The sequence below is a fragment of the Burkholderia sp. Bp9031 genome (assembly GCF_003857965.1).
Classification (GTDB): Bacteria; Pseudomonadota; Gammaproteobacteria; order Burkholderiales; family Burkholderiaceae; genus Burkholderia; species Burkholderia ambifaria_A.
The window spans coordinates 112,258-169,928 of sequence record NZ_QTPW01000004.1 but is presented as its reverse complement, the minus strand read 5'-3'; the positions used below and the strand labels follow the sequence as shown (position 1 = coordinate 169,928).

Here is a 57,671-nt window from a genome sequence, read left to right as displayed (position 1 = left end):
GCGTCGAACGCGAGCACACTGCCGCGCGTCGATGCGAGCTACTCGCTGACGCGCCAGCAGTACAGCAGCACGGCGATGGTCCCGCCGCCGTATGCCGGTTCCTGGCGGACCGAGAACAAGGGCCTGCTGAGCGCGTCGTACGACCTCGACCTGTGGGGCAAGAACCGCGAAGCCCTGAGGGCGGCCGTGTCGCAGGCGCAAGCGAGCAAGGCGGACGTTGAATTCGTCACGCTCACGTTGAACACCGCCATCGCGCGTACCTACAACCAGCTGGCCCGCCTTTACGTGCTGCGCGACATCGCGCAACAGGAAGTCGCGCGCCGCGAGCAGATCGATCGCATCACGGCCGGCCGTATCGCGACCGGCCTCGATACGGAGGTGGAGCGTAAGACCGCGCAGGCGAATCTTGCAACGAGCCGCGCCCGTGTCACCGCACTCGACGGCAGCATTCTGACCACGCGCTACCAGTTGGCTGCGCTGCTCGGCGCAGGACCGGATCGCGGCCTTGCGATCGAGCGGCCGGCGCTCGGCATTGGCAACGACGTGCGGCTGCCGGACAACCTGCCGGCTGACCTGGTGAGCCGTCGTCCGGACCTCGTCGCCGCGCGCTGGCGTGTCGACGCGATGACGCACCAGGTCAAGGAGGCGAAGGCGGAGTTCTATCCGGACATCAACCTGAGCGCCGCGATCGGCCTCGACGCGTTCGGCTTTGGCCGTTTCCTGAGCGCAGCAAGCCGCACGGCGTCGGCCGGACCGGCGATCCACCTGCCGATCTTCGATGCAGGCGCACTGCGCGCGCAACTGAAAGGGCGCTATGCCGAGTTCGACTACGCGGTGGCCACCTACAACCAAACGCTGGTTGGCGCGCTGAGCGACGTTGCGACGCAGCTCGCGCAGATCCGCTCGAGCGACGCGCAACTCGTCGATGCAAACGCGGCACGGCAGGCCGCACAGGACGCCGATCGGCTGGCGATCACGCAGTACAAGGCCGGCCTGACCAACCAGTTGACCGTGCTCAGTGCCGATGTCACGGCGCTGAATGCTGACGAAGCCGTTGCGAACCTGAAGATGAACCGCCGCGACCAGCAGATTGCACTCGCGTCGGCGCTCGGCGGCGGCTACGTCGACACGTCGGCCGATACCGTCAGTGCGGATGCTGCCGCATCCACCCATCCCGTCGTCGCCGCGCGTTGAACGGCACGTTCACTTACCGGCAAGGAGATTTGACATGAGCGATACCCTCACGCCCGACCACGAAACGGTTGACCGCGGCGGCGCAAGCAACCGCGGCGCGCAAGCCGATCCGGCCGGCCAGGACGCCGGCGCGACGCCTCCGGGCAAGCGCAAGCGCCTGCTTGCCCTCCTGGGGGCGGTCGTCACGGTAACGGGGGCTGCGTATGCGGCCTACTATTTCACCGTCGGCCGCTATTACCAGGCGACCGACGATGCGTACGTGAGCGGCAACCTGGTGCAACTGACGCCGCAAGTCACCGGAACGGTGGTCGCCGTCAATGCGGACGACACGCAGATCGTGAAGGCAGGCGACCCGGTCGTCACGCTCGATCCGGCCGATGCGAAGATCGCGCTGGTGAATGCCGAGGCGGCCCTTGGCCAGACCGTGCGCCGCGTGAGCAGCCTGTATGTGAACAACGACTTCTATGCGGCGAATGTGGCGCAACGCGAGTCGGATCTCGCTCGCGCCAACGATGATCTGCGGCGGCGCGAGGCCGTTGCGGGCACGGGCGCCGTTTCCGCTGAAGATATCGCCCACGCTCGCGATGCCGTCAAGGCTGCCCAGGCCGCACGCGATGCGGCGCGCCAGCAAGCCGGCGCGAATCACGCGCTGACCGACCGCACGACCGTCGGACAGCATCCTGACGTGCAGGCGGCGGCGTCGAAAGTCAGGGATGCCTATCTCGCTTACGCGCGCAATACGTTGCCGGCACCGGTGACGGGCTATGTAGCGAAACGGTCGGTCCAGGTCGGCCAACGTGTGTCGCCCGGCACGCCGCTGATGGCGATCGTGCCGCTCGACGGCGTATGGGTCGATGCGAACTTCAAGGAAGTGCAGCTCACGCGGATGCGGATCGGCCAGCCGGTCACGCTGACGGCCGATGTGTACGGTTCGAGCATCAAGTATCACGGCAGGATCGAGGGGTTCTCTGCCGGCACCGGCGGCGCGTTTGCCACGTTGCCGGCGCAAAACGCGACGGGCAACTGGATCAAGGTCGTGCAGCGTCTTCCGGTACGCATCCAGCTGGATTCACGCGAGCTCGCAGCGCATCCGCTGCGAATCGGGCTGTCGATGGTGGTCGATGCCGATACGCACGACGATTCCGGCACGCAGCTTGGTGCCGCCGTGAAAACGACTTATCGCACCGGCGTGTTCGAGCAGTATGGTGCACAAGCCGATGCCGAGATCACGAAGATCATCGAGCAGAACGAAATGGATTCGCTCGCGATCGGTGCAAAGCAGGCAGCGACGCGTGGTGCGTCGCGTGATCGCGCGAGCCATGCGGGTTGAGCAGGGAATGAAGCAAACCGATCCATGGCGGGGCGGTTCCGAACATGGTGTCGAGTCGGTTTGTATCGATCCGGCGTGGGCTGGCTGTACGAACGGAAGCAGGGTTACACCCATGAAGATCACGACATGAAAGTTGGCATCGTTGTATTCGAAGGTGCGCCTTGGTTACGCGCTGTAAAAAGTGAATTGAGCCTAGCCAGGTTGGTGACACCGAGGTTTGATCCTATAGTTTTTCCGACAGATTCATTCGGCGGTGGGTGCGCGGCCGGACGGTAGGCACATCGTGGCATGGCGCCTACGAGCCGAGAGGAACTGCTTTGTTGGAACGTTGTTGACTGGAGAGGTGAAAAGTGAAGTTCTCGATGAAAACTGAAATCCACGCAGACGATCGTTCGACGATCGAGCATGCGATGAAGACCGTCGATGCCGACGCGAAAGTCGATGTTGACATTGGTGCGCAAACGGTGAGCGTCGACTCGTGGCTGATGCCTGAGGAGTTTCTCGTCGCCTTCTACGACGAGGAATACGACGTGACCATTGCCGAATGGTAGGCAGGATGGGATCTTGCCGCACCTGAGCGCGAAGCACTGCGGCGTCATGCCGTCCACACCGCGCCGGTCCGCAGCGGGCCGTCGGCTTGAAGCCAATCGCCATGCCTGTGTACAGCACGCAAAGTAACGGGATGCCGAAAGCTGCGTGAGGACGATGAAGCGCGACTACGGCGCCTTCATGCCGAAGCCGGATGCCGCGATTGCGGCACGCAACTTGACCATCGCGTCCGAGCATTTCAACGAGAAGCATCCCCGTAGCGCGCTGAAATACCGCTCGACTGGCGGGCTCCGGCGCTCGCTGGATTCAGCAACCTTCGTGTGACGCTGTATCCGGAGCGACAGGGTTAACTCCACCGACGTCGACACGAAGTGAAGCAGCGGCTGGTGCCGCGCGCTCTTGCACACTGCCTCGTATTCGGCGCATTGTTGATGCTTGCGAGATGATGAGGGCCGCGATGCGACATCGTGCCCGGGTGGACTCGCTGTCGATTGTCGTAAGACGACCGCTTCCGACCTTGGAAACGCCCAGACCCGTCCGCACGGGTTCCAGTGGCTTCGTCACGGTCGCTGCGGCGTCTGATTTGGGGTTGCATCATGAAACAACAGCCCGTATCGGCGAATCGCTCTTGTACGGAAATCGAAGTTGACGACGTCGAGCGGCGTTTCAGGTCGTTTGCAGATGCGATACCCCATATCGTATGGACGGCCGGGCCAGATGGCTCAGTCGACTATGTTAACCGGCGGATCGAGATGTATACGGAGCTGGGGTTTGCTCAAGTGGAGGGGTGGAACTGGATGTCGACGATCCATCCGGATGACGTGGAATCCTCAATCGCGCACTGGGAGAACGCGATTGCGAGCGGTACTGAATACGAAAACGAAGTGCGCATATGGCGAATGTCCGATTGCACCTATCGATGGCACCTGGAACGTGCATCGCCGTTGAAAGATGCGAACGGCAATATCGTGAAGTGGGTGGGCACTGTCACCGACATCGAGGACCGCAAGCAAGCCCTGGCCGCGGCCGAGCGCGCTAACCGCGCGAAATCGGACTTCCTGTCCAGCATGAGCCACGAATTGCGCAGCCCGCTCAATGCGATCCTCGGGTTCGCTCAACTGATGGCGACCGATTCTCCACCGCCGACCTCGTCGCAACAGGCGAGCATCGACCAGATTCTGCGGGCAGGATGGCATCTGCTCGAACTGATCAACGACGTGCTCGATCTCGCGAAGATTGACGCCGGGCAAGTGGCAATCTCGCCCGAATCCGTATCGCTGGGCGACGTCCTGCGAGAGTGCGATTCGATGATTGTGACGCAGGCGCGGCAACGGGGTATTCGCGTGACCTTTCCGCAGGTCGAGACGCTATGCCATGTCCGCGCCGACCGCACGCGCGTCAAGCAAGTCCTGATCAATCTGTTGTCGAACGCGGTCAAGTACAACCGTCCGTCGGGCGCGGTCGACATCACCTGCAGCGCGCCCGTGCCGGGTCGGGTTCGCGTGAGCGTCAGTGACACGGGTCCGGGTTTGTCTCCGGAGCAGGTGGGTGGGCTCTTCCAGCCGTTCAACCGCCTGGGGCAGGAAGCCGGCGCCGAAGAGGGCACGGGCATTGGCCTGGTGGTCGCAAAGCGGCTGATGGAGTTGATGGGTGGCGGCATTGGTGTCGACAGTACGCCGGGAAAGGGCAGTGTCTTCTGGATCGAACTGGATTCGGCACTTGCGCCGGACATGGCGACGACACTTGCCGCACAGTCCGACACGCCGGCCGCGGGCGCGACTGGCAGCGATGTAGCCGGGGCGCCCGTGCATACCGTGCTGTATATCGAGGACAATTCGGCCAACCTGAAGCTTGTCGAGCAACTGATCGGGCGGCGCGCGGACCTGCGCATGATCGGTGCCGCGACGGGCCAGCTCGGCGTGGAACTGGCGCGCCGTGCGCAGCCGCGGGTGATCGTGATGGACATCAACCTTCCCGACATCAGCGGGATCGAAGCGCTCGAGCTGTTGCGCAAGTATCCCGAGACGGCGGACATTCCCGTCGTCGCGCTCAGTTCGAATGCGATGCCGCACGACGTCGAGCAAGGCCTGGAGGCGGGTTTCTTCCGCTATCTGATCAAGCCGATCAAGATCGCCCCCTTCATGCATGCGCTTGCTGAAGCCATTGCGCTCGCGACAGCGCGGAAATAGTGTGGACAGGTCGTCAGGGCCCGAACCATGATCGATTCGTCAACGATTCTCGACGCCCGGATTCTGGTCGTCGACGATCTGGAGGCCAATATCCTGCTTCTCGAGCAGATCCTGCGCCGGGCAGGATATGCACGCGTCGAATCGACGGTGGATGCATCCGCAGTCCATGAACTTCATCGCAGGCATCGTTACGATCTGATCCTGCTGGATCTGCAGATGCCGGGCACTGACGGTTTCCAGGTCATGGAAAGCCTGAAGTCGCTCGAGGCGGACAGCTATCTCCCGGTCATCGTGATCACTGCCCAGCCGGCTCACAAGCTGCGCGCGCTGCAGGTCGGCGCGAAAGACTTCATCAGCAAACCATTCGATCTGGCGGAAGTGCTGATGCGGGTTCACAACATGCTGGAGGTGCGGTTGCTGCACCGGGAATTGCGCAAGCGCGGTGACGCGCTCGAGCAGAAGGTGCGGGAAGTGGAGGCGAGCCATGCGCTGATTCGCCGCCAGAGCGGCGAACTGCAGAGCCTGTATGCGAAGGTCGTGGCGGAGCAGAAGGTGTCCGAGCGGCTGCTGCTCAATATGCTGCCCTTTCCGATCGCCGAGCGGCTGAAGGCGCATCTCGACGACATCGCGGGGAGTTTTCCGGAAGTGATCGCGGACCGCTTCGCCGACGTGTCGGTGCTGTTCGCGGATATCGTGGATTTCACCGGCTTCTCGGCCGGCATGCGTCCCGAGCAGCTCGTCGAAATGCTCAATGAGATCTTTACCGGCTTCGACATGATCGCCGACCACCGCGGTCTCGAGAAGATCAAGACGATTGGCGACGCGTACATGGCGGCCGCAGGCCTGCCCGTTCCTGCCGCGGACCACGCGATGCGGGCCGCGCACATGGCGCTCGACATGATCGATGCGCTGGCCCGTTTCAACGAGGTCAGACGCTGCAACCTGAAATTGCGAATCGGCATCAACAGCGGCGAGGTCGTGGCCGGCGTGATCGGCAAGCGCAAGTTCATCTACGACCTGTGGGGTGCGGCCGTCAATCTCGCGAGCAGGATGGAATCGCAGGGCGTCGCCGGGCGCGTGCAGGTAACGGAGGCGACGCGTGCAATGCTGGGTGAATCGTTCGTTTTCGAGGAGCGTGGCTTGATCGCGGCGAAAGGCATGGGCGAGTTCCGCACGTGGTTCCTGGTCGGGAGAACCGGCTTGTCGTGATGGAGTCGTCCGCACCGCAGCCCCCGCAGACGATCGATTTCGCGATCGAGCGCCGTGATGATGGCGATCGGCGTGTCGCTCCGGCGGCGCAGTTCGACGAGGACTTCCCAACCGCCTTTCTGCGGCATCCTGACGTCGAGCAGGATCAGGTCGGGCCCAAGCACGGGCTCCACGTCGAGTACGGCCTGGCCGTGCCCGACGCGGCAAGTGCGAAAACCGTCGTGCGCGAGGTAGGCGTCGAGTATTTCGGCGATCTCCGGATCGTCCGGCAATGCGTATCAAGGGATTCATCGGGTTTGCCGGACGTGAGCGTGATCCGTCGGCGGACCGCCGGCACCGTACGGGCACCGGCGGCCTTCGCCGTGCTGCCGGTCGTCGCGGACGGATCGGCGACGATGCGTGGCTCAGTTGTCGGCCACGCTGCTGGCGGCAGGCACGTCGGTGTCGATCAAGCCGCCACCGAGGGCCTTGTAGAGCGCGACCGCGTTGCCCAGTTCGGCGTTGCGCAGATCCAGCAGGGCCTGACGCGCGGCGTACAGCTGTCGCTGCGAGTCGAGCAGTTCCAGACGGTCCTCGATGCCGGCGCGATAGCGCAGGTTCACGAGATCGGTGCGGCGCTCGGCGCTTTTGACGACCCGGATTTGCGCGTCGATCTGGCGGCTGAAGGTCTCGCGCCCGGCGAGGCCGTCGGCCACCTCGCGAAACGCGTTCTGGATCGCGCGTTCGTACTCGACGACCGCGCTGGACTTGCGCACTTCCGCTAGATTCAGCTCCGAGCGCAGCCGGCCGCCCTGGAAGATCGGGACGGTGACCTGAGGCGCGAAGCTCCACACGCGCTGGCCGCCGTCGAACAGGCTGCCCAGCCCCGGGCTGAGGAAGCCGATCGACGAGGTCAGCGACAGGCGCGGGAAGAATGCCGCGCGCGCCGCGCCGATATCGGCGTTGGCGGCGACGAGATTCTGCTCGGCCTGCTGGATGTCCGGCCGGCGGTACAGCAATTCCGATGGTAGTCCGGCCGGCAGTTGCGTCATCACCGGCTGGCGTTCCAGCGACAGCGGGTCGGGCAGGTTCTTCGGCAGGTCGGTGCCGACCAGCAGCCGCAGCGCGTTATTCGCCTGCTCGACGGCGCGCGAACGCGCCTCGAGATCGGCGCTGGCGCTCGCGACCTGGCCTTCGGCCTGCGCGATGTCCACGCCGCTGGCCTGGTCAGCGAGCTTGAGCCGGCGCGCGAGATCGAGTGATTGTCGCCAGTCGTTCAGCGTGCGTTCGGACAGCGCGCGCTGTTCCTGTGCGAGGCGCTCGGCGAAGTACGCGTTGGCCACGGAGCCGACGAGCGCGATCTGCACCGCGCGGCGGCCGTGATCGGTTGCGAGGTAGCGCGCGAACGCCGCATCGGACAGCGACTTCACGCGGCCGAACAGGTCGATCTCGAACGCGCTGACACCGACGTTCACGCCGTACTGGTTCTGCGTGTTTTCGAGCAGCGGCGGGTTCGATTGCGCGTCGGCGGCCGTGCGCTGGCGCGTGAAGCTTGCGCCTGCGTCGATCGACGGCAGGCGCGCGGAGCGCTGGATGCCGTACTGCGCTTCGGCAGCCTGCACATTCAGCGCGGCCAGACGCAGGTCGCGGTTGTTGTCGAGCGCGAGTTCGATCAGGCGCTGCAGGCGGCGGTCGCCGAACATCGTGCGCCAGCCGAGATCGGCCGCGTTCGCGTGCTGGTCGGCCGCGGCAGCGGTCGTATAGGCGGCCGGCACCGGCATCTCGGGCCTGACCAGCTTCGGCGCCATCGAGCACGCCGACAGCGCGACGGCGGCGGAAACCGCGACGGTAAGAATAAATGATCGCATGGCCTTAACCTTGTTGTTCGTGGGTCACGGCGGCGGGCTTCTTGCGGGACGCCAGCCATGCCGAGATGCGTTCCTGGATGCTCATCACGAACACGAAGAAAACCGGAACGAAGAAAATGGCCAGCACGGTGGCGGTGATCATGCCGCCCAGCACGCCGGTGCCGATCGCGTGCTGCGTCTCGGAGCTGGCGCCGGAGGCGATGACGAGCGGCACCACGCCGAGCCCGAATGCGAGCGACGTCATCAGGATCGGACGCAGGCGCAGCTTGGACGACCGCACGGCCGCCTCGATCAGCCCCATGCCTTCCTCGCGCAGCTGCTTCGCGAATTCCACGATCAGGATCGCGTTCTTCGCCGACAGGCCGATCACGGTGATCATCCCGACCTTGAAGAAGACGTCGTTCGGCAGCCCGCGCAGCATCACCGCGCCGAGTGCGCCGATCAGGCCGAGCGGCACCACCAGCATCACCGACAACGGAATCGCCCAGCTCTCGTAGAGCGCCGCGAGCACCAGGAACACGACGATCATCGACAGCGCCATCAGCATCGGCGCCTGCGATGCCGACTCGCGCTCCTGCAGCGACTGGCCGGTCCAGGCCACCGTGAAGCCCGGCGGCAACTGCGCCGCCAGACGCTCCATCTCGGCCATCGCCGCGCCGCTGGAGTAGCCGGGGGCCGAACCGCCGGAGATACGCGCGGACGGATAACCCTGGAAGCGCACCATCTGGAGCGGGGCTTCCGACCAGACCGGACGCACCACTTCGGACAGCGGCACCATGCCGCCGGTCGCGTTGCGCACGTAGAGCTTCATCACGTTCTCGATCTGCATGCGTGCCGGGGCATCGGCCTGGATGATCACCTGCTGCATGCGGCCTGCGTTCGGGAAGTCGTTCACGTAGGTCGAGCCCATCGCGGCCGACAGCGTGTCGCTGATGGTCGTGAACGACACGCCGAGCGCTTCGGCCTTGTCGCGGTCGATGTCCAGCTTCACGCTCGTGCCGGCCGGCAGGCTGTCCGGATAGACGCCGGTCACCACCTTGCTTTGCGCGGCCAGTTCGAGCAGCCTGGTTTCAGCCGCCTTGAGCGCCGCATAGCCCTGGTTGGCGCGATCCTGCAGGCGCATCGTGAAACCCGAGCTGGTGCCCAGCCCGTCGATCGCCGGCGGCAACAGGCTCATGACCGTGCCTTCGGTCACGCCGCTCATCGCTGCCTGCGCGCGCATGGCTTCGTCCATCGTGGATGCACCGCCGCGTTTGTTCCAGTCCTTGAGCACCGAGTAGTTCAGTGCGGCATTCGAGCCGAGGCCGGAGAAGCCGTAGCCGATGATCGAGATGCTCGACTGGATCGCCGGACGCGACGCGAGGTGCTTCTCGAGGGTCTTGACCACGTCACCCGTGCGCTCGACGGTCGAATCCGCCGGGAGCAGGAAGCCGGTCATGAAGTAGCCCTGGTCTTCCTCGGGCAGGAACGACGACGGCAGCATCCGGAAGCCGAACACCAGCGCGGCGGAAATCGCGACGAACAGCAGCATCACGCGCCCGGTGCGGCCGACCAGCCGGCCGACGCGCGTTTCATACCATTGCGTGAGGCGGTCGAAGCGGCGGTTGAACCAGCCGAAGAAGCCGCGCTTCTCGTGGTGCCCGTGCTCGACCGGCTTGAGCATCGTCGCGCACAGGGCCGGCGTCAGCGTCAGTGCGAGCAGGGCCGAGAACATGATCGACACGGCCATCGACAGCGTGAACTGCTGATAGATCACGCCGACCGAACCGCTCGACATCGCCATCGGCAGGAACACGGCCGTCAGCACCAGCGTGATGCCGATGATCGCGCCGGTGATTTCCTTCATGGCCTTGATCGTCGCGTCCTTCGGCGACAGGCCTTCTTCCACCATCAGGCGCTCGACGTTTTCCACGACGACGATCGCATCGTCGACGATGATGCCGATCGCGAGCACCATGCCGAACATCGTCAGCACGTTGATCGAGAAGCCTGTCATCAGCATGACCGTGAAGGTGCCGAGCATCGCCACCGGCGCGACGATTGCCGGGATCAGCGTGTAGCGCACGTTCTGCAGGAACAGATACATCACCAGGAACACGAGCACCATCGCCTCGAGCAGCGTGTGAATCACCTTCTCGATCGAGATCTTCACGAACGGGGCAGTATCGAACGGAATCGAGTAGGTCATGCCGGCCGGCATCGTCTTGGCGACCATGTCCAGTTGCTCGCGCACAGCCTCGGCAGTCTTCACAGCGTTGGCCCCCGGCGCCAGCTGCACGCCCGCGAAGGTGGCGGGTTTGCCGTTCTCGCTGTTGACGAAGGTGAACGCCTGCGGGCCGAGTTCGACCCGCGCGACATCGCCGAGCACGACCTTCGAGCCGTTCGCATTCGCGCGCAGCACGATCTTCGCGAACTGCTCCGGCGTCGTGAGCTGGCCTTGCGCGGTGAGCGGCACCGTCACGCGCTGGCCCGGCAGCGTGGGCGCCGCACCGAGGCTGCCCGGGGCGATCTGCACGTTCTGCTGGCTGACGGCCGTCGTCAGGTCGTTCATCGACAGGCCGTAGGTGATCAGCTTCTGCGGATCGACCCAGATGCGCATGGCCTGTTCGGAGCCGAACAGTTGCACCTTGCCGACGCCTTCGACACGTCGCAGGTCCTCGACGACGTTGCGCGCCATGTAGTCGGCAAGCGCATTTTGATCGTAGCGGCCGCTGTCCGACTTCAGGCCGACGAACAACAGGAAGCCCGTGGCGGCTGACTCCACGATCACGCCGTTTTGCCGCACGACGGGGGGCAGGCGCGGCTCGACCGACTTGAGCTTGTTCTGCACTTCGACCTGGGCCATCGCCGAATCGGTGCCGGGCTTGAAGGTCGCGGTGATCTGTGCCTGGCCGGAAGTATCCGCCGACGATTCGAAGTACAGCAGGTTTCGCACACCGGACAGCTCGCGCTCGATGAGGCTCAGCACGCTGTCGCTCATCGTCTGCGGCGTGGCGCCCGGGTAGGTGGCGGTAATGGTGACGGTCGGCGGCGCGACCGACGGATAGCGCGCAACCGGCAATTCGGGGATGGCGATCAGGCCCAGCAGGATGATGAAGAGGGCGATCACCCACGCGAAGACCGGGCGCCGGATGAAGAATTGGGACATGACTGGAGGCTCCCCGTGACTCAGTGCGAGGAAGCGGTCTTGACCGCTTCAGGCGCCTTCCATGCGGTCGCCGTCACGGTCGCGCCGTCGCTCAGGCGCTCCATGCCTTCGACGACGACCTTCTGGCCCGCCTGCAGACCCGACTTGATGCGGTAGCTGCGGTTCGTCAGCTCGCCCACTTCCACGGACTTCAGATGCGCCTGGCTCTTCGCGTCGAGCACCCAGACCTGCGGCTTGCCGCCCGCGCGGACGATTGCCTGTTGCGGCACGGTCAGCGCGTTGTCGTAGTGCCCACGCGGGATGCGGGCTCGCACGTACATGCCCGGCAGCAGCTCGCGCTTCGGGTTGTCGACCAGCACGCGCAGCAGCACGTCGCCGGTACCCGGGTCGACGTTGACACCCGAGAACAGCATGCGGCCCTTTACGTCATAGCGCGAGTCGTCGTCGCGCAGCACGTCGACCGGCAGCCCGTTGCCCGCGGTGTCCGGCTGCGCCGTGAGCGCGCCGCGCAGCGATTCGAGCGACGCGGCCGGCTGGCGCACGTCCACGTAGACCTGGTCGATCTGCTGGATGCGTGCCATCGGCTGGCTGTCGCTGCTCGCAACCAGCGCACCCTCGGTCACGAGGGCCTGATCGATGCGGCCCGCGATCGGCGCCTCGACGGTCGCGAACTTCAGGTCGAGCTGGCGTCGTGCGAGCGTTGCGCGCGCCTGCGCGACGTCGGCGGCGGCCTGGTCGCGTTGTGACACTGAATCGTCGTAGACCTGCCGGCTGATTGCGTCGGCCTCGACCAGCGGCTTGAGCCGCGTGGTCTGCACCCTGGCCCGTTCGAGCGCGGCTTGTGCGCGTTGCAGGGCCGCCGCGGCCGTGTCCATATCGGCCTTGAACGGGGCCGGGTTGATCTGGAACAGCGGCTGGCCCGCACGCACTTCCGTGCCCTGTTCGAACAGCCGTCGCTGCACGATGCCGCTGACCTGCGGCCGGATCTCGGCGATCCGGACGGCCGCGATGCGGCCGGGCAGGTCTTCGGTCAGGTCGAGGGAGGAGGCTGCCAGCGTCATTGCCGCCACCGGGGTGGCTGGCGCGGCAGCCTGCTGTTCGGAGGGCCCGCAGCCCGCCAGCATCGCCGCCACCAGCGCGCACACGGCACTGTAGCTGCATCGCTTCTGCATTTTCATGTGGATTCCTTGAGATGAAGGCGCCAACGGCCCGCATTTTTGGTTCGAGTCTGGCGTCGACGGTTCTCGCGTCGCAGCCCCGTGCAACTACCAAGTTGCCGCCAATTTCTGGTTGTGGTCAAATGACCATGTCAATTGACCAATGGCGCGTAGTCTATCTCAAACTCGGATATCTCGCGTTCAGAGGCGGACGTTTTCATGCTGCGCAATGTTCAGCGGAAACCGAGGGGCGGCGGCGAAATTGCGCGAGCCACCTGCAGGGGCGTCGCACGAGGCTTCTTCAACGAGAGAAGTCGTTTTGCATTTGGCGTCGGAACAGTATTTCGCCGGCGCGATTGAATTTCACTACACAGAGTGCGAAAGAATGAACCAAGCGACTGTATCTTCGGCGCTGAGCGCCCGACTGCGAGACGCCTCCTTGCTGGAGACGCGCACCTGGCTTGCGTCGGGATGGACGGGGGGCGCGGATGGTCGTTCGTTTCCCGTGACGAATCCGGCCACCGGCGAGATTCTGGCGCGCGTGGCCAGCCTCGGCGCTGCAGAGGTGGAGGAGGCAATTGCATCGTCGGCTTCAGCACAAGAAGCGTGGCGTAAAAGGACCAGCCACGAGCGGGCGAGGATCCTGCGCGCATGGTATGACTTGATCATTGAGAATGCAGACGACCTCGCATTCATCATGATGTCGGAGCAGGGCAAGCCTCTCGCGGAGGCCCGCGGCGAGATAATGTATGCCGCTTCCTTCGTGGAGTGGTTCGCCGAAGAAGCGAAACGCGTATACGGCGACGTCATGCCTCACCCGCAAGCCGACAAGCGCATCCTCGTCATTCGTCAGCCGATCGGCGTTTGCGCAGCAATTACGCCGTGGAATTTTCCCGCCGCGATGATTACGCGCAAGGTGGCTCCAGCGTTGGCTGCCGGCTGTTCCATCATCGTGCGCCCGGCGGACCTGACTCCGCTGACGGCGCTTGCGCTAGCCGTGCTGGCCGAGCGAGCGGGTATTCCGGCCGGTGTACTTCAAGTGGTGTGTGGCCCGTCGCGCGAGATCGGAGCGGTCCTCACGGCCAGCCCGATCGTGCGCAAGCTTTCGTTTACTGGTTCGACCGAAGTCGGTCGCGTGCTCATGAGCCAGTCGTCCGGGACGATCAAGCGGCTTTCTCTCGAACTCGGCGGCAACGCACCTTTCATCGTGTTCGACGATGCGGATCTCGACGCGGCAATTGAAGGCGCGATGGCATCAAAGTACCGAAATAGCGGCCAGACCTGCGTTTGCGCCAATCGCTTTCTTGTCCAGGCTGGAATTCATGACCGCTTCGTCGACGCGCTCGCCCGGCGAGTTCAGGCGCTCGAGGTAGGAAACGGCATGGAACCGGGGGTGCAGCAGGGGCCGCTGATCCAGCCGTCCGCCTGCGACCATCTGGATCAGCTGATCGACGATGCGGTAGGCAAGGGCGCCCGAATCGTCACTGGCGGGAAACGCCATCCGCTTGGAGGCACGTTCTTCGAGCCGACCGTTATTGCCGATGCGACGCCGGCCATGCGTGTCGCGCGTGAGGAACTCTTCGGGCCCGTCGGTCCGGTATTCCGCTTCGAGGATGAGGCTCAGGCGATTGCGATGGCCAATGACACCGAGTACGGGCTGGCGGCCTACCTCTATACACGCGACCACGGCCGCATCTGGCGTGTGGGCGAGGCACTCGAGTACGGCATGGTCGGCCTGAATACCGGGGTGATATCCAACGAGGTCGCGCCGTTCGGCGGGGTAAAGCAATCGGGCCTTGGCCGAGAGGGGTCCCGTTACGGAATCGACGAATATCTGGAAATCAAATACATGTGTACCCAGGTCTGACGGCAACGTCGGCATCAAGGAAATGTCAATGGAAATGTCCCCGCAGTCGATGCTCTTCGAAACGGTCCCGTCGATTCTCCAGGAATGGGGCTGTGTGCGCCGCCTGGGTCAAGTGATGGCGGCATGGACGGATCGCCGCAATGTGCTGATCGTCACGGACGCAGGGTTGCACGAGGCCGGCGTGCTGGAGCCGGCGAAAGCATCGTTGGCAGCCGCCGGATTTCGTGCGGCGGTTTTTGACGAGGTCGTGGCCGATCCGCCGGAGATCGTGGTATCGCGGTGCGTTGAGGTCGCACGCAGTGCAGAGGTGGATGTCGTCATCGGCTTGGGTGGCGGCTCATCGATGGACATTGCAAAGCTGGCCGCCGTCCTTGCCGTCTCGCAGCAATCTCTCGCGGAAATGTACGGAATTGGCAACGTTCACGGCGAGCGCCTGCCATTGGTGCAAATCCCGACGACGGCCGGCACTGGGTCGGAAGTCACCAATATTTCCATCGTTTCGGTTAACGAAACAAACAAAATGGGAATCGTCGCCCGTCAACTGTATGCCGACAGAGTGATCCTGGACGCTGAACTCACTGTCGGTCTGCCACGCAGTCATACCGCTGCAACCGGCATCGACGCGATGGTCCACGCCATCGAGGCATATACCAGCAAGCACAAGAAGAATGCCATTTCCGACGCCCTTGCGCGTGAGGCACTGCGATTGCTGGCGAACAACCTGGTCCCGGCTTGCGAAGATGGCAACGACCGGCGCGCGCGAGAGGCAATGCTGCTGGGCGCAACCCTGGCGGGACAAGCCTTCGCCAATGCTCCGGTGGCTGCCGTTCATGCGCTGGCCTATCCATTGGGCGGCCACTTTCATATCCCGCATGGTTTGTCCAACGCATTGATGCTTGCGCCCGTGCTGCGTTTCAACGCGCAGGCGGCAGCTTCGCAATATGCGGAACTGGCAGATCTCGTAGGCGCGGGTGGAAAAGGCGACGCCACGGAACGCACGGCCGCGTTCATCGGATTCATGGATGACCTGATGGACCGGTCCGGCGCGCCGCGTCGTCTCCGCGACGCGGGCGTCACGCGTTCGAGCCTGCCGATCCTGGCGGCAGATGCCATGAAGCAGCAGCGCCTGCTGTTGAACAATCCGGTCGTTGTCACGGATTCCGACGCATTGCGCTTGTATGAACAGGCCTATTGAACCGACACAGGCAAATCCGTAGTCGCCGTAACGTTAATATAGAGAGTGCACCGTGAACAATGTAGAAAGGATTGAGCACCACGAGGTCGTCATTTTGGGTGCAGGCTTTGGAGGCCTCGGAATGGCTGCTCGCATGAAGATCGCGGGCATCGACGACTTTGTCGTGTTGGAGAAACGTCCCGGACTCGGCGGCGTTTGGCTTGACAATTCGTATCCCGGCGCAGCATGCGATACCGAATCGCACCTGTATTGCTACAGCTTCCATCCGCATTTGCGCGTAAGCGCCATGTATGCCGGCAGGAACGAACTGCTCAATTATCTGAAATCGCTTGCCATGCGGTTCGGCTTGACAGAACACCTGCGGTTCAACTGCGAGATTCGGAGCGCTGAATGGGATGCAGGCGCAAGCCTCTGGCGGTTCGAGCTGGACGACGGTTCGCGATTGACCTCCCGCTTCTTCGTGCCGGCGTGGGGGCAACTAAACCGTCCGATGATTCCCGCGGTTCGCGGCTTGGAGGGTTTCAAGGGAGACTATTTCCACTCCGCGGAATGGCGGCACGATGTGGATCTGAGTGGCAAGCGTGTGGCGAGCGTTGGAAATGCCGCTAGCGCCGTGCAGTATGTGCCGGCCATCGCGCCGAAGGTCGCGCAACTTACGGTGTTCCAGCGAAGCGCAAACTGGATCATGCCGCGCAACCAGATCATCTTCTCGATGGAGCAGCTCGATACGTACGAGAGCGAGCCCCATCTGTTCGAAGAAAGCCGGAAATCGCTGCACGCTTTCCGTGAATCCGGGTTCGAGCGCACACGGATGGGTTCCAACGCACAGATGGAAGGCAAGAGTCTGGCTTTGGCACACCTTCATCGGCAGGTGTCCGACCCGGCCCTGCGCCAGCAGCTGACGCCGGACTATGAATACGCGTGCAAACGCATTCTGCGATCGGACGACTACTATCCGGCGCTCGTGCGCGACAACGTCGCGTTGGAAACGGCGGGCGTAGAGGCGGTTGTCGAGGACGGTATCGTGACCAGGGACGGCCGAGTTCTCCCGTTTGACGTGATCGTGTTCGGAACGGGATTCGAGAGTCAGGCATTCCAGGGTAGCTTGCAGGTTCGCGGGGCGGATTGCACGTTGGCGCAGGCCTGGAAAGATGGCCCGGAGGCCTATCTGGGCATCACGGTGCCAGGCTTTCCCAACATGTTCATGTTGTATGGGCCGAACACGAACCTGAACCACAACTCCATCGTGTCGATGCTCGAGATTCAGCAAAACTACATCATCGACGCGATCGGTGGCATGGCTGCGACCGGCGTCAAGGCAGTCGACGTCGATAGGGCCGTGTTTGACGAATACAACAGCGGGCTGCAGTCAGCGATGGCCGGCTCGGCATTTTCCGCAGGCTGCTCGAGTTGGTACAAGAACGCGCAGGGCAAGGTGATCAACAACTGGCCAGGCACAGTGGACGAATACCGCGCCGCGACGCAATGGGATCAAAGCGTGTTCGGCACGATCTGAGCGGGGATGCGCATGACATCAGTGCTCTGGTTGCCGCTGACGGAGGTTGCTGAAGATGCGCGGGACGCCGTTCGGGCGTTCCGCGAACTGGGTGGACGGCACTACGGCAGCTTTTCCGTGGACCAGTCTCGTGTGAACTTCGTGCGTGCCTGCGAACTGAACGGCATCACGGGTGACGAGGCTGTTGATCATGACGATATAGGTGTTCCCGTAACGGGCGGCAGCATTCGGGTGCGGCTCTATCGTCCACACAATGGGGATCACGCCGAGGACAATCCGCTGGTCGTCTTCATTCACGGAGGCGGGTGGGTGATCGGGAGCGTGGACACGCACGACGGCATTTGCCGTTATCTCGCACGGCATAGTGGGTGCCCGGTCGCATCGGTGGAGTACCGGCGATCGCCGGAGCACCGGTGGCCGGTCCCGCTCGAAGACTGCGAGCGGGCATTGGACTATCTGGTCACGAACGCTCCAGCGCTCTCCATCAACGCGTCTCGCGTGGTTCTGGCGGGCGACAGCGCCGGCGGCAATATGGCGACCATCATCGCCAATGCAGCATCGACGACGGGATCCTCGATCGTCGGACAGATCCTGCTTTATCCGGTGACGGACCTGACTGCGTCACTCCCGTCATATCAACGTGTTCAAGGTGGATTTCCGCTCGTAGCCGAATCGATGCTCTGGTTCCGCGACCACTACGTGCCTGCCGGTACGCCGCTCGATCTTCCGCGCCTGTCCCCGCTGTTGCATGCAGAGGGCCGGCCGCAGCCGCCGATGTTCATTGCAACGGTGGGGCTCGACCCGCTATGCGACGAGGGCGTTGCTTACGCGTCGTGCGCGGCACGCGCCGGGAGCGAAGTCGAGCATCACCATCTGCCGGGGCATCATCACGGCATCGTTACCGCGGCCCGCAATATCGCGACAGCGAGATATCTGCTGGAACGCGCCGCTGCCTTTGTTCGGCGACTTGCCGAAAAAGACCGCGTCAGTGTTTGACGCTTTGACCTTTGCTCGGGCTGGTGCATTGACGTTTGGACGACGATGCTTGCGACGCGTTTTCCAGAAATCATTCTCGCGTAGTTCAAGGCGCTCCGGCTCGCTACGAGCGTGACGAGCGGACTGGCGTCGCGCGATTATTCAAACAGGACAGAGGAGATTGGGTATGGAAAAGATTTGGCTTGCTTCCTATCCGCCAGAGGTTCCAGCAGAGATTGATTCCAGCGCGTATCGATCCGTTAGCGAGTTGATCGACGCAAGCTTCGGCAAGTTTCGGGAAAGTCTCGCGTTTGCGTGTAATGGAACGCGGATGACGTATGGTGAGCTCGACATGATGTCGCGCTCACTGGCCGCGTGGCTGCAATCACGGGGGCTCGAGCGTGGTGCGCGCGTCGCCATCATGATGCCGAATATGTTGCACTACCCGATCTCGATCTGTGCAGTCCTGCGCGCCGGCTACGTTGTCGTCAACGTCAATCCGCTTTATACCCCCCGCGAGTTGAAACATCAGTTGAACGACAGCGGCGCGGAAGCGATCGTCATACTCGACAGTTGCGCTGCAACGCTGGACGGAATCATTACGCAAACGCAGGTGAAGCATGTTCTGGTTGCCACGCAGGACAACGCTTCTACCGTGGGGCAGATCCCGAGCGCATATACGACATTTGACGACGCGATTGCGGAGGGGCGTCGGAGCAAATTCGTGCCGCCTTGCCAGTCACCGGATGATGTTGCCTTTCTCCAATATACGGGGGGGACAACCGGTGTGTCGAAAGGGGCGACGCTGTTGCATCGGAACATTGTCGCGAATGTATTGCAGACGGACGTCTGGCTCAAGCCAGCCCGAGGTTGGCGTCCTGACGTGACGCAGTTCATCACGGTAGCGGCACTTCCGATCTATCACATCTTTGCGCTCAACGTTTGCTGTCTGTTGACGATGCACACGGGCGGGCTTTGTGTACTGGTTCCCAATCCGCGTGACATCGGCGGGATGATCGAGTCGCTCGCCGGATACAAGATCACGAGCTTTCCGGGAGTGAACACGCTCTATAACGCGATGCTCCATCATCCCGAGTTCTCGCGCCTCGATTTCTCCAATCTGCTGCTGGCCAACGGCGGCGGAATGGCCACTCAAGAGGCGGTCGCAAAGCGCTGGAAGGAGATGACCGGCGCGCCGATTATCGAAGGATACGGGCTGTCCGAGACGTCGCCATGCGTCACGATCAATCCCGTTGCCCGCGGTGAATTCAATGGCACGATCGGCTTGCCGTTGCCCTCTACCGAAGTGTCGATCCGGGACGACGACGGCAAGGAACTGCCGCCTGGAGAAGCAGGGGAGTTGTGCATTCGTGGTCCCCAGGTGATGGCGGGCTACTGGCAGCGACCCGACGAGACGTCGAAGGTGATGACCGAGGACGGCTTCTTCAGATCGGGCGACATTGCGTCGATTTCCGCGGACGGCTTCGTGCGAATCGTCGACCGCAAGAAGGACATGATCCTCGTGTCCGGTTTCAACGTCTACCCGAACGAGATCGAAGAGGTCGTTGTCAAACACCCCGGCGTATACGAAGTCGCTGCCATCGGCGTACCCGACGAGCATTCCGGAGAGGCCGTCAAGCTGTTCGTGGTCAGGAAAGACCCGGAACTGACGGACGAAGATTTGATGGCGTTCTGCAAAGGGCAGCTGACTGGCTATAAACGACCGAAAAGCATCGAGTTTCGCGACACCCTGCCAAAGAGCAACGTCGGGAAGATCCTTCGGCGAGAGTTGCGGGTGCCGAACGACTGACATCATCCTCAACGTCCGATGCCTTCAGGATCGAGCCACCCCCATCGCACGTCCCCGAACGAGCACGGGAATGATGCGGCGGGACGCGTCCGTCGCGAGGTTTGCTTGCGGTTTCGAGAGGCACCTTGCCTCCACGCCTTGGTCCGGGGTGGCTACCAGTCAGCCAGGATCGAGGGCTGTGTGAGGGCAACGGGGCGAGGTAGAGCGCCGGGCTCGACGTAGCATTCGGCACGTTACATGACCGATGCAGAGCATCGCGACCTTCACAACCGCGGGTGTAATGGAAACCCCTTATTCAAATTGTCCCTTGACTGCATAAGACTGGGAACCGTGGGACTTGGTCAAATGATCATGTTCGAGATGGCAGGTCAAACCGGGATACGTACGTCAATGACCCGCGTGCATGTCAGCTTGGTGCGTAGCAGGTCTCACCTGGGGTTGTCCGCATTGGGTTGAATGCGTTGATGCTGGCATGCACCTGTGGGCATCTACTTTAATTCGCAGTCAAATGACCAAGTCGTATGACTTGGTTGTGCGGCGTTACGAGAATTTTCAATAACTGGTCATTGGAGGGATCTCATGGCTAAGAATCAAACGGATTCGTGTTCTCCTGAGCACGTAGACGTACTAATCATTGGGGCCGGAATCTCGGGAATCGACGCCGCTTGTCATCTCCGCATGCATTTGCCGGGTCGCTCGTTAGCCATTCTGGAAGCAATGGATGGATTCGGCGGTACGTGGTGGACCCATCGTTACCCCGGCGCGCGTTCCGACAGCGACCTGTACACGTACGCGTTCGGATTCCGCCCGTGGCAGGGCCGATCGATCGCCACGGCAGATGAGATCCACAGCTATCTGGGCGAGGTCATCGAGGAATATGACCTCGGTTCGAAGATCCGCTATGGGCATCGTGTTCAAACGGTGAACTGGTCGAGTGAACAAAAGCGCTGGACGATCGAGGTATCGCGCAACGATACCGGTGAACGCTTCACGATGACCACCGACTTCTTGTGGTTGGGAGCCGGGTACTACGATCATCGTCAAGGCTTTACGCCCAAGTGGAACGGGTTCGATCGTTACAAGGGAACGGTCGTTCATCCGCAGCACTGGCCCGAAGCGCTCGACTATGCCGGAAAGCGTGTGATCGTGATCGGCTCGGGCGCGACCGCCGCAACGCTGATTCCGGCAATGGCCGGAACCGCGGCGCATGTGACGATGCTCCAACGGTCGCCGACGTTCTTCACGGCGGTTCCGTGGACCCACCAGCTGGACGCTACGCTTCGTGAACTCAGCCTTCCCGAAGAATGGCGGTCGGAGATTTTGCGGCGTGCGCACCTGAAGCAGACGTTTGACCTGATCAATCTTGCCGCAGCGAATCCGGACGCGGTTCGCGACTGGCTGATCAACGAGACCCGGCAACAGCTGCCGGAGGGTTTTGACGTCGACAAGCACTTCAATCCCAGCTATCGCCCGTGGCAGCAGAGAGTGGCCGCAGTCCCCGAGGGAGACCTCTTCACGGCCATCCGGGACGGGAAAGCATCCGTCGTGACGGACACCATCGAATCGTTCGACGAAAGCGGCATTACGTTGGCGTCGGGCGAGCACCTGCAGGCGGACATCGTCGTGACGGCGACCGGCTTCGACATGAGCGCTTTCGGCCAGATCGCATTTCAGCTCGATGGAGATCCGGTCGACATGACCAAGCGGGTCTCGTATCGAGGAATGATGATCGAGGGTATCCCGAACATGGCGTTCATCTACGGCTACTACCGTTCGAGCTGGACGCTCCGTGCCGATCTGGTCTGCGAATTCACTTGCCGTGTACTTGCGCATATGGAAAAGGTCGGTGCGAAGACGGTGGAGCCGTGCCTGCGAGCCGAAGACGCCGACATGCAGCGGCTGCCGTGGACGGACCCGACCAACTTCAATGCCGGGTACGTCATGCGGTCGCAACACCAGATGCATTCGCGTGGTGATCGTATGCCGTGGCAGCACCACTTCGAATATGAGGAGGAGCGCAAGAGCATTCCGGAATTGAGCCCGGATTCCGAAGTCCTCGTGTATCGCTGATCTCCGAGCAACGTTCGATTACAAGGTGATGTTATGGCACTCGATTTGCACCTCGCTGGTTTTCTCGAATCCTTTGCCGGGTCCGGCGCGAAACCATTGCCGCAGTCAACCCCGGAAGAGGCGCGCGTATTGATGCAGCATCTGGCACGCGCCGTTCGTGCACCAGATGCAGTTGTCGCCATGCACAGCGTGGAAGACCTGACCGTCCCCGGCGCGACTGGATCGCTGCGGGCGAGGCTCTATCGTCCGACCCGGGAGCGTCATCTGCCGACGGTCGTTTATCTTCACGGCGGCGGGTTTGTCATTGGCGATCTGGATACTCATGACAACATTTGTCGAGAGCTGGCTCGTGGCGCGAATGCGGTAGTCGTCTCGGTGGATTACCGGCTGGCTCCCGAGCATCCGTATCCGGCCGCGGCCGACGACGCGATTGCCGCGACCAAATGGGTGATCGCGAACGCGGGTGAGTTGGGCGGAAACGACGTAGTGGCGGTGGCCGGAGATAGCGCCGGCGGCAATCTCGCGGCCGTCGTGACCCAGCAACTGCACGTCGAGGGAATTTCGCTTTCCGCCCAGTTCCTGATCTACCCCGCTGTGGCACAAGACCGCTCCGGCTTTCCTTCCTTCAAGGAAAACGGTGAAGGCTACCTGCTCGATCTCGAGACGATCGCGTGGTTTGATCGACATTACGTGCTTGACGATACCGACCGGGAGGATGCGCGACTGGCCCCGATCCTTGCGAAGGACTTTGCCGGGTTGCCGCCTGCGGTCATCGTTACCGCGGAATTCGATCCGCTGCGCGACGAGGGAGAAGCCTATGGACGCTTGCTCCACGCAAGCGGCGTCAAGGTCGAAACGATCAGGTGCGATGGCATGCTTCACGGGTTCTTCGACATGGGGGCGATCTCGCCGGGCGCCCAGGCGTCGATCGAGAAGGGGCTCGCGATTTTTCGAAAGGTACTCGGCAGCGCGCAGCACCATTGATACGTTGGCGGTAGCGACTTGATCTTGCTTTCCGCCATTTCGTGGCCGCATGCGGCTCGATGGATGACCTCCAACGTTGCCGATGCGGCCACACAGTTCTGATGCATGACGGAATGAAGCCGATTGCGCGACGGCTCGGTGGGGCTGCGACGCGAGTGGCGGAATCGATGCATCAGGTAGTTGCTTGTGAAGCGCTCAAGCACCTATCCAGGACACAGACCCGTGAAGAATTCATTCGATTATCTTGTTGTAGGCGGCGGCTCGGCAGGCAGTGTGCTGGCTTCGCGTTTGACCGAAGACCCTGATGTGACGCTGTGCCTCTTCGAAGCCGGCGGCACCGGCGATGGATGGCCAGTCAACGTACCGGCCGCCTTGGTGCTGATGGTCCCGTCCCGGCTGAACAACTGGGCGTTCGAGACCGTTCCCCAGAAGGGGCTGCTGGGACGGCGCGGCTACCAGCCGCGTGGCAAGACGTTGGGCGGATCGTCTGCGATCAATGCGATGGTGTACACGCGTGGCCATCATGCCGATTACGACGATTGGGCCGCGCTCGGCAACGAAGGCTGGGCCTGGCGCGACGTCTTCCCCTATTTCAAGCGAAGCGAGCATAACGAGCGTCTTGGCAATGAATGGCACGGGCGCGGCGGCCCGCTTTGGGTCAGTGATCTGAGGACAGGCAATCCGTTTCAGGCACGATGGCTGGATGCCGCACGACAGTGCGGCTTGCCCATCACGGACGATTTCAACGGTGCGGAGCAGGAAGGGGTCGGCATCTACCAGGTGACCCAGAAGGATGGCGAGCGCTGCAGTGCTGCACGTGCCTATCTTTTTCCGCATATGAAAGCCCGCGACAATCTGACGGTGGAGACCCATGCGCAGGTCAGGCGCATTGTGTTCGACGGTAAAAGGGCCGTTGGTGTCGAAGTCACGCGTGCGGGAACTGTCGAGACGGTTTGGGCAAAAAAAGAGGTGATCCTTTCCGCGGGTGCCCTTCAATCGCCTCAGTTGCTGATGTTGTCCGGCGTCGGTCCGAGGGACGAACTCCAGCGTCACGGGATCGAGGTCGTAGCCGATCTCCCTGGCGTTGGAGAGAACTTGCAGGATCATCCGGACTTCGTCGTCAGCTACAAGACGAATAGCCTGGATGCGCTCGGCGTATCGGTACGCGGCGGGATCAAGACGCTGCGCGACATCAGGCAATATCGGGCGTCACGGCGCGGTACCATGACAACCAACTTTGCCGAAGGCGGCGCCTTCCTGAAGACGCGTCCCGATCTGGAGCGGCCGGACGTGCAGATGCACTTTGTCGTGGGTCCCGTCAACGATCACGGGAGAAAGTTGCAGCTCGGACATGGCATTTCCTGTCACGTGTGCCTGTTGAGGCCGAAAAGCCGTGGCTCGGTCAAGCTGCGAAGCGCGGATCCGCTTGATGCGCCGTTGATCGACCCGGCATTCCTCGAGCACGCGGATGACCTTGATGTCCTGGTCGAGGGATACAAGTTGACCCGGCGGTTGATGGCGGCGCCGGCCATCTCGGCGTTCGTGACGGAGGATCTGCTTGAGTCTCGGTCGCGATCCGACGAAGACATTCGTGCGTTGTTGCGCGAGCGGACCGACACCGTTTATCACCCGGTAGGAACGTGTCGTATGGGGAACGACGAGCTCGCCGTCGTCGACGCGCAATTGCGCGTACGGGGGACGGAAGGCTTGCGTGTGGTTGACGCCTCGATCATGCCGACGTTGGTTGGTGCAAACACGAACGCGCCAACGATCATGATTGGAGAGAAAGCCTCGGATCTGATTCGGAGGATTTCGCGATTCCCGGCTGCGATGCAGGCGTGAAAGCCGGAATCGTGGTTTGACCGATCCTTTCCCGCGCCGGCATTCGTCGGCGCAAAGGCCTCGATCGTACACGGACGCTGCGAGCATGATATGCGTCGCAATGTCCGCTGCCGGCCGGGGCTCACTGGACGCTCTCCGGGGCACCGCGAGCTTTCTGGCGTCGAGCGCGTGAGCCGTGAGGTCTGGTGACGCGGCCAACCACCGTTCATGAAAGCATCCTTGCTCTTTGAAGGGCAAGGCGAGCACGAGGCAACAGATGTCGCCACCTGCGGTCGAGCTGTCGGGCGGTGACCTACGCGCGCCAACAACCGGAGAAAGGCCGGTGCTCGCTTCGCGGCGACGAGCCGCAGCAAAAAACGAACCAGTCAGTCGATCGACCTTGTTCGACATCGGGCCGGTGCGGGCGCAGGAAATTTTCCTCCCCTGCCTCTATCGCAATGGCCTCAGTGCGCGCGATGCCGAGCGCCGTCTTCAACACGTCGAGTCATGCCTGCGAACCTTGAATCCTGTCTGGCACCTGAACGCTGTCCGGCAGGTATTCACGCGCACAAACGGCAATGACCCGTAAATTCAATCATGCACGCGCTGATACTCGTCGCGGATGACGCGCCGGAAATGTCGTCGATGCTCGACATCTGCCTGACTCGCAACGGGTTTCGTACATTTCGGACCCATGCCTCTCAGGCCCTGCTTGCGACGCAATTGAACCTGAAGCCTGATCTGGTCATTTTCGACGTTCGTGAGCTGCGCGCGGATACCGTGGAAATGCTCGCCACGCTTCGACGGCAAAGCGATACTCCCATCATTGTCGTGTCGGAATGTGATCTGGACAGCGAGCGGTTGCGGACACTGCATGCCGGCGCCGACGATTACATTGTCACGCCGTTCAACCAGGAAGTGCTCGTCGCGCGATTGCTCACGATTCTTCGCCGCTCCGGTGCGCTCGCCCCTGCGCGCCGTCTCCGGGTTGGAATGCTCGAGATCGACACGGAAAGCTATATGGCATGCGTGAGAACGTCCACCGGTGAAGCGCCCGTTTCCGTCACACTCGTCGAATTTCGCCTGCTGGCTCACATGGCCAAGCTGCCGAATCGTGCATTTACACGCATCGAATTGCTCAACGCGTGCATGACGGACGTAGGTGCATCTACACGCACTGTCGACAGTCACATGAGCCGGCTGCGCAGAAAGCTGATGGCCTCAGGGGCGTCGGGCATCCTGGAAAGCGTGCACGGCGTCGGCTATCGTCTTCGAAAACCCGGCTGACGGGAGCGGGCGGCGCTCGTTGTCCGAATCTGCTGTTCGGTGAGTCGGCATGCCGTCGAGTCTGGTGCGCTATCGGCAGATCGCCTGCTCCGAGGCGTTGCGGCGTTCGCACAGGTCATTGAATGTGATCTCTGGGTTCCCGGTTTTCCGCGGGATGCGGATGGACATTTCGTCCGTATGCCGCTTCTTCATCGCGTTCTTCTCGCCCCACGACAGGGGAGCTCGATCGCTCTACGGCTGCCCAATCCGTCTTGGGTCAGGACGGCTTCGAGGCAGCGAGCCGTGTTTCTCAGATTCACGGCCCGCTGCACGTGTCGGACACCGGTCAGTTACTGTGCGACGACCCCGTCACGAGAAAAAATCAGCCACTTGTCGCCAGGCGAGGGGAGGGCCGCTGTGTACGTCGTCCCGGTCGCGGTGTGCAGTTGCTGGAACGTCTTTCCATCGTCGGCGCTTTGAGCCTGTAACCCGTCGACACCGACCGCCAATACCGTGGAGCCTCTGGACGCAAGCGAGGTAATGGAATTCTTGGTGTCGAGCGTCGCGCGTGACCAGGTATGGCCGTTGTCTTCGCTTCGCATCAACGTACCGCGCAACCCTCCGACCAGAAGCACACCATTGGGGAGTGCCACACCGCACCAGAACGACCCCTTGTAACCGGTCTCCGTGCTATCCCACGTGTTGCCCTTGTCCTTGGAAATAAAGAGCCGCCCCTTCTCGGCCGTAGCAAAAATGTCGCCGTTGCTGTTTGAAAAAATGCCGAACAGATTCAGGTCCGACTTCTTGCCATTCGGAAGAACGGCTTCTTTTTTTGTCCAGGTCTTGCCGCCGTCATCGGTGACAAGGATCAGCGACCAGAGTCCAACGGCCACGCCATGGTTGGCATCAAGGAAGTGAACGCCGAACAGGGGGCGATCCTCGGTCGTCGAGAGCCGCTGTATCTTCCATGTCTCGCCGCCGTCGGTGGTCTTGAGAATGGCACCCCAGTGGCCGACTGCCCAACCTGTGTTGGCGTCGATGAAACTGACAGACGTCAGCGTCGAGCTCACGGGGACAGACTTGGCCTGACGGTACGTCGCACCGCGGTTGTCGGACAGAAGAATGATGCCGTTCGCGCCGACACTCACCACCCGCTGGCCTGCCCACGTTGCATCCAGCACGGGCGACTGGGTCGCAATGCCGGACAGGACGGCCGGAACGGGCCTGAGTTCGGGTGCGGAGACCGCGCTTTGCATGCCGCCCAGCAGCGTTCCTAAGATGACGATACCTGCCGAAATGGAGAGAACCTTACGATACATAGTCATGGAATCCTCTTCTTCAATGTGCCAGCAGGCCAGGTGCGCGCGCGGGCCGCCGTCTCGGGAAGATGCGCTCGAGCCAGACGGCGAAGGCCGGCAGAACAGTCATGGCCATGACCATATTGACGATGAACATGAAGGCCAGCAGCTTGCCCATATCCGCCTGAAACTTCAGCTCGGAGAATGACCAGGTGGCGACGCCGATCGCGAGCGTGATCGCTGTAAAGATGGTTGCCGTCCCGATCTCCAGGATCGATTGCTCGAGCGCCTTGACGATTCCGACGCCGTTGGCGAGATGCAGCTGCAGGCGGTTGTAGATGTAGAACGCATAGTCGACGCCGATGCCAACGGCCAGCACCATCACGGGTAACGTGGCGACGGTCAGGCCGATCTGCAACTCCTTCATGAACCAGTATCCGATGAAGGTGCCGATCGTCAGCGGCAGGCAGCATGCGAGGACAGCGCGCAGGTCGCGGTACGTGAGGAGAACGAGCAAGACGATGGTCGCATAGACGTAAAGCATCATCGGCAGTTCGCTGCGCTCGATTTCGTCGTTGACCGCGGCCAGGACACCGGCGTTTCCGGATGCAAGCCGGATCTTCACGCCAGGCAGCGTGTTCGTATCGCGAAAATGCTTCGCGGCATTGATGACCTGATTGATCGTGGTCGCCTTGTGGTCTGCCAGATAGATGTTCACCGCGGTCATGCTGCAGTCCTTGCGCATGACGCCCGGGGTGCGGGCCACCTCGCCGGCCAACGACGAATAGTTGTCCGGGTCGATGGGGATCGCGGACATCTTTGGATTGCCTTCGTTGTACCCCTCGTTGTATTGCCGCAGCAACGACGAAAATGAAACGACCGACAATACGCCGGGAACGGCGCGCATCGACCAGACGAAGCGATCCTGATAGGCGCCGATTTCCACGTTGTTGCAAGACTGGGGCGGCGCTTCGAAGACGATGGAAATCCAGTCCAGGCCGACGTCGTAGCTCGACGCAATGGAAACCGAATCCTTGTTGAACCGGGCGTCGGCACGAAGTTCGGGCGCGCCTGCCTGCAGGGTGCCGACTACGCGGTCTCGACTTTCCCAGGCCGCCACGCAGAAGACCACGACGGCAGCCAGAAGGACGAGCGCCGCATTGCGGGGAATGGCGACCTTTGCGAGGACCCGGAGCACGCGAGCGCGACGAGCGGCATGCAGCTCGGCATTCTTCGCATAATTGTGGTCGACCTTGAGCAAGGACGCCGCCAGCGGGAGCATCACCAGATTCGTGACGATCTTGTACGCAACACCGAGCGAAGCGGTAATCGCGAGCTCGCGGACCATCGGAATCGGAATCAGGATCAACGTGACGAAGGAAACGAAAGCCGTCACAAGGGCGAGCGTCCCGGGAATCAGCAGCCCGCTGAAGCTGGATCGAGCGGCTTGCTCCACCGACTTCCCGTGAGAGATTTCGCGAACGATGAAATTGATCTGCTGAACACCGTGTGAAACGCCGATCGCGAACACGAGAAACGGAACCAATACGCCCAACGGGTCGAGCCCATAGCCGAGGAGATGCAGCGTGCCGAACTGCCAGACGAGTGAGAGAAGCGAACACGTCAACGGCAGGATCGTCAGACGAACGGAGCGACAGTACCAGTAGACGGCCAACGCGGTCAGGAGCAGGGCGATCGCGCAGAACTTCAGGACAGACGATGCGCCGTTGGCAATATCACCGATCTGCTTCGCGAAACCGATAATCTGGATCTCATAGTTCGAATCCTCGAACCTGGATCGCAACTGCGATTCGAGTGCCTGATCGAATGCCACATAGTCGATCCGCTCGCCTTTTGCATCCAGTTCGTTGAGGTCCGCGGTGACCATTGCACTGCTCTGGTCGCGCGACACGAGGCTGCCGACGAATCCACCCTGGGCAGTCGAGCGCGAAATGGCACCGACCGTGTTGCCGTCGAGCTGATCCGGCGTCACGGTGCCGGGAATGAGCGGGTCGGCTCTGAATCCGTCTTCGGTAATCTCATTGACAAATGAATTTGGAGTCCAGAGTGATTGAACGCTGCTGCGAGATACGTTTGGCAGAAACGTGACCGCCTGGGTGACGTCATACAGCCGCTTCAACGCGGCCGGCGTCCAGATGCTTCCCTTGCGGGCCTTGACGACGACGATCAAACGGTTGGCGCCGAGCAGATCACCGCGATACTCATTAAACGTCTGAGTATATTCATGGCCAAGAGGAAGCTGCTTCTCAAACCCCGCATCCATGCGAAGCTTGACGGCGAAGCAGGCCATGACGACCGTGAAGAGAACCAGAAGCCCCAGTACGAGACGCCTGTGACCGAACAGCGTATTTTCCAGCGAATGAAGAGTTCTTAGCAGCTTGCTGGGTCGGGCTGCGTCGGAAACAGGCGTTTGATTCATATTGACCTCAGAAATTTCGGGATGCGACGATTGCCACGAAGTCCCTGTCACGTAGCGGGTTGGCCAGAGGGTTGGTCGGGCCCATGAAACGGGTGTAGTTCAATGCAACCTGCCACTTCGCCGGGTTCTGTATGAAATTCACATACAGGTTCATGGCCGTCACGCCGCGCATGAACTGGGCATTCACGTTCGGCGTATTGCCGAACAGGCCGTATCGGACGAATATCCCCGGATTGACCTGCCACCCGGGAATGAGGGTGCCGTCGTAAACCCAGTTGAAATCGACATCAACCCCGCCGGAGTATTTCGTTCCCTGTGCACTACCCGGTGAGTTGAGTGCGCCGGTCGCGAACAAGTCGTTGAATTCATTCCCCCACAGAAGCGCACCAGGCGAAATCGGCGACCCGCCATAGCTCTTGTGAAGCCCGGGATAAGCAATGATCACCGTCTCGGTCGTCAATGTGGCGGTCTGGGCGCCGAGCAGTTTGAGGAAGGCTCCGGAATTGCCTGGCTGGAGCGAGTAGAGGGTAGTCAGATGCCACTGGAATCGCTTCTCGTCGACCCAGCAGTTTCCACCTTGCGCGACGCATCCACTGGCCGGATTCAGGGGAACGGCATCTCGCGGACGGTACGAGAGCTCGGTACCGATCGCCCAATCGCCGACGGGGAAGTTGGCGCTGACACCGATCATGTGACGGTCTTCCGGAAATCTGAAGACCGTCCCACCCGTTGAACTCAGCGAGACTTGCGGGAACTTGTCGTGATACGCGATCGTGTAGAAACCGAGATTCAGGTCCGTTCCCGCGGGCTGGTAGCGAATGGAAAAGCCATACTGCCCGCCGTTTTTCGGATGGATGGTCGAGACGCCATACGTGTTGTTGCCTGGCCCTACGATCTGATTCGACCAATAGCTGCCAACCGGCGGAAGGTAATTCTGGTTCCAGTTGCTCTGGATGTACCCTTCGACGTTCACGCCGTGACCCAAGCCGGAGGCGACACTCAGTATTGGTGCGGGCAGGATGATCTCCTTGACCTGCGCCCCAGGTTGGGACGCGCGATTCACGTCGATCGCATTCGTCGCATTGACCCCACCGATTTCCCAGATGCTTTCGCCCCAGCTGACGACCTGATTACCCACACGGACGCGTGCAATCTGGTCGCCTACGTTGAACTGCTTGCTGACCCACAGGTCGAGCAAGCGTGGCTTGAAGCGGATGTTTTTCTCGGCATCGGACGGGAGCCCGCCGCTCAGGTTGGGCGCAGGGTTATAGAAAAGGTCCTGTCCGCTGGTTGCGCCTGTCGTGTGGGTCCCGGAGTAGTCGTATTGCCAGGTGCCGCGCGCCATGAACGTGAGCCCTTGCGACGGCATCTTCAGGACCAACTCGTGGTTGCCCTTGAGATAGCTCGTGAAAGGATCTCCCTTGCCGTAGTTGATGTCGCCTTGATCGGAGAGGCCGCTCAATTGACCGAGTCGGCCGCCACCGGTCCGCGCACCGGTGGCCTGATTGTAGGTCGGCGATACGAGATTGCTGCTTGGCGAGGCAGTTCGAACGCCGACGCCGGCCGATATCGTCGAATCGAAACTGCCTTCAACATTCCCGATCGTGAAAGTGAAGGCGTGTGCGCTGCCGCACCCGACGGTGACAAGCGCCGCGATCGCCGCGCGCACGAAAGCCACACTGGATCGGGGCTGAAATGAGGAAGTGGTAGCCATTTTGTTTCGGCACCTGTCAACGCTCGCTCAACGCACGGAGATTATCGGCGTTGTAGAAGCTGGGCTTGTAGTGTTGGTCCGCCGACGAGTCGACCGACCACTTCGCGTCCCGTCCGGCCGCGAGCATCGAACCGTCCACGAGGTATCGGCCATCGACGAGGTTGTATTGAGCGAATGCGAGCGTGTCGCAGCTTCCCGTCTCATACACCGGAATGATGTAACCTTCGCGAACCTTCGAGATGTTTCCCTGCGCGTCATAGTCCACCGCGCCGAGGTAGCTCCAGCTATCTTCGTCGACGTAGAAGAGGCGCTTGGGCGCGGTATGGCGCATACCCTGCTTGACCGTGGCTTCCACGACCCACACGCGATGGAGTTCGTAGCGACGCTTCGACGGGTTCACGAAGTCAGGGCCATAGGCATCTTCAAATTTGTCCGAAAAGTCGTACATGCCCAGGTCGTTATAGGTAACGATCATTTCCTTCTTGCCGAGCAACTTCCAGGAGAATCGATCCGTCTGTCCGGAGAAGACCAGCGCTTCATCCATGTTGTACTGGTTGTCGAATCCGATCTGGGGCGCATCGTAGGCATACGACGGCATGCGACGGGTTCGGCGTTGCCCCGGGAAGTAATAGAAGACTTCGGTCGGCTTGCCGGCGTAGGTCGTGAAGATCGCGGCCTGGCCGGCAATGGCCGCCGGGGACTTGTACGCGTAGTAGGCGTTTCCTTCGACTTGGTTGACCTTCGCGAACGTCGTGCCGGATTTGTCACCCCAAGGCTGGTAGATCCATGCGTCGGAAACGTTCCTGATCCAGTCGGAAGAGCCCTTCCGGGGTGAGACGGCGGTGGTGATGTCGCGCATCTCGACGCCGGCGCCGCGATAATGCAGCTTCGCGTTCCACATCACCTCCGCGCCGGTTTTGGGCGCAGGGAAGGGGTAGCCGGGCAGATGCGCATCGGCGAGTTCCGACCCGTCCGCAGACATCTTGGCGAAGCCCACGTTGTTCTTCGTATTCTCCGCGACGAAATCGGGGACGCCACACGTGCGCCGGGACGGATAGACCGGCATCGTGAAGCCCTTCAGGTTCTTCAACAGCGCAATTTGACCCGGATTGAGCTTGTCCGCGTATTTGTCGACATTGCTGGCGTCGATCGTATACAAGGGTTTGTCTGATTTGTATTTGAAGAAATCCGCGCGACGCTTGCCGTAAGTCCAGCCCGTCCCGACGTTACCGACAGGTGTCCATGCGGGGATGCCGCTCGCGGTGCCGGCGACTTCGGCCCCGGATGGCGTATGAGATGAATCCGTACCTTCCGCAAACGCACCGGTCAAAGTCATCGCGACCGCGGAAGCGATGAGTGACGATTTCGCTGCCGATCGGATGAGCGAGGCAGATTTCTTGAAAGAATGAGTCTTGACCACAGCAATCTCCTTGACCTTGACCAGGTAACGTGTGCCTGCCAAAGGGTTGTGCATAGACGAATGCGGATGAACGTGCCGATAGTCCTGTCCGTTTTTTAGCTATGCGAAATGAATGAAGGTGCGTTTGTACTTTGTTCTATTGAATCAACGAACTCCAGGTCATTGCTATAACGTAGAAGTTCGTATTGACCGGCGCCTTGGTGGGGGGCCGGACGTCTGTCGATGCATACAGCTATCGGGCGCCTACCAAATCCGGATGCGGCTTACTCGACCGCATCGGCTCTGTTTGCGCGCCACTTTCGAGTGGCTTCCGGCTTATGCCGGGACCGACGAGAAGTATTCGGCCGGCTGCGCGTGCCATCCTGCCCAACGCTTCTCCCAGTAAAGGTTGTGAATCTTCTCGGAGATCGGGCCGGGGCCGTTGCGATTGCCGAGGGGCTGATCGTCAACGGCGCTGACGGGCATGATTCCGCCTGCGGACGAGGACGTGAATGCTTCATCGGCTTCGCGCAACTGGGTCGCGGTGTATTTGCCGATGTTCACCTTGATGCCGAGCTCGGCGGCGATGTCGAAGACGCTCTGGCGCGTGATGCCCAGCAGACAGCCTTCAGCCGGGGTATAGAGCTCCCCGTTCTTGGCGAAAAAGACATTGGCACCGGCTGCTTCGGTGAGGTTGTCGCTTTCATCGACGAGAACTGCCCAGTCCTTTTCCTGTGTCATGGCTTCGAAGAGGGCGAGCTTCATGTCCATCCAGTGGAAGTTCTTGGCCGTGGGATCGACAGCCTTCGCGGAAATGCGGTTATACAGCTTGCTGATCAGCAGGTTCGAGCCTCGCGTACGGACCTCGTCGTCCGCCTGGAAGAAGAACGGCACGGCAAAGGCAAACATGGCGTTCTTCATTGCGCTGCGGTCGCGGCGATCGACGCTCAGCGGACCGCGGGTGACGCACCACCAGACGTATGCGTCCTTCAGGCCGGCGTTTCGCACGAGATTGTGGAGGATTTCCCTGACCTGATCGCGATTGAACGGATTCTCGAGGAAGAACTTCGCCGACGATTCTTCCATGCGCGTGAGGTGATCGTCGAGCCGGAAGAAGTTGCCTCGCGAGACGGTGACGACATCGTAGGCCGCATCGGCATGCAGGAATCCCGCGTCGACGAGCGGGACGGTCGCTTCGGTGATGGGGACATAGTTGCCGTCGCAGAACGCACTGCCGTCTTCGTAGCGGGGTTCATGCGGAGCGCGAGCATGCAACGGGTTCTCATGCATGATCTGCTGTACTTGAATGATTGCCATGGTAATTACCTTTCGCTCCCGAGGGAGAATTGTGATTCGACGTTGACGTCAATAAGCGGCCGGATCGCGGTGCATTACTTTACGGATTGCTTGCTTCTCGGCTATCCGGCGCGAAGTCTGACACATGACTTGATCAATTGACCTTGTAGTAGAAAATATTGCTCGAAAAATTCCTTGTCGATGAAGGTTAACCCTCTGTGATGCACGCTTGGGTACTCGAACGGCGCGCTGGCCTGAACTCACCGCCCAGTGATGGCTGAATGCTCGCGTCGGTAGACCCAACCGATTCGCCCGGGAAAGCAGCTTCGGCTTGTGGCGGACTTCGCTGGAAGTCGCCTCGTGGTCTCGTCTTCGTCATCGTCCGGTCGCACTCACTTCAGATCTTTCTGCTGCTGCATGGCTGTTCGTTCCCTGAAGCGTCTTACTTTGAAGTGCCGGTGGCAATACTGATTATTACTGAGTCACGTGACTTGGCCAAATGATCAAAAAGGCGATAGTATGAATCTTCCCGGGCGATTCGGCGGCTGAAGACTCGCCCCCGAGACCAACTGACATGGAGCGAGCTGATGCCGATTTTTGAAGAAGACCATCTCCGCAGGGCGTTCATAGGCGGCCGTTGGGTGGAGCCGGCGAACGGAGGCATTGAGCACGAAATCATCAATCCGGCGACTGGCGAAGTCTCCGGCGTGCTGCTCTTCTCTGACGAGGCGGATGTGAACCTGGCTGCGAAGGCGGCGCATGACGCCTTCGCGGCATTCTCGACCACGCCTCTTGTTGAGCGGCTCCAGATGCTCGAGCGCGTGATCGGTGCCTACACCGAGCGGTTGCAGGATATGGCGGACGCAATCACGCTCGAGATGGGCGCACCGATGGACGCCATTTCTCGTCCGCTTCAGGCGGCGTTGGGGCTCTGGCACCTCCATACGACCCTGGAAGTTGCAAGGCAGTATCCGTTCGAACGAACCCAGGGCACGTCGCGGATCGTGAAGGAGCCGGTGGGGGTTTGCGGGTTGATTACGCCATGGAACTGGCCAATGAACCAGGTCATGTGCAAGGTTGCGCCGGCGCTGGTTGCGGGTTGCACGATCGTGTTGAAGCCCAGCCAGAATGCACCGTACTCGGCCATTGTCCTTGCCGAGATCCTTGAGAAGGCAGGCGTACCTCCCGGCGTATTCAATCTCGTGCAGGGTTCCGGGCAGCGCCTGGGAAGGGCCATCGCTTCCAGCCCGCTGATCGACATGGTGTCGCTGACGGGTTCGACGAGCGCTGGCGTGGAGGTCGCTCAGGCCGCAGCAACGACGATCAAGAGGGTGACGCTGGAGCTAGGCGGAAAATCGGCGAACATCATTCTGGATGGCGAAAACTTTCAGCAAGGCGTCACGCATGGGGTGCTCCAGATGATGGCCAACTCCGGTCAGACATGCACCGCGCCATCGCGAATGCTGGTGCCGGCGCATCGCCTCGAGGAGGCGGAACAGATTGCGGTCGGTGCGTGCGGGCAGGTCGTCGTCGGCGATCCGCGCGATCCCGGTACAACCATGGGGCCCATGGCGAACCAGCGTCAGCATCAAAAGGTGCAGGAAATGATCCGGGTGGGAATCGACGAAGGCGCGCTTCTCCTGTCTGGGGGGCTTGGCAATCCTTCCGGGCTTGAAAGGGGCTACTACGTCAAGCCGACGATCTTCAGCCGCGTGAACAACCGCATGAAGATCGCAACCGAGGAGATCTTCGGCCCAGTATTGGTGATCATCCCCTATCAGGACGAATCAGACGCCGTCGCCATCGCCAACGACTCGCCGTACGGATTGTCCGGCTACGTCTACGGTGACTCGATCGAACAGGCGGAAAGTGTTGCAAGAAAATTGCGGACCGGGATGGTACATTTGAACGGCGCGGCCGTTGATATCGCGGCACCGTTCGGTGGGTACAAGCAGTCCGGCAATGGTCGAGAGTGGGGCTACGCCGGCATCGAGGAGTTCCTGGAGACGAAGTCCATGTTCGGCGCGACGCCGGGCGCCGTCAGCTAGCTGGAATCGACGCCGGGCGCCCATTTCGGATGGGCGCCCGGCGTCTGGGTTCGTCCGTCTCCGGAACGGTAACAAGATCGAAGCCGGCCATGGGGTGGGGTGCAGAGCGAGCGTGCATCGCGTCGGCTCGATCAGGTTGTCGGCTTTTGGCGCAATGACGTATCGCGTCGATTTTCAAACCTGTATGGTCGACTTCGAGATGGCGGTGGCAAACGCCTCCAACGCTGAACTTGCACTATTCAGGTTCGCCCTGAGCCGATGGATATTCGTTTCCGCGTGCCAGCTGTTCAGCAATCCATCGATCAGGATGATGCTCATTCTGGCTACGGGTTCAATCATGTCACGGTTGACTTGCGGCGCGCACTTGCCCAAGTAGGCGATCGTTCGCTCGACAGTCTGGACATAGGTTTTCAACGCGAAATCCGGGCGATGACGTTCCGCCCACTGGATCAGTTCCGACTGCGCCCGGGCGTATGAGGGATTCTGCACGAGCCATTCGACTATCTTGCGCAGCTGCCATCCGGCAAGTTCGCCGAAAGACTGGAATTCAATATCAGCGGGAGCGTTCGTCGCGAGAAGATCAAACAGGGATTCGTAAACCGCGTCAAACAGATCGTCCTTGGTATGAAATACATAGTGGAGCGATGCCAGAGGGCAGCCTGCGGCTTCAGCGATTCGGCGCGTGGTGGCTCCAGCGACGCCATGCGCGGCGATGACCTCGACGGCAGCGTCAACAAAATCTTGTCGCCGCAACGCAGCGCGAACTCTTGTCATTGGTAAACTCCGGTACCCGAAAAACCCTCTTCCGTCCACGTCATGCAGCCGTGTAGCGTTCGTTCGAGATACATGGTCAAGCGACCATAAACGTCGTGAATTATGTCGGCTTCTTGAAAGTTTGTCTATGGACGGGCCGGGCCACTGGTGTCCCGAATATCCAGTTCGTTCGGTCGAGCCGTTTCCAGATGGACTGATCCAATGACTTGATCAAATGATCGGTTAAAGTTAAACGGACAGAGGCTTGCCGTCGATGGAGGTAAACCCGTGGGCGAAAGGGGCGCAACGTAAGCCTTGAGGCTGCCTGGAGCGTCAGGTCTCTATGCGGATGGAAGCTTGATGCCTGGCGGCAGTTTGTGCGAAGTCTCGGCGATGCCTGTTACCTCGCGTCGCACGTGCCGCAGTTGGACGCGAGTGACGTTTACTGACAGCACCTTCGAGCAGAGCCTGCGAATAGGGCGGCGCATGAAACGACGTTGCAAACGTCATGCGCCGCGAGCCGTGTGGACATTTTGAAGAGGCGATGCGACGTTGCTGCCGTGAGGCTACCGGGAAGCCGGCGCCTCGAGGCAGATGGCAGCAACTTACTGCTTCCGTACCGACTTGCGAGGGGGCTTGGCAGTAGAGCGAGCGTCCGAAAGTGTCGCTGCATAGGAAGCCAGCATCCTGCTGGCATGGTCGACATCAGCAGCCAGACGTTTCGGATCTTCCTGGGCAAACCAGGAGAAAAGCAACCCGTCGATCAGGATAATGGTCAACCGCGCGATGGCATCCAGTGCCTTGGCATCCGCACGAGGCTCGGCGGAGGACAGGTTGCCGCGGGCGCCTTCGAGGGAAATGCGAAAGGCGCCAATGGCCACATCGGGCTGATGCCTGAGTGCCCAGGTAAACAATTCTGACTGAGTCTTCGCGTATGTCGGGTTTGCTTCGAACCAGGCCATCACGGAGCGCAGGTTGAACTCCGCCAGGTCAGACAGGGTGCCGTGCTCCGGAGCCTCCGGGCTATCCGAGCGGATCAGGTCGATCAAGGACTCGTAGACAGCGAATAACAGTTCGTCCTTCGAGTGAAAGACGTAGTGCAGGGAAGCCAGTGGGCACCCTGCAGCCTCGGCGATGCGGCGGGTCGTGGCACCCTTCACACCGTGCTCTGCAATAACCGCGACAGTCGCCGCTACGAGGTCCTGGCGGCGGACTTCAGCCCGTACTCTCTGCATAGGCCAGAGCTCCGTTTTATGTCTTCGTCCAAAGGCGCTACCCGTGCTGGGGTAGTCGAATTCTCGGATATTAGCATGACGATGAGCAGCATTTCGCAAGCAACGTAAGGCATTGTCCTGCTCGGATGTGGCGCACCTATGGCGGTGCGAGAAATGTCGTTCGCTGGTACGTGCCGGGCATGGCTACGGTGCCGGTGTGTCGCGGTGCCAGGCCAACATCACGAAGCCGACGCGATTCGGCCGCATGCTTCGGGAACCAGGAGCGCACTCATTCATCGGGCATCGGCCCGGCTCATCAAGCGATGCGCCGTTTGTCGAGCAGCGCTGCGTTCCCGTTTCGATGATGCTGTCTCGGGAGATGCGCAGGTGCGGTGACCGACGTGTGTGCACGAAAAGACAGCCATGCGCGTCGTGGAACGGGCGCAGCCGCGTTGGCTTGTACGGTGCTTTCATGAGGGGGCTAATGGAAACTCCGTATTCCAAATGTCCTGTCGAGGCATAAGACTCGTGCCTGTAGATTCGTGGTCATTTGATCAAGTCAACCTCTCTGCACCGCTGACGTGACTTTGTGGGAATCACTTGGTGCGGCTGATTCCCCTCTCCGGGGCATAGGTCTCGCCACAGGGCGCGTCAACTGCAATGCAGGGACGGACGAACACTTGAATCGGGTTGGCATGTGCTTTGCTTGACAGTCATTTGATCAAGTCAAAAGATCATGTTTGTTGACTTGAGCGATGGCTGTTTCTTGGTGGAGTGGTCAACGGAAACGATAGGGAATGCGAATGAGCAATTTGATTGCTGTCTTGGGCCTGGGGGCGATGGGGGCTGCAATTTCCACCTCTCTGATTGAGGGAGGCGCGCCGGTCGTCGTCTGGAACAGAAAAGCGGAGAAGGCACAGTGCGTGCGTGAACTGGGCGCTCGCGTTGCCGATAGTGCCACGGCAGCCTGTGCTCAGGCGGATGTCATCGTTGTCGTGACAGCGACACCGATTGACCTCGCGGCGGACTTCGAGGAGTTGGGCGAGCGCCTGAAAGGGAAAACGGTTGTCAATCTGGCAACGGGGCGGCCGTCGGAGGTCCAGACACTGGATCAAATCGTGAGTGGCGCTGGAGCGAAATTCATCAGCGGAACAATTCAGTGCTTCCCGCCCGAGATCGGCGGCGAGAACGCCGTCATCCTTTTTGGTGGCGAAGAAAAGATCTGGAACGAAGTTGAACCCCTGCTTCGGAAGATCGCGCCGCAATCCACATACGTCAGTACAAGACCCGACGTGCCGAACGTACTCGACGCCGGGTTGACGGGGACCTTTGTCTTTGGTGCTGGCGCGGCCTTCCTGGAAGGTCTCAGATTCGTGGTGAATTCAGGCATTTCGATCGACGAGATTCGTGACCTGATTCCAACCTATATCGCCGGTCAGACTCGCTTCATCGAAGGTCTGTTCGAATCCGTGTCGGCTTCCGACTATCAACCACGGGGCGCAGACCTGGACATCTACGCGCGAGCGACCGGTCAGTTCCAGCAGGCGCAGGAAGACATCGGACATCCGCCGAGAATTCTGAAGGCTATCCGCGAGCAGATCCTGTCATCCATTGCAGAAGGCGATGGTGACCGAGGATACGCTGCACTTTTTAACCAGTAAAAATCTGTTGGAGGAATCATCATGTCATTGCAACGCCTTTCCAGTAATAGCACTCCTGAAGATCTTGCGAATGCAGTTCGGCAAGATGGCGGAGCGATCGTCAAGAACTTTCTCGATTCCGACTTGCTTGCGCGAATCCAGCGTACGCTCTTTGACACGCTCGAGTCCGCTCCGAATGGAGTAGACGAATACTTCGCAGGTACGCAGACGCGTCGCGTCTCGCGCCTCTTCGCGCGTACCGACTGGATGGCCGAGGTTGCCTTGCACCCGCTCTACCTGGGCGCGGCGCGCAGTATCCTGCAGACGCCGATCAAGATCTGGAGCGGTGAGAACCAGATCGATATCGCTCCGGATATTCAGGTGGGGGTGACGCAAGCCATTCAGATTCTGCCGGGTCAAGGCCTTCAGCCGTTGCATCGAGACGACTCGGTATGGCTTTGGCGGCACCCGAACTATGGGCGTGAAGCGAGGTTCCAGGTCATGGTGGCAGTATCCGACTTTACGGAGGCAAACGGCGCCACCGTTGTCATCCCGGGTAGCCACAAGTGGGATGACGAGCGCATGCCCAAGCAGGAGGAAGCCGTTCCCTCGGTAATGTCCGCTGGCGATGCCCTTTTCTTCATTGGCTCCACTTATCACGGCGGCGGGCAGAATACCAGCGATGCACCGCGAACCGGCCTGACGATGTCCTATGACCTGGCGATCCTCCGGCAGGAAGAAAACCAGTATCTCACGCTGCCGATTGAACGCGTGAAGCGCTATCCGGAAGAACTGCAGCGATTGCTCGGCTGGACGTACGGAACGACTTTTGCCGGCTTTGTCGAGCGTAACGGACAAATGTCGGACCCGAACGACCTGCTGAAAATGAAGGATTTCCTCGAGGTCGGGCATTTCGATTAACGGATGTGATGTGTGGTGGGATCCTGGCCCGGTTCTCAGATGGAAATCGGGCGATTCCATCGCGTAAATGCATCGCGGGCGGTCGGTGGTGCTCGCCGCTACGGCTGATGGCGCGCTTGCACTACAGACAATCTCGGGATACGACGTCGCACCGGAAAGGCCACAGAAGGGCGAGGTTCGTCATCCAGAACATAGGCATTCCGGATTCGGCATGGCATCCACTTCGTATTATCAATTGCCGCATCGGTATCGATCTTGGCTGGTTGTAAGCGTTGCCGCGCCAGCTGATATTTCGGTTGGCGAAGAGCGGGCAAGGTTGGTATTGCGATTTTTCGGTCGAATGAAGCAGTCTTCGAAACAGTGCAAGTGTGGATGCGAGCGGGAGGGCGATTTCGATGCCTCGACACGATCTCGCATTCGTGCAAATGACAAGGAGTAGATCGTGAATTACGAAATCAAGGGAATCCGAAAAATCGCTCTGCTTTATACAGGGGCCGTGGTCTGGACGCCAACCTACCTGCTTCCATTCAACATCGAAGAATCGATGGCCAGGTTCGGACTGTCCGAAAGCAGCGCGGGATGGCTTGCGTCCGCGGTACTTCTCTGTCTTTCGCTCTCCATCGTCATTTTTGGACGGCACATGGCGACGTTGAACAAGAGGACGGGCGCGCGTACTGCGGCGGCGCTTGCCGTTCTGTCGACTTGCGCGATGTTTTCAAATAATTTTTATGTATTTGTCGCCGCAAAACTGGTTCTCGGAGTCGCGTTGGGCGTGAGTTGTGTTTGCGCGTACGGAGTGATTTCACACGTCAGGCACCCGGAGAAGGTCGCGGCACAAGTTGCCGTGGCGATGGCCGTCATATTTTCTCTTGCGATGTACGTTGTACCGATCATGAATGTGAAGATGGGCAGTATCGGAGCGGATGCCGTCCAGCTCGCCATCGTCGTGGCGGCTCTGTTCTTCGGGGCATTCATGCATCCTGCCATTAACGCAAGCGAGGAAGATGTCGCGAAGGATGCCATCAGATCCAATGACGTCCGGGGGATTCTGGCCAGCGCATTTTTCATCTACGTTTCGCAGACGGCCCTCATGGGATTCGCCGCGGAGGTCGCTGCGACTCGAGGTGTCGAAGCAGAGCAACTCGGCGTTCTGTTCATGGTCAATGCCGCAGTCCAATTGCCGGTGGGAGTAGCAGTCACGTGGCTGGGTGATCGGTTTGGCTTGTTCAAGCCGATCGCCTTGGGACTCGCGCTGTTGATCGCATGCAGCATCGGTATGTATTGCGTGGGCGGCCGGTGGGCGTTTCTCGTATCGACGGCCCTCGTCAGTGCCGGTGCGACATTGGTTGCCCCTTATATGGTGGCTGCACTCTCAAAAATGGATTCCAGCGGGAGAAGCACGGCGACCTGTGCGTCGGCAATCAATCTTGGCCTGGCAGTGGGCCCCGCGATTGCTGGCACGGTGTTCAGTGTGGCCGGTTTGCGCGCGGTCGGCTGGCTCTCCGTCGGGTTGCTGGTGGTGCCGATCTTTCTGACCAGCGTTGCGATCCGGCAGCTCAAGTCACGACATTCCCAGGCAGCTATCGCCTGACGCGAGAGGCGAAGCGATCGACTTGCTGCACGAACGTACCCGGTCCGTCGCGGGCGCCGGGGGGGCGCCTGCCGCCTGCCATGCCAGTGCCAAACCAACCTGTATCGATAGCGCCATCTCGCGTCGAGAGGTGATGCAGGGATGAGTATTGACGTGGTCAAGCGTAATGGTTGCCCAAATTCTCGATGATCACTGGAATTTGCCATGGAACTCAAATTTTATCTTTACTGTCTTGCCGACCTCGCATTGATCACGACTTCCCTCGTCTATGGCGTGAAGCTTCTCAAGAAGCGCAACTGCCTCCTCGGGTTCGAGTGGCTGGTGACGACGTTCTCGGCAACGAATTTGATGATCAATGCGTTGACCGGTAAGCCCATTTTTTTAAGTGTCTCGCTTTTTTGCGATGCATTTTCCAGAGGATTCGGCGTACCCGTTATCACCATCGCGGGCATGATGGCTGTTACGCATCGATATAAACCATCGATCGTCACGGATGCCGTGTATGTGGTGGGTGCGCTGGCGGGAACCATCGTTGTGTGGGCAGCAGATTTCATGGTTGAACCCAAGCCCTATTTCTATCTGGTGATGTGGTCCTTGTTCTCGGTATATCTCGTTTACGTTGTCGGGAAGTTGCTGAGAATTGGCGAGAAGCGCAACGCCGTGAGTGTGATCCTGGCACTGGTCGCCACGCAAATTATTGCGAGCACCTATGATTTTTACCATATACCTGGCGACAGCGATCACATGATTTTTTATATCTTCGCGCTGCTTTCCTGGTCTTACATGTCCGTTTCGTTGTATTACGCCTATTGTGCGCTGGAGCGCGCGCACGAAAAGGAGATGAACCTCATTCGAGGTTATACCCTTGGCAGTCTGGGACGAAATCCGCAGTGATTGCCGCGCCCCTCGCCGGAATACCTTGGGCCGTTCATACAGGAGAATAGATGTGGCTACGTTGATCGTGAGCTATCCGGCAGTAGCGGGTGTGACATTTGATCGCAAGTACTATCTTGCAACGCATGCCTCGCTTGTACGGGCAGCGTGGGGCGAGTTTGGCCTGCAGTCGGCGGAGGTTCTGTTTCCGGCGCCGGGTCCACAGCCCTTTGCATGCATTACGGTACTGCGTTTCAGCGATCAGGCCGGAATCGATGCCGCGCTGTCTTCTGCCAGAACGGCTGAGGTGGTCGGCGATGTGCCGAACTTCACCAATGTCCGGCCGACGGTCTTCCGTGCAGGCACTTGATCGAGCAGTCGATGAGGGACGCCCTTCCAGTGAGGGCAGAAGGTCTGATGCCAAGTGTCCGCGTGGACACATGCACTCAACCTTTGATGGCAGAGAGACAAGGCTTTCAAAGCAGAAGGGCGATTGGCCGCGGACGAGATAGGCGACGGGAATTTGGCGAAGACACGGTTCGAGAGCGGATCGTGCCTTGCCTGGAGCCACGTGTATCGATTGATCGAGCTGCCATTCAGGGCTGTATTGCCGGGCGAATTCGCCCGGCAATACAGCCTTCGGCCGTGGGCCGAAGGCTCATGAAACATCCGGCACTAACGCTGCACGGTGTCCAGGATATCCAGACGGTTCAATGCAACCGATTTCTGCTTGATCGTGCCAAACGCTGCTTCGGTCGCCTCGAGCGTACGCGCGATGTCTTCGTCGGTATGGCTCGCCGTGAAGAACATGTTGTGCCACGGGTGGAGATAGGCGCCATTTTTGATGACTTCCGAAGCCCACGCCCGGCCGCGCGACACGAGCTCGTCGTCACCCGCGAAAAGCATCTGGGGCATGACGCTCGGCCCGGTCTGCTTGAGTTCGAAGCCATGCCGCTCGGCTTGTTCGGCAATGCCGGCGCGCAGTTTGTCCGCCAACCGCTTCGTGTGTTCGAGGTAGTCCGTTTCTCGTACCAGGCGCAGCGTTTCGATGGCCGCGGCCATCGGCACAGCGGAGAGCCAGTAGGAGCCCGTGACGAAAATATTCGTCGCGGCCTCGCGTGCCTTGTCGGAACCGAGAACCGCGGCGATCGCGTAGCCGCCGCCGATGGCCTTGCCCCAGCAACTGAGGTCCGGGTGCACACCCCAGTCCGACCATGAACAGTCACGCGACAGGCGCAGCCCCGTACGGACCTCGTCAACGACCAGAAGCGCTTCCTGCTCGTCCGCGAGGCGACGACATTCCTTCGCGTACTCGATCGACGGGAAGAACTGATCGTAGAGCACTTCGTGGCGGAACGGCGTCGCGTAGATGGCCGCTACGTCACCGTCGACGCTCTTGACAGCGGCATTGAGGCTCTCGATATCGTTGTACTCGAAGTAGACGACGTGAGCCCGGTCTTCCTTGGTAATCCCCGTCGTATAGGGCACGTTCCACGGGGACGCACCATGGTACGTGCCTCGTGCAACAAGAATCTTTCGCTTCTCACGATAGGCTCGCGAGATCACCATGGCCATCGAAGTGGCGTCGGAGCCGTTCTTGCAGAACATCGCCCAATCGGCGTGGCTGACCTGTTGAGTGAGCGCCTCGGCGAGCTGGACCATTACCTCACTGGGGCCCGTCGCCGTGTCGATCTTCTGCAGCTGAAGGGCCGCAGCTTGCTCGATCCGCTCGTTGCCGTAGCCGAACAGATTCGTGCCGTAACCACACACGTAGTCGATGTACTTGTTGCCGTCGACGTCCCAGAGATAGGTCCCTTTCGCTTTTGCAAAGTACAGCGGGAAATCTTCCGTCAAATACTTGACGCTCTGGTGACCGTACATCCCGCCAGGGATGACCTTTTCGGCTCTTGCGAACCACTCGTTTTTCTTTGCCAGCCTGTCCATGCTCGACTCCTTGTGAAAAATTCGTTCTGGGAACACCAGATCCGGTATCGGGTCTTATGACTGAGTCAGGTGACCATATACTCGGACGCCCTGAAATTGTGAGGAATGCCGCTTCTGAAATCTCGTGTCTCGCCGACAGATCAATGCGCCGCTTAGCCTGACGTCACGAACGTAGCTTCATTGCGTCGCTTGGCCGAACGTCTGTCGTCGCTTCATGAAATTGATCAAATGACCAAGTCCAGTGTCTACAAATGCCCTCCCGACGGAAATTGGCGTTTTCCACTAGCCCTGCACAGCAGTCGACCAAAGTCATGTTCGGACTGTCGCGGCGATGGTGGAGGAGGCGCGATCAAGGTGAGGATGTGGGCCGGGATTGGGTGGCGCACTTCCGCCAGAAGGTTTCGCCGCGCGAGATCGTGTGGCGTACGGGTGTGTTCGGAAGCACGGTGTGCTCAGGGTTGCGGCAGACTCAACCACGCGGGCAGAAGTATCCGACGCGCGCGAGCCCGCGTCATGGGCACGCGGGCCAACGAACTGTCGGGCCGGTTCAGGACAGAAAGCCGTCGACCGAAGCACGGGCAATGCGCCGCGCGGGTCGTGTTCGACACGATCCGCCCGCAAGGCTACGCCGGCATTTTCGAACTTTCCACGCGAACCCTATTGGGTCGAGTCGTAATGCTCGATGTGGTACAGAACCATGAATCCCGGGCTTAAAACAAAAAGTATCCCGGCGATAAGCGAGAGTACGACAAATAAACGCTTCACCATGATCACGCTCCTGTATTGGATGAGGTGCATTCGAAAATCGAGATTTGGGGAACATCCCCGGAACGGCGTGCAATGCCCGCATTCGATTGGCAGTCGCTCGTGAAGTCGGCAAATGCATTGATCGAAGGCCGATCAATGGAGGGCCAATCGGATACGCCCGGCGCCTTGCTGACGAGGGCAGATAGGCGGGACAGAACAAGTGGGGCGCTTGCATGGCGCTGCCCGTCAGCCGTGTAGCTGTTCAGATCGAAGCGGGTTTTGCCTGCCATCACCTCGAACGCTTCATGCATCGGATTGCTCCTGCGCATTCATGGAGGCGACCTGTTCGGAATCGGTAACCGATGCGCTGCTCGCGACCGCTTTGCCGCCGGCAGCGACGATCTCGTCGACGAGTCGCTGGGCGGCTGTGGCGGAGCCGCCTCTGCCGTTTACGTCGCTGCCCAGATCGTTGACCACGACCTTTGCCCTCAGCCGGGCAAGCAGCCGCGCATGCTCGCGCCCGAGACCAGCGCCCGCGCCGGTCACGATCGCAATGCGATTCGTCAGGTCAATCTTCAAGGGTTGTCTCGCTGGTGGTGATACTGCCGTGGCCTTCGAATGTGCATGACTGGATCCGGGAGGCCATTGCCGCATCCCGGATCGAGGCAGGCCTCTGTTCCTGGCTTAAAGGCCGAGGTGCGTTGCGATATCGTCGTAGTCGACTTGCCACAGGCCCGGCGTGCCAGCGGGGTATTGCGAGCGGAAGCCGATGATTCGCTGAACGCGGTGTGACAGGCGTCGCACGATGTCCATGTCGACGATGAAGGGATACGCTTCCTCCGGAGTCAGGTAGGACGGTTGCATCGGAATCGTGAGCCCGCGCCGGCGCTCGCTCTTCGTTACATTCGCGCCGCCACCGTGGATCACTTTTCCGCTGAACAGCAAAGCGTCGCCGGCGTCCATCTCGGCAGCAATGGTCATCTCGGGCGTACCCTTGCTGTCGAAGTAGTCCTCGTCCCAGTTTTGGCTCCCCGGGATAATTCGGGTGGCACCGTTTTCCGCGGTGAAGCGCGTCAGCGCAATCATGAGGTTGGTAAACACCGTAGGCCCGTTGATTCCGAGCGCGCACAGGGGCGGAAAATTGCCGACATCGCGATGCAGCATTTGCGCTGTGTTGCCCGGGCCGATGTCGATGACCTGTGCGGTCGAAAGCCACCAATCGCCGGACTCTTCACGGTAGAGCACCTCGCCGAGTTCGTGAAAGAGTTCGTCGTCCAGCACGTCCCCAAAAGTCCTGCTGTGCGTGACCATGTTCGTCAGGCGCTTGGTATAGGTGCCGTGGAACTCCTTGATCAGTTCGTTTTCGTGCGACGACCCCTCGCGGAGCCGCTCGAGCGGACCATCGACCTCGCGATTGATGTTCGCGACTTGCTCCTGGGTCAGATAATCCTTGATGCGGACTCCGCCGTATTGATTCATCAGCGACACGATCTCTTGTGCGCTGGTCTGCTTGGGGACGGTGGGGAGAGTGTCCTGAATGTTCTGAATATTTGCGTTCATGTTTGCCTCGAAGTTGCGTGGACGGATAAATCAGAAGCGGCGTCACTTGCTGATTCGGGTGGTGTCAGACGTTAAATTGAATGTTTGACTTGATCAAGTGACTATGTGTGGCGTGGCGTTGTGCCGTAGATTCCTTTCACGCCAGTCGATGGACCGCGGCGTTCTTCCCGCGGTTGTCGCGACCTCTCGGTGATCCGTGGCAAGTTTCCGGAAGCGGCAGACCTGGAGCCATTCGCTGAGGTTTCCGGTGAAGTGGTGTGCTTACGAAATCAATATTGTCAAACGATCAAGTCACATGATCGTGGAAGTTAGCACGGCGTTTTTCGATGAGCGATCATGGTTAACCCGTTCGCTTTCCGAATGGTGTGACGCATTGAAAGTCGGGATGCCGTTTTGATGCGGATGAGCAAACTGTGGTCATGCCTTGAGCTGCAAGTCGAGGCGTAGAGCGGGGACATACGTATCACCGAGGCACGCAATTCGACTTGAGACGGCCGCTCGTATGCGAGGCTTGGTGGCCCAGAGGGCGTCTTCGATTCCTGCAGGGGCGTTGAGCGAGTTGTTGCCATCTCGTTTGCTGTCGAGACGATCAGAAGCGACGCGACAACAGTTCATCGGGGGATGGGGGCTGAATGCGGGAGTCGACCGGAGTAACGTCTGGATTTTTGCTTATGGATCGCTAATCCGGGACCCGATCTTCCCCGTCGCAGAGAAGCGCACTGCCAAAATCCACGGCTACCATCGCGCCTTCTGCCTGAGCTCCGTTGTTGGACGTGGGAGCCCCGATCAACCCGGCATTATGCTGGTGCTCGATGCCGGCGGATCATGTGACGGGGTGGTTCTCAAAATTGGCGGCGACGACAGGGCGCTGAATTGTTCCCGCGCGGCAAGTTGTCATCGAGGAAAGTGCGATGACTCGGTTCGCGCTGCTTTACCGGGAGCGATTCAACGTCGAGGTCTGAGTCCTGAACCGCCTCACGCACAGAATTCCGGATGCCTCCCGGTCCGCCGCTCTTTTCGTGTCCGGCGGAGCTGGCCATATAGAGCAGATCGGTTACTCAATCACCGCCTTGCCGAACAGCCGGGTCTCTATGAAGTTTGCGAAGGCACGCGCCTTCATACTTGCTTGGCGGCCTGTCGGAAACACGGCCCAAAGATCGATATCGGGCAATGCCCAGTCCGCAAGTGCTTCCACGACCTTCCCGGAGCGAAGTTCCGGGGCGAACATCCATTCCGACGCAACAGTGATGCCCAGGTCGGCGAACACCGCTTCCCGCACCCCTTCGGCCGCTGTCATGTGGACGCGTCCTCTTGCGACGATCGACTTTTCTTCTGCGCCGCGCTTGAAAACCCACGTCGCGCCGCCGCCACGCTGATCGTAAATCACGGCCCGGTGCGTGGCGAGATCGTCCGGTGTTTGCGGTTGTCCAGCGTGTGCAAAGTAGGATGGGGTGGCCAGGAGCACCCGACGCCCGCGTCCCAGTTTGCGGGCGGTCAGGGTTGAGTCCGGGAGATCGCCCATGCGTAACGCGATGTCGATGCCGGCCTCGATGAGATCCACGTTGCGGTCGTCCAGGACCACATGAAGATCCAGCGAAGGATGTTGGTCGAGAAAGGCCGGCAGATGCGGCACGACGTGAAGGCGGGCGAACGTCACGGCGGCACAGATCCTCAATCTGCCCGATAGCGTCGCACTTGCACCGCGGGCGGCCAAGTCTGCCTCTTCCGCCTCCTCAAGTGCCCGCTTTGCATGCTCGTAAAAATTTTGCCCCGATTCCGTCGGGGCAAGACCATGCGTCGATCTGAGCAGAAGACGCACGCCGAGCCGCACCTCCAACTGCGCGACAGCCTTGGACACAGCCGGTTGGCCAATTCCAAGTTGCCGTGCCGCCGCCGAAAACGATCCCGTGTCGACGACGCGCACAAAGGCTTCCATAGCCGCGAATCGGTTCATTGCTATTCCTCTTTGGAATGAACGATATCACCGATTCCTGCCTACCACAATCGCGGCGGAATAGGCCAAATGGAGCATCAGACGGAGCACTTCTTTTCCACCGGATAGCAAGGAAAACTGATGCCGAGAGTTTTTGTATTTTCAACGCCCAACAGTGTGCGAGTACCCATCACGCTGGAAGCGGTGCAGCGTGGCATTCACCGCGTAACTGCATTAGTCCCGCAAGACTGATTTCCCAATAGCGTCCGTGCTGTTTCGGCACATTCAATCGGTATTGCTCGGCTGCGTCGCACCCGCCTGTCCTGTACCGGAAGGGCGCGAGCTACGTGCCGAGATCTCGCTCGCACCCGGCCCGCAGATGGCCGGGAATTTCAAGTTGGCGCGCGATCCTCGCGTGCAGAGTGCAGTCATTACCCCTCATACGGAGAAAGGTACGTATTATGAAAAACCAGGTTCTGGTTGTCGGCGCAAGCGGCCTTATCGGCGTAGCGGCGATCGAAGCTTTTCTTGACGCCGGCTGGGACGTCGCAGGCACTTCGAGGCGCAAGCCGGAGTTGCCCAGCGGCCGAAGCTTCGATTTCGTTGCGGCGGATCTGCGCGATGCGTCTTCCGTTCGCGAAGCCATGGCGCACCTCGGCAATGTCACGCATGTCGCTTATGCCGCCCTCTCGGAAAGCGCCGACGACCTGATCGGAGGCTGGTCCAACGCCGAACAGATCAAGACCAACAACGCGATGTTGCGCAACGCCGTCGAGTCGTTGATAGCGGCAAAGGCGCCGCTCAAGCACGTGTCGATCCTGCAGGGGACGAAAGCCTACGGCGTGCATCTCCATCCGATCGCGATTCCGGCACGCGAAAGCGATCCGCGCGATAGCCACGCAAACTTCTTTTTCGATCAGGAGGACTACCTACGCGAAGCCGGGGCTCGCCATGGATTTGCCTATACCGTCCTTCGTCCTCAGTTGGTGACGGGCAAAACACCCGGCGCCCTCAATGTCCTTCCGGCCATCGGTGTCTACGCTGCGATTCGCCGAGAAAAAGGGGAGCCGTTCAGCTTCCCCGGTGGTCCTTCGTTTGTCTGGGAGATGGCGGATGCGGACCTGGTCGGCGAAGTCATGGTGTGGTCGGCAGAGGCGAAGGCGGCTGTCGACGAGACCTTCAACGTCACCAATGGCGACGTGTTCGAGTGGCGAAGCGTTTGGCCGGCGATGGCAAAGACCCTGGGCGTTACCGTGGGAGCGGACGCACCTGCGAGTCTGGCCGCGTACATCCGGCAGAACGCCGATGTTTGGCAGGATATCGTCAGGAAGTACGGGCTGAAGAGTGCTGATTTGCGGTCATTCGTCGCACCGGGCGATCAGCATGCCGATTTCGCGTTTGCGTACGGTGCGCCAGCGGGGCCTGTCGCCTTCGTGAGCACGATCAAGCTCAGAAAGGCCGGCTTCAACGCGGCGGTCGACACACGCGACGCGTTTCAAGCTGCGCTCCAGTCGATGATCGACCAGAAGCTGTTGCCACCCGCGCAAAGCTGACAGCTGCCAGGCAGTCGCGGTCTGCGTTGATCCGGGGGGATTCGCGACTGCGCGGAGCGTTGTTTCACGAAATCCGAACAACGTTCCGCCTCCCCGGGATCCTGAAGATGACAGTGAGGAATCACAATGGCGAGTTGCGCCTGGTTCTGCCGCTCGGCGGACGACCGTCCGAACGACATCGCGATTGCAGAAAGGCATTCATGCGGCGGGATAGTGGGTATTGGCCTTGACGCAGGAAATAGTCCGGTTCAAACACCGTGGAATCCAAAACTTGATTGGTAAAAGCCCCGAATTCGCGCCGGTTATTTCCCCGCTATAGTCGAAGAACGAACGAGAGACGCGGCGGCATGCGCCGACACCGTTCAGGCAATGACTGCAGACGGGTGCTGTATGAAAAACACAATCGAAAAAACTACCGGACCGGTGTGGGGTGTGGCGGCAGGCGTGCTCCTGGCTGCCGCAGGACTGAGTCTCGGGATCTTCCCGAAGGCGCTGAACAGCGCGGGAACCGCGAACGACTTCATGGCATCCGGCGTCGCGATGCTGGGAATCTTCCTCGTCGTCTATTCCACGCACGAACTGCGAAGAAAGCGCCTGCACTGAGTGCCGGCGCGCAGTCGATCCGCAAAAAACCGTCCTGGGCCGATGGATGGCTCAGGGATGCGCTCGCCCTTTGGCCGGACTCGCATCGACCAACAGATCGTCGACGATGATTTCGCCGGCCGCCCGGCCCGCGCGCAACGCATCGAGGGTGTCGTCGAACAGGCGGCCGCCATCGCCCGCGAGGCGGACCGGTGCGAGCAGACGCCGCGCATTGCCGGCCGCGCGCACCTGCACGATCGCGACGAACCCGAACCGCAGCGCGTCGAGCGGCGGCGCGGGGTTGCGCGGCAGATCGAGCCGGAATTCGCAGCGGACGTCGATGGTGTATCCGCGGTAGGTGTACGCACTGTTCATCTGCAGCTCGCTCGGAAGGGAACGCGACGACGGACCGTGGGCGCATGATATCGGCTCGTGCGAGCCGGTGGGGGTGGGGCGTCTACCTACTTGCGGAGTTCGTGCCGGTAGACGAGTTCGACGATGCGCTTCGTCGGGATGCTCGCGCGCAGTTCATCGACGCTGTCGATGCGAAACCACTTGCACTTCTCGATCTCGTTGTTGGGTTGCGGCGCCTGGTCCGGACCGACTGCGGCGAAGAACACGTGATGCACCTTCGCGAGCCCGGTGAACTGCATCGAGTAGACGAGCGTCTGGCCGGCCATGCCGGTCTCTTCCTGCAGTTCCCGATGCGCGGCCTCGAGCGGCGTTTCGCCGCGCTTGATCGTGCCGCCGGGCAGCGCCCAGCGCGACGATGCGCGCGCCACGAGCAAGACCCGTTCTTCGCGGTAGCAGACGACGGTTGCGCGTTCCTTGATTGGAACGGCGCCGGTTTGCGGGACGCTCGTGGAGGCGGGTGCTTGTGGCATGAAAACGATTCTACCGAGCGGCGGGTGTCTGGCCAAGTCAGTATCGTCCGTAGCGACGCGGCCCGTCCGTGGGGCCGCGTCGTCATGGAATCCGTGGCGTTACTTCTGTTCCGGCAGGAACCAGTTCATCACGAGCGCGCAGATGCCGCCCGTCGCGACACCCGATTCCAGCACGTTCTTCAGCGCATGCGGCAGGCTGTTCAGAATGTCCGGCACTTGCGACACGCCGAGACCGAGCGCGAGCGACACCGCGATGATCAGCAGCGCGCGGCGATCGAGCGGGATGCCGGACAGGATGTTGATGCCCGATGCGGCCACCGCGCCGAACATCACCATCGCCGCACCGCCGAGCACGGGCTCCGGCACGGCCTGCAGCGCGCCGGCGACGACCGGGAACAGGCCGAGCACCACGAGCATGCCCGCGATCCAGATGCCGACGTAGCGGCTCGCGACGCCGGTGATCTGGATCACGCCGTTGTTCTGTGCGAACACGGAGCTCGGGAACGTGTTGAACACGCCGGCCAGCAGCGAGTTCGCGCCGTTCACGAGCACGCCGCCCTTGATTCGCTGCATCCACACCGGCCCTTCGACCGGCTCCTTCGAGATCTTGCTGGTGGCGGTGACGTCGCCGATCGCTTCGAGCGACGTGACGAGGTAGATGATCAGCATCGGCACGAACAGCGACCACGAGAAGCCGATGCCGAAGTGCAGCGGCGTCGGGACCTGGAACAGCGCGGCCTGGTGCACGCCGGTGAAGTCGAGGCGGCCGAGCACCGCGGCCGCGGCATAGCCGATCACGAGGGCGATCACGAGCGCGGTGCTGCGCACCCACACGATCGGCACGCGGTTCAGCAGGATGATCGTGCCGAGCACGAGGCACGACAGCGTCAGGTTCTGGGCGCTCGCGAACGTGCCGTTGGCCATCGCGCCGTAGCCGCCGCCCATGCTGATGAGGCCGACCTTGATCAGCGTGAGGCCGATCAGCAGCACGACGATGCCGGTGACGAGCGGCGTGATCAGGCGCTTCACGAACGGCAGGATGCGCGACACGCCCATCTCGACGAACGAGCCGGCGATCACGACGCCGAAGATCGCGGCCATCACGGTCTCGACCGGCGTGCCTTGCTTGACCATCACGCTGCCGCCGGCGATCAGCGGGCCGACGAAGTTGAAGCTGGTGCCCTGCACGATCAGCAGGCCGGCGCCGAGCGGGCCGAAGCGCTTGCACTGCACGAACGTGGCAATGCCCGAAATCACGAGCGACATCGATACGATAAGGGTCGTATCCCGGCTCGATACGCCGAGCGCCTGGCAGATCAGCAGCCCGGGCGTGACGATCGGCACGATGATCGCCAGCAGATGCTGCAGCGCGGCGACGAACGCGACCATCGGCGCGGGCCGGTCATTGGGGCCATAGACGAGGCCGTGCGACGAATCTGCGTCGGCGGCGCCGTGGGCGGCAGATCGGGCGGGGGAAGCGGATTGCATGGCGAGCGGGCCGGACAAGGTGGAAAGTGCGGCATTTTAGCCGAAGGGCCCACCGGCGCCGCCCGGGTGCGCTGCAATAGTCGGGATTCGGGAAAGCGGTGCCGGATCCGTGCCGTCGAACGCGCGGCGCCGTAGCGGTTCGTCAGCGCGCGCGGCGCGGTGCGCGGGCTGTCGGATACGCGCGCCTGCACACGTCGATGACGACATCGCGCAGACGCCGATGCACGGCGTCCCCATGCATGCGCGGATGCCACAGTGCGGAGATCAGGATCTCGGGCAGCCGGACCGGTATTGCGAAGCTGCGCAGCCCCAGTGCGTCCACGAGCCCCGGCGTGAATGCGTTGCCGAGGCTCGAGCGCGGCACGAGCGCAATCAGGTCGGTGCCGGCCGCGACGCGCATCGCATCGGGATAGCCGGGCACCACGACCTGCACGGCATGAGCGGGGGCGAGCATGCCGGCCGGATCGTCCGCCGGCCCGCCGAAATCGCCGAGCTGCGATGCGATCACCTGACGGCAGGCGGCGTAGCGCGCGGGCGTGATCCTGGCCGCCGCGAACAGCGGATGCCCGGCGCGCGCCACCGCGACGTGCCCGTCGTGAAAGAGCTCGCGCGTGTGCAGCTCGGGGGCGTCGTCGCCGCGCTTGCCGATTTCCAGGTCGACCGTGCCGTCGCGCAGCGGCCCCGGATCGCGGTCGGGCTTGGGGACGAAACGCACGCGTACGCCGGGTGCGATGTCGCCGATCGCGGCGACCACCGGGCCGGCGAGCATGTCCATGAACGACGCCGCCGCGCGGAGGGTGAACGTGGACGAGCGTGTCGTCATGTCGATCTCGGCCGTTGCCGGCCGAAGCACGGCGCGCGCGTCGCACGCGATGGCATGCACGCGATCGCGCAATGCCGTCGCGTGCGGTGTCGGCACGAGCTTGCGCCCGGCACGCACGAGCAGTTGATCGCCGGTCGCGGTGCGCAGCCGCGTGAGCGTGCGGCTCATCGCGGAGGTGCTCAGTCCGAGCCGGCGCGCAGCCCCGGTCACGCTCCCTTCGGTCAGCAGCACATCGAGCGCGGTGACGAGGTTCAGGTCGATGTCTTCCATCCGGACAGCATACGACATCGCGCCGCATGGCATGGCGTTTGATGCAACTATCGATTGAATTCGGTGCGTCTGGTGCACTGGATGGTGCGCACCTATAGTGGCTGGATGATGGACTTCGGCAAAGGTGGAACCCATGCAATCGACTGTATCGAACGCCAGGACGCCCTCGATCCTGCTCGTCGCGGCCTCGCGCGGCCTCGGGCTCGCGATGGCGGAGCAATTCCTGAACAAGGGCTGGCATGTCACCGGCACCGTGCGCGCCGGATCGGGGCGCACGAAGCTGCACGCGCTCGCCGAGCGCTTCGACGGGCGGCTCGAGATCGACACGCTCGACATCTGCGAGCCGGCGCAACTGGCCGCGTTGCGCGCACGCCTGGCGGGCCGGCGCTTCGACATGCTGTTCGTGAATGCCGGCACGACCAACGATCCGAACGAAACGATCGGCGAAGTCACGACCGACGAGTTCGTGCGCGTGATGATCACGAATGCGCTGGCGCCGATGCGCGTGATCGAGGCGTTGCAGGATCTCGTGACCGCGGACGGCCTGATCGGCGCGATGTCGTCGGGGCAGGGCAGTGTCGCGAACAACGTCAGCGGCATGCGCGAGGTCTATCGCGGCAGCAAGGCCGCGCTGAACCAGTTCATGCGCAGTTTCGCGGCGCGCCAGGCCGGCACGCCGCGCGCGATGGTGCTGATGGCGCCGGGCTGGGTCCGCACGGAGCTCGGCGGGCCCGATGCGCGGCTGACGATCGACGAAAGCGTGCCGAGTCTCGTGAACGTGCTGATCGGGAAGCAGCGGCGCGCGGGGCTCGAATACCTCGACTACCAGGGGCGCACGGTGCCGTGGTAGCGGCCGGAGCCGCGGGGCGCGCGACGGTGCGCTGCACACGCTGCGCCGATTGCGCCGATTCAATACAATGCGACGTCGAGGCGTCGGCGCCGTGTCGGGCAGCCGGCCGCCATGTTCGATGCGCGGTATCGATGAGCGACCGCGCATTGTGGAATGACGACCCGTCGGCGGGTCACCGGCGAATACGGAGCGCAGCATGAATGAACCTTACCTGCAGGTCATCGCGCATTACTTCGCGAAACCCGGCAACGGCGAGCGCGTGATTGAACTGCTCGCGGAACTCGCGCCGGCCACGCGCGCCGAGCCGAAAAACCTCGACTACGCGTATTTCCGGTCGCCGGTCGACCCGGATCACATCGTGATCCTCGAGCGTTACCGCGATGCCGACGGCCTCGACGTGCATCGGGAAACGCCGCATTTCCAGCGGATCGGTGTCGGCGCGATCATTCCGTTGCTCGATCGCCGCGACGTGACGCGCTACATGGTGCAGCCGGACACCGGCACGGCGACGCCACCGGGAGGCACTCGATGAACCCGTTTCAGTTCCGTACCGTTCCGACGCAGATCGTCGAATTCGGCGCCGCGCGCCGGCTCGGCGCGCTGTTGCGCGAACGCTTTCCGGCGCTCGTGCGGCTGTGCGTCGTCACCGACGCGTTCCTGCATCGCAGCGGCGTGCTTGCGCCTGCGCTCGAGAGCCTGGCCGCGCACGGCTGGCAGGTGACCGTGATCGACGACGTGATAGCCGATCCGCCCGAGCACGTGGTGCTCGAAGCGACCGCGCGGGCGGTGGCGGCCGACGCCGAGATCGTGCTCGGCCTCGGCGGCGGTTCGTCGATGGACGTCGCGAAGCTGATCGCGGTGCTCGCGCCGGGGCGGCAGGCGCTGGCCGACATGTACGGTGTCGACAAGGTCGCCACGTCGCGGCTGCCGCTCGTGCAGATGCCGACCACGGCCGGCACCGGCTCCGAAGTGACGGCCGTGTCGATCGTCACGGTCGGCGAGGCGCGCAAGATGGGCGTCGTGTCGCCGCACCTGTTCGCGGACGTCGCGATCCTCGACGCGGCGCTGACGCTCGGGCTGCCGCGCGCGGCAACGGCCGCGACGGGCATCGACGCGATGGTGCATGCGATCGAGGCCTATACGTCGTCGCGGCTGAAGAACCCGGTGTCCGACATGCTGGCCGCGCAGGCGTTGACGCTGCTGTCGCGCAACCTGCTGAAGGCCTGCGACGACGGCCGCGATCGCCATGCGCGCGAAGCGATGCTGGTCGGCGCGATGTTCGCGGGCCAGGCATTCGCGAACGCGCCGGTCGCGGCCGTGCATGCGCTGGCCTATCCGGTCGGCGGCATCTTCCACGTGCCGCACGGGTTGTCGAACGCGCTCGTGCTGCCGCACGTGTTGCGCTTCAACGCACCGGCCGCCGCGCCGCTGTATGCGGAGCTCGCGGCGATCGTCGCGCCGTCGGCGACGGGCAGCGACGAAGCGAGGACGCAGGCGTTGATCGACGAGATCGATCGCCTGATCGTCGCGACGGGCATTCCGCGCATGCTGCGCGAGGTCGGCATCGGCGAGGGCGACCTGCCGAGGATGGCGTCGGATGCGATGTTGCAGACGCGCCTGCTCGTGAACAATCCGCGCGAAGTGACGGAAGCCGACGCGCTCGCGATCTATCGGCACGCGTGGTGATGCGGCGCGCGTGACTCACCCGATCGACAGGAGACGG

General features: G+C 61.4%; 44 protein-coding genes and 4 pseudogenes (1 of these 48 running past the window's edge). 28 read left to right on the top strand and 20 right to left on the bottom strand.

Features of this window, described 5'->3' with window-relative positions; all coding sequences use genetic code 11:
* The 6 genes and pseudogenes from DIE15_RS07435 to DIE15_RS07410 form a co-directional block, all read left to right on the top strand.
* A protein-coding gene (locus DIE15_RS07435; protein WP_124832809.1) for an efflux transporter outer membrane subunit crosses the window boundary here: on the top strand, nt 1-1,194 show its 3' portion. Its footprint begins 312 nt before the window's first position; only the last 1,194 of its 1,506 coding nucleotides appear in the window; its start codon lies off the left edge, out of view; its stop codon occupies nt 1,192-1,194.
* Between the two features lie 34 nt (nt 1,195-1,228).
* Entirely contained in the window at nt 1,229-2,524 is a 1,296-nt protein-coding gene (locus tag DIE15_RS07430; protein ID WP_124832808.1) for an HlyD family efflux transporter periplasmic adaptor subunit, read from the top strand.
* Nucleotides 2,525-2,874: 350 nt separating this feature from the next.
* The gene (locus DIE15_RS07425) at nt 2,875-3,075 is read left to right on the top strand and encodes a copper chaperone (protein ID WP_124832807.1); all 201 of its coding nucleotides are present in this window, start codon (nt 2,875-2,877) and stop codon (nt 3,073-3,075) included.
* Nucleotides 3,076-3,155: 80 nt separating this feature from the next.
* Nucleotides 3,156-3,397: pseudogene (locus DIE15_RS07420) on the top strand (integrase core domain-containing protein); the annotation flags it as partial.
* A 272-nt stretch (nt 3,398-3,669) separates the two neighbouring features.
* The gene (locus DIE15_RS07415; RefSeq protein WP_124832806.1) at nt 3,670-5,262 is read left to right on the top strand and encodes a PAS domain-containing hybrid sensor histidine kinase/response regulator; all 1,593 of its coding nucleotides are present in this window, start codon (nt 3,670-3,672) and stop codon (nt 5,260-5,262) included.
* A gap of 27 nt (nt 5,263-5,289) precedes the next feature.
* The gene (locus tag DIE15_RS07410; RefSeq protein ID WP_124832805.1) at nt 5,290-6,471 is read left to right on the top strand and encodes an adenylate/guanylate cyclase domain-containing protein; all 1,182 of its coding nucleotides are present in this window, start codon (nt 5,290-5,292) and stop codon (nt 6,469-6,471) included.
* 8 nt (nt 6,472-6,479) lie between these two features.
* Here DIE15_RS07410 and DIE15_RS07405 read toward each other — a convergent pair.
* The 4 genes and pseudogenes from DIE15_RS07405 to DIE15_RS07390 all read right to left on the bottom strand — a co-directional run.
* Nucleotides 6,480-6,762 (bottom strand): annotated as a pseudogene (locus DIE15_RS07405) (response regulator); the annotation flags it as partial.
* Nucleotides 6,763-6,875: 113 nt separating this feature from the next.
* The gene (locus DIE15_RS07400; protein ID WP_124832804.1) at nt 6,876-8,318 is read right to left on the bottom strand and encodes an efflux transporter outer membrane subunit; all 1,443 of its coding nucleotides are present in this window, start codon (nt 8,316-8,318) and stop codon (nt 6,876-6,878) included.
* 4 nt (nt 8,319-8,322) lie between these two features.
* Nucleotides 8,323-11,466, bottom strand: coding sequence for an efflux RND transporter permease subunit (locus tag DIE15_RS07395; protein WP_124832803.1), 3,144 nt, complete (start codon nt 11,464-11,466; stop codon nt 8,323-8,325).
* Between the two features lie 20 nt (nt 11,467-11,486).
* Entirely contained in the window at nt 11,487-12,644 is a 1,158-nt protein-coding gene (locus DIE15_RS07390; protein ID WP_057923888.1) for an efflux RND transporter periplasmic adaptor subunit, read from the bottom strand.
* A gap of 364 nt (nt 12,645-13,008) precedes the next feature.
* On the opposite strand from DIE15_RS07390, the gene DIE15_RS07385 reads away from it, so the two are divergent.
* The 10 genes from DIE15_RS07385 (at nt 13,009) to DIE15_RS07340 (ending at nt 26,148) form a co-directional block, all read left to right on the top strand.
* Nucleotides 13,009-14,490, top strand: coding sequence for an NAD-dependent succinate-semialdehyde dehydrogenase (locus tag DIE15_RS07385; protein WP_124832802.1), 1,482 nt, complete (start codon nt 13,009-13,011; stop codon nt 14,488-14,490).
* Nucleotides 14,491-14,518: 28 nt separating this feature from the next.
* Nucleotides 14,519-15,685 carry an iron-containing alcohol dehydrogenase gene (locus DIE15_RS07380; RefSeq protein ID WP_082664535.1) on the top strand — a complete coding sequence of 389 codons (1,167 nt, stop codon included), beginning with the start codon at nt 14,519-14,521 and terminating at the stop codon, nt 15,683-15,685.
* A 52-nt stretch (nt 15,686-15,737) separates the two neighbouring features.
* Nucleotides 15,738-17,201, top strand: coding sequence for an NAD(P)/FAD-dependent oxidoreductase (locus DIE15_RS07375; protein WP_082664534.1), 1,464 nt, complete (start codon nt 15,738-15,740; stop codon nt 17,199-17,201).
* Between the two features lie 12 nt (nt 17,202-17,213).
* Nucleotides 17,214-18,197, top strand: a complete 984-nt coding sequence (locus tag DIE15_RS07370) for an alpha/beta hydrolase (protein WP_124832801.1) — start codon at nt 17,214-17,216, stop codon at nt 18,195-18,197.
* Nucleotides 18,198-18,363: 166 nt separating this feature from the next.
* On the top strand, nt 18,364-19,986 hold the full coding sequence (locus tag DIE15_RS07365) for a long-chain-fatty-acid--CoA ligase (protein ID WP_124832800.1): 1,623 nt from the start codon (nt 18,364-18,366) through the stop codon (nt 19,984-19,986).
* A 579-nt stretch (nt 19,987-20,565) separates the two neighbouring features.
* Nucleotides 20,566-22,056: an NAD(P)/FAD-dependent oxidoreductase gene (locus tag DIE15_RS07360; RefSeq protein ID WP_057923886.1), complete on the top strand. Its 1,491-nt coding sequence runs from the start codon at nt 20,566-20,568 to the stop codon at nt 22,054-22,056.
* 33 nt (nt 22,057-22,089) lie between these two features.
* A complete protein-coding gene (locus DIE15_RS07355; protein WP_057923885.1) occupies nt 22,090-23,040 on the top strand; it encodes an alpha/beta hydrolase in 951 nt (316 codons plus the stop codon).
* A gap of 222 nt (nt 23,041-23,262) precedes the next feature.
* Nucleotides 23,263-24,882: a GMC family oxidoreductase gene (locus DIE15_RS07350; RefSeq protein WP_124832799.1), complete on the top strand. Its 1,620-nt coding sequence runs from the start codon at nt 23,263-23,265 to the stop codon at nt 24,880-24,882.
* Between the two features lie 256 nt (nt 24,883-25,138).
* Complete coding sequence (locus DIE15_RS07345; protein ID WP_124832798.1) at nt 25,139-25,450, top strand: hypothetical protein; 312 nt, start codon at nt 25,139-25,141, stop codon at nt 25,448-25,450.
* Between the two features lie 8 nt (nt 25,451-25,458).
* A complete protein-coding gene (locus DIE15_RS07340) occupies nt 25,459-26,148 on the top strand; it encodes a response regulator transcription factor (protein ID WP_124832797.1) in 690 nt (229 codons plus the stop codon).
* Nucleotides 26,149-26,477: 329 nt separating this feature from the next.
* Here the strand turns inward: DIE15_RS07340 and DIE15_RS07335 are convergent, their stop codons facing one another.
* From DIE15_RS07335 to DIE15_RS07315, 5 genes are all read right to left on the bottom strand, one after another.
* The gene (locus DIE15_RS07335) at nt 26,478-27,452 is read right to left on the bottom strand and encodes a YCF48-related protein (protein ID WP_124832796.1); all 975 of its coding nucleotides are present in this window, start codon (nt 27,450-27,452) and stop codon (nt 26,478-26,480) included.
* 13 nt (nt 27,453-27,465) lie between these two features.
* Nucleotides 27,466-29,865, bottom strand: coding sequence for an RND family transporter (locus DIE15_RS07330; protein ID WP_185734379.1), 2,400 nt, complete (start codon nt 29,863-29,865; stop codon nt 27,466-27,468).
* A 7-nt stretch (nt 29,866-29,872) separates the two neighbouring features.
* Nucleotides 29,873-31,579 (bottom strand): DUF1302 domain-containing protein, encoded by a 1,707-nt coding sequence (locus tag DIE15_RS07325; protein ID WP_124832795.1) that lies wholly within the window; start codon nt 31,577-31,579, stop codon nt 29,873-29,875.
* A 16-nt stretch (nt 31,580-31,595) separates the two neighbouring features.
* The gene (locus DIE15_RS07320) at nt 31,596-32,915 is read right to left on the bottom strand and encodes a DUF1329 domain-containing protein (RefSeq protein WP_057923880.1); all 1,320 of its coding nucleotides are present in this window, start codon (nt 32,913-32,915) and stop codon (nt 31,596-31,598) included.
* Between the two features lie 399 nt (nt 32,916-33,314).
* A complete protein-coding gene (locus tag DIE15_RS07315; protein ID WP_124832794.1) occupies nt 33,315-34,295 on the bottom strand; it encodes an aminotransferase class IV in 981 nt (326 codons plus the stop codon).
* Between the two features lie 566 nt (nt 34,296-34,861).
* Here DIE15_RS07315 and DIE15_RS07310 point away from each other — a divergent pair.
* Nucleotides 34,862-36,322: an aldehyde dehydrogenase family protein gene (locus DIE15_RS07310; RefSeq protein ID WP_124832793.1), complete on the top strand. Its 1,461-nt coding sequence runs from the start codon at nt 34,862-34,864 to the stop codon at nt 36,320-36,322.
* 174 nt (nt 36,323-36,496) lie between these two features.
* Here the strand turns inward: DIE15_RS07310 and DIE15_RS07305 are convergent, their stop codons facing one another.
* Nucleotides 36,497-37,096 (bottom strand): TetR/AcrR family transcriptional regulator, encoded by a 600-nt coding sequence (locus DIE15_RS07305; RefSeq protein ID WP_124832792.1) that lies wholly within the window; start codon nt 37,094-37,096, stop codon nt 36,497-36,499.
* Nucleotides 37,097-37,680: 584 nt separating this feature from the next.
* Complete coding sequence (locus tag DIE15_RS07300) at nt 37,681-38,310, bottom strand: TetR/AcrR family transcriptional regulator (RefSeq protein ID WP_057923876.1); 630 nt, start codon at nt 38,308-38,310, stop codon at nt 37,681-37,683.
* 782 nt (nt 38,311-39,092) lie between these two features.
* Here DIE15_RS07300 and DIE15_RS07295 point away from each other — a divergent pair.
* The 5 genes from DIE15_RS07295 to DIE15_RS07275 all read left to right on the top strand — a co-directional run bounded on the left by DIE15_RS07295 (nt 39,093) and on the right by DIE15_RS07275 (nt 43,684).
* Nucleotides 39,093-39,950, top strand: a complete 858-nt coding sequence (locus DIE15_RS07295) for an NAD(P)-dependent oxidoreductase (RefSeq protein ID WP_260428193.1) — start codon at nt 39,093-39,095, stop codon at nt 39,948-39,950.
* 21 nt (nt 39,951-39,971) lie between these two features.
* Nucleotides 39,972-40,850, top strand: coding sequence for a phytanoyl-CoA dioxygenase family protein (locus DIE15_RS07290; RefSeq protein WP_057923874.1), 879 nt, complete (start codon nt 39,972-39,974; stop codon nt 40,848-40,850).
* Between the two features lie 442 nt (nt 40,851-41,292).
* A complete protein-coding gene (locus tag DIE15_RS07285; protein ID WP_124832790.1) occupies nt 41,293-42,441 on the top strand; it encodes an MFS transporter in 1,149 nt (382 codons plus the stop codon).
* 204 nt (nt 42,442-42,645) lie between these two features.
* Nucleotides 42,646-43,335 (top strand): hypothetical protein, encoded by a 690-nt coding sequence (locus tag DIE15_RS07280; RefSeq protein ID WP_124832789.1) that lies wholly within the window; start codon nt 42,646-42,648, stop codon nt 43,333-43,335.
* A gap of 52 nt (nt 43,336-43,387) precedes the next feature.
* On the top strand, nt 43,388-43,684 hold the full coding sequence (locus DIE15_RS07275) for an EthD family reductase (protein WP_082664532.1): 297 nt from the start codon (nt 43,388-43,390) through the stop codon (nt 43,682-43,684).
* A 305-nt stretch (nt 43,685-43,989) separates the two neighbouring features.
* On the opposite strand, the gene DIE15_RS07265 is transcribed toward DIE15_RS07275, so the two are convergent.
* From DIE15_RS07265 to DIE15_RS07250, 4 genes and pseudogenes are all read right to left on the bottom strand, one after another.
* Nucleotides 43,990-45,258 carry an aminotransferase class III-fold pyridoxal phosphate-dependent enzyme gene (locus DIE15_RS07265; RefSeq protein ID WP_057923871.1) on the bottom strand — a complete coding sequence of 423 codons (1,269 nt, stop codon included), beginning with the start codon at nt 45,256-45,258 and terminating at the stop codon, nt 43,990-43,992.
* Between the two features lie 770 nt (nt 45,259-46,028).
* Nucleotides 46,029-46,316, bottom strand: a complete 288-nt coding sequence (locus DIE15_RS07260; protein ID WP_124832788.1) for a hypothetical protein — start codon at nt 46,314-46,316, stop codon at nt 46,029-46,031.
* Nucleotides 46,317-46,326: 10 nt separating this feature from the next.
* A pseudogene (locus DIE15_RS07255) lies at nt 46,327-46,584 on the bottom strand (SDR family NAD(P)-dependent oxidoreductase); the annotation flags it as partial.
* A 105-nt stretch (nt 46,585-46,689) separates the two neighbouring features.
* Nucleotides 46,690-47,565 (bottom strand): phytanoyl-CoA dioxygenase family protein, encoded by an 876-nt coding sequence (locus DIE15_RS07250; RefSeq protein ID WP_124832787.1) that lies wholly within the window; start codon nt 47,563-47,565, stop codon nt 46,690-46,692.
* A gap of 502 nt (nt 47,566-48,067) precedes the next feature.
* Between DIE15_RS07250 and DIE15_RS38120 the strand changes: the two are divergent.
* Nucleotides 48,068-48,412: pseudogene (locus DIE15_RS38120) on the top strand (gamma-glutamylcyclotransferase); the annotation flags it as partial.
* Between the two features lie 207 nt (nt 48,413-48,619).
* On the opposite strand, the gene DIE15_RS07240 reads toward DIE15_RS38120, so the two are convergent.
* Nucleotides 48,620-49,519 (bottom strand): LysR family transcriptional regulator, encoded by a 900-nt coding sequence (locus DIE15_RS07240; RefSeq protein ID WP_124832786.1) that lies wholly within the window; start codon nt 49,517-49,519, stop codon nt 48,620-48,622.
* A gap of 440 nt (nt 49,520-49,959) precedes the next feature.
* Here DIE15_RS07240 and DIE15_RS07235 point away from each other — a divergent pair, with 440 nt between their 5' ends.
* Together DIE15_RS07235 and DIE15_RS07230 are read left to right on the top strand one after the other, a co-directional pair.
* Nucleotides 49,960-51,051, top strand: a complete 1,092-nt coding sequence (locus tag DIE15_RS07235) for an SDR family oxidoreductase (protein WP_124832785.1) — start codon at nt 49,960-49,962, stop codon at nt 51,049-51,051.
* Between the two features lie 390 nt (nt 51,052-51,441).
* A complete protein-coding gene (locus DIE15_RS07230) occupies nt 51,442-51,654 on the top strand; it encodes a hypothetical protein (protein ID WP_124832784.1) in 213 nt (70 codons plus the stop codon).
* Nucleotides 51,655-51,705: 51 nt separating this feature from the next.
* Here DIE15_RS07230 and DIE15_RS07225 read toward each other — a convergent pair whose 3' ends face one another.
* From DIE15_RS07225 to DIE15_RS07210, 4 genes are all read right to left on the bottom strand, one after another.
* Nucleotides 51,706-52,008 (bottom strand): hydrogenase maturation factor, encoded by a 303-nt coding sequence (locus DIE15_RS07225; protein ID WP_124832783.1) that lies wholly within the window; start codon nt 52,006-52,008, stop codon nt 51,706-51,708.
* A gap of 86 nt (nt 52,009-52,094) precedes the next feature.
* Entirely contained in the window at nt 52,095-52,517 is a 423-nt protein-coding gene (locus DIE15_RS07220; RefSeq protein WP_057923865.1) for an NUDIX hydrolase, read from the bottom strand.
* A gap of 99 nt (nt 52,518-52,616) precedes the next feature.
* The gene (locus tag DIE15_RS07215) at nt 52,617-54,005 is read right to left on the bottom strand and encodes a nucleobase:cation symporter-2 family protein (protein WP_124832782.1); all 1,389 of its coding nucleotides are present in this window, start codon (nt 54,003-54,005) and stop codon (nt 52,617-52,619) included.
* A 142-nt stretch (nt 54,006-54,147) separates the two neighbouring features.
* Complete coding sequence (locus tag DIE15_RS07210) at nt 54,148-55,098, bottom strand: LysR family transcriptional regulator (protein ID WP_124832886.1); 951 nt, start codon at nt 55,096-55,098, stop codon at nt 54,148-54,150.
* 133 nt (nt 55,099-55,231) lie between these two features.
* Between DIE15_RS07210 and DIE15_RS07205 the strand changes: the two genes are divergently transcribed.
* The 3 genes from DIE15_RS07205 (at nt 55,232) to DIE15_RS07195 (ending at nt 57,634) form a co-directional block, all read left to right on the top strand.
* Nucleotides 55,232-55,948 carry an SDR family oxidoreductase gene (locus DIE15_RS07205; protein WP_124832781.1) on the top strand — a complete coding sequence of 239 codons (717 nt, stop codon included), beginning with the start codon at nt 55,232-55,234 and terminating at the stop codon, nt 55,946-55,948.
* A gap of 196 nt (nt 55,949-56,144) precedes the next feature.
* On the top strand, nt 56,145-56,480 hold the full coding sequence (locus tag DIE15_RS07200) for a putative quinol monooxygenase (protein ID WP_057923862.1): 336 nt from the start codon (nt 56,145-56,147) through the stop codon (nt 56,478-56,480).
* A complete protein-coding gene (locus DIE15_RS07195; protein ID WP_124832780.1) occupies nt 56,477-57,634 on the top strand; it encodes an iron-containing alcohol dehydrogenase in 1,158 nt (385 codons plus the stop codon). The genes DIE15_RS07200 and DIE15_RS07195 overlap by 4 nt, the downstream gene beginning before the upstream one ends.
* The last annotated feature ends 37 nt before the right edge of the window (nt 57,635-57,671 follow it).

Coding starts and splice junctions, on each gene's coding strand:
- DIE15_RS07430 (WP_124832808.1), top strand. CDS start 1,229: ATGAGCGATACCCTCACGCCCGACCACGAAACGGTTGACCGCGGCGGC.
- DIE15_RS07415 (WP_124832806.1), top strand. CDS start 3,670: ATGAAACAACAGCCCGTATCGGCGAATCGCTCTTGTACGGAAATCGAA.
- DIE15_RS07410 (WP_124832805.1), top strand. CDS start 5,290: ATGATCGATTCGTCAACGATTCTCGACGCCCGGATTCTGGTCGTCGAC.
- DIE15_RS07400 (WP_124832804.1), bottom strand. CDS start 8,318: ATGCGATCATTTATTCTTACCGTCGCGGTTTCCGCCGCCGTCGCGCTG.
- DIE15_RS07395 (WP_124832803.1), bottom strand. CDS start 11,466: ATGTCCCAATTCTTCATCCGGCGCCCGGTCTTCGCGTGGGTGATCGCC.
- DIE15_RS07390 (WP_057923888.1), bottom strand. CDS start 12,644: ATGAAAATGCAGAAGCGATGCAGCTACAGTGCCGTGTGCGCGCTGGTG.
- DIE15_RS07385 (WP_124832802.1), top strand. CDS start 13,009: ATGAACCAAGCGACTGTATCTTCGGCGCTGAGCGCCCGACTGCGAGAC.
- DIE15_RS07380 (WP_082664535.1), top strand. CDS start 14,519: ATGGAAATGTCCCCGCAGTCGATGCTCTTCGAAACGGTCCCGTCGATT.
- DIE15_RS07370 (WP_124832801.1), top strand. CDS start 17,214: ATGACATCAGTGCTCTGGTTGCCGCTGACGGAGGTTGCTGAAGATGCG.
- DIE15_RS07365 (WP_124832800.1), top strand. CDS start 18,364: ATGGAAAAGATTTGGCTTGCTTCCTATCCGCCAGAGGTTCCAGCAGAG.
- DIE15_RS07360 (WP_057923886.1), top strand. CDS start 20,566: ATGGCTAAGAATCAAACGGATTCGTGTTCTCCTGAGCACGTAGACGTA.
- DIE15_RS07355 (WP_057923885.1), top strand. CDS start 22,090: ATGGCACTCGATTTGCACCTCGCTGGTTTTCTCGAATCCTTTGCCGGG.
- DIE15_RS07345 (WP_124832798.1), top strand. CDS start 25,139: ATGTCGCCACCTGCGGTCGAGCTGTCGGGCGGTGACCTACGCGCGCCA.
- DIE15_RS07340 (WP_124832797.1), top strand. CDS start 25,459: ATGCACGCGCTGATACTCGTCGCGGATGACGCGCCGGAAATGTCGTCG.
- DIE15_RS07335 (WP_124832796.1), bottom strand. CDS start 27,452: ATGACTATGTATCGTAAGGTTCTCTCCATTTCGGCAGGTATCGTCATC.
- DIE15_RS07330 (WP_185734379.1), bottom strand. CDS start 29,865: ATGAATCAAACGCCTGTTTCCGACGCAGCCCGACCCAGCAAGCTGCTA.
- DIE15_RS07325 (WP_124832795.1), bottom strand. CDS start 31,579: ATGGCTACCACTTCCTCATTTCAGCCCCGATCCAGTGTGGCTTTCGTG.
- DIE15_RS07320 (WP_057923880.1), bottom strand. CDS start 32,915: ATGACTTTGACCGGTGCGTTTGCGGAAGGTACGGATTCATCTCATACG.
- DIE15_RS07315 (WP_124832794.1), bottom strand. CDS start 34,295: ATGGCAATCATTCAAGTACAGCAGATCATGCATGAGAACCCGTTGCAT.
- DIE15_RS07310 (WP_124832793.1), top strand. CDS start 34,862: ATGCCGATTTTTGAAGAAGACCATCTCCGCAGGGCGTTCATAGGCGGC.
- DIE15_RS07305 (WP_124832792.1), bottom strand. CDS start 37,096: ATGACAAGAGTTCGCGCTGCGTTGCGGCGACAAGATTTTGTTGACGCT.
- DIE15_RS07300 (WP_057923876.1), bottom strand. CDS start 38,310: ATGCAGAGAGTACGGGCTGAAGTCCGCCGCCAGGACCTCGTAGCGGCG.
- DIE15_RS07295 (WP_260428193.1), top strand. CDS start 39,093: ATGAGCAATTTGATTGCTGTCTTGGGCCTGGGGGCGATGGGGGCTGCA.
- DIE15_RS07290 (WP_057923874.1), top strand. CDS start 39,972: ATGTCATTGCAACGCCTTTCCAGTAATAGCACTCCTGAAGATCTTGCG.
- DIE15_RS07280 (WP_124832789.1), top strand. CDS start 42,646: ATGGAACTCAAATTTTATCTTTACTGTCTTGCCGACCTCGCATTGATC.
- DIE15_RS07265 (WP_057923871.1), bottom strand. CDS start 45,258: ATGGACAGGCTGGCAAAGAAAAACGAGTGGTTCGCAAGAGCCGAAAAG.
- DIE15_RS07260 (WP_124832788.1), bottom strand. CDS start 46,316: ATGCATGAAGCGTTCGAGGTGATGGCAGGCAAAACCCGCTTCGATCTG.
- DIE15_RS07250 (WP_124832787.1), bottom strand. CDS start 47,565: ATGAACGCAAATATTCAGAACATTCAGGACACTCTCCCCACCGTCCCC.
- DIE15_RS07240 (WP_124832786.1), bottom strand. CDS start 49,519: ATGAACCGATTCGCGGCTATGGAAGCCTTTGTGCGCGTCGTCGACACG.
- DIE15_RS07235 (WP_124832785.1), top strand. CDS start 49,960: ATGAAAAACCAGGTTCTGGTTGTCGGCGCAAGCGGCCTTATCGGCGTA.
- DIE15_RS07230 (WP_124832784.1), top strand. CDS start 51,442: ATGAAAAACACAATCGAAAAAACTACCGGACCGGTGTGGGGTGTGGCG.
- DIE15_RS07225 (WP_124832783.1), bottom strand. CDS start 52,008: ATGAACAGTGCGTACACCTACCGCGGATACACCATCGACGTCCGCTGC.
- DIE15_RS07220 (WP_057923865.1), bottom strand. CDS start 52,517: ATGCCACAAGCACCCGCCTCCACGAGCGTCCCGCAAACCGGCGCCGTT.
- DIE15_RS07215 (WP_124832782.1), bottom strand. CDS start 54,005: ATGCAATCCGCTTCCCCCGCCCGATCTGCCGCCCACGGCGCCGCCGAC.
- DIE15_RS07210 (WP_124832886.1), bottom strand. CDS start 55,098: ATGGAAGACATCGACCTGAACCTCGTCACCGCGCTCGATGTGCTGCTG.
- DIE15_RS07205 (WP_124832781.1), top strand. CDS start 55,232: ATGCAATCGACTGTATCGAACGCCAGGACGCCCTCGATCCTGCTCGTC.
- DIE15_RS07200 (WP_057923862.1), top strand. CDS start 56,145: ATGAATGAACCTTACCTGCAGGTCATCGCGCATTACTTCGCGAAACCC.
- DIE15_RS07195 (WP_124832780.1), top strand. CDS start 56,477: ATGAACCCGTTTCAGTTCCGTACCGTTCCGACGCAGATCGTCGAATTC.